Origin of the sequence: Nocardioides sp. NBC_00850 (assembly GCF_045207335.1) — a bacterium.
GTDB lineage: Bacteria > Actinomycetota > Actinomycetes > Propionibacteriales > Nocardioidaceae > Nocardioides.
The window spans coordinates 4,174,566-4,229,690 of record NZ_CP108845.1; the positions used below are offsets into that span (position 1 = coordinate 4,174,566).

Sequence of the window (55,125 nt, forward strand, 5' to 3'; positions counted from 1 at the left end):
CGCTGGTCGCCGGCGGCTCCACCGTCCTGCTGACCACGCAGTACCTCGACGAGGCCGACCAGCTCGCCGACCGGATCGCGGTCATCGACCGGGGCGTCAAGGTCGCCGAAGGCACCTCGGAGCAGCTCAAGACCTCCGTCGGCAACTCGACCCTGCACCTGCGCCTGAGCGACAAGACCCAGGTAGCCACCGCCGCGGCCGTGGTGGAGAAGGTCACCGGCGATCACCCGGTGCTCACCCCCGAGGCCGGCGGCGTCAACGTACCGCTGGCCGATGCCGACCGGGCCGCCGACGTGCTCATCGGCCTTCGCCACGCGGGCATCTCGATCACCACCGCCAACGTGCAGCAGCCGACCCTGGACGAGGTCTTCCTCGCCCTGACCGGTCACGGCACCGAGAGCTCACAAGACTCAGCGCACACCGACGTCCACACCGACATCAACACCGAGGAGGTGGCCTGACATGGCTGCACTGATCTCCACGTACGCCGTCGCCGACCGCCCGCTCAAGGCCCGCCCGGGCGTGGGCGAGACGATCGGCCAGACGCTGACCATGGCCCGCCGGGCGTACATCAAGATGATGCGCAACCCCGAGCAGTTCTTCGACGTGACGATCCAGCCGCTGCTGTTCACCGCGATGTTCGCCTACATCTTCGGCGGCGCGATCTCCGGTGATGTGAAGTCGTACCTGCCGACCATCATCACCGGCATCCTCGCCCAGACCGCGCTGACCGCCTCGATGGCTCGCGGCACCCAGCTGCGCGAGGACATGGACAAGGGCGTCTTCGACCGGTTCAAGGCGCTCCCGATCGCCCGGATCGCGCCGCTGGCCGGACCCGCCGTCGCGGACCTGCTCCGCTACGGGATCGCGGCGACGCTGACCATCGTGGTCGGCCTGCTGATGGGCTACCGGCCCGGTGGCGGCGTCGGCGGGGTGCTCGCCGGCTGGGCGCTGACCATCTTCGCCGGCTGGTCGCTGAGCTGGATCTTCACCTGGCTCGGCACGGTCCTGAAGACCGCGGGCGGGGTACAGGGCCTGGGCATGATGATCATGTTCCCGCTGACCTTCCTCTCCCCCGCCTTCGTGCCGAAGGAGACGATGCCGGACTGGCTGCAGCACTTCGTCGACGTCAACCCGGTCACGCTGGTCATCAACGCCACCCGCGACCTGATGAACGCGGGCGACGTCACCATGAGTGTCGTATGGGCGCTCGTCGGCTGCGCCGCGGTCGTCGCGATCTTCGCGCCGCTCTCGGTGTGGAGCTACAGCAAGAAGCTCTGACGGCTCTCAGGTCTCAAGCCAGGCGCGCGATGACGCCGCGGGCCTCGTCCAGCAGGGCGAGCCCGCGGCGTTCGCCGTACTCCTCGCAGACCCGTTCCAGTACGCCCGGCGCGAGCCGGTCCGCGTCGGCGACCGCACGCTCCCAGCGCATGTCCAGGAACGAGCGGGAGTAGCCGAACCGGTCGGCCAGCACGACCAACCGCACCGACTCCTCGCGCGGCAGCGCGTCCCGCAGCAGGCCCCACAGCCCGAGCGCGAGCAGCACCATCCCGGTGACGGGATAGTCCTGAGCTCGGCGCTCCTCCGAGACCAGGCGCGGCGCCTTGCCCATCAGGGCCTCGAAGAGGTCGGCGCCCTCGGCGCCCTCATCGTGCCGGGCGGAGGCGACCACGGTGACCGCCTCCGCCGCCACGCGCCACGGCACCAGGTCTGGGTCGTCGGTGAAACCCGGGAACGGCATCTCGCCCATCGTCGCCACCACCTCGCGGAACAGCGCGAGCCCCTCGCCGACCCGTCCCTGGGCGAGGAGGAGCTGCGCCCGGGCGCCGTGGACGGCGCCCCGGGAGCCGAAGCCACCGCGAGGCTGCTCGTCGGCGAGCTCGGCCAGCATCTCGGCAGCCTCCTCGAGGCGGCCCTGCTCCACGGCGTACGTCACCAGGATGGCGTTGGTCTGGACGAGGTCGTCGTCGGCACCGAGACGGCGCAGGACCGGGACGGCCTCGCGGGCGTGCTCGGCCGCCTCGCCGAGACGGCCGAGCTGGGCATAGAGGCCGCTGAGCTGGGCGTGCAGCATCGCCTGTGGCCAGAGGCCGCCGTCGGTGCCGGTCAGGCGCAGCGCCTCCCTCCCCGCGGCGACCGCACCCTCGGGGTCGCCGAGGTTCTCCCGCTCGTGGCTGAGGAAGGTGTAGGCACGAGCGCGTACGTCTTGGTCGGGGTCGGTGACCAGGTCGGCCAGCTCGTTCTCCAGCGGCGGGCCGGTTCCGCCGGCGACGCTGCCCGCCATCGCCTGCATGACCTTCAGCATCACCCTGAGCTGCGGGTCCGCGGCCTCGGCGCCGACCCGGTCCAGGATCGTCATCAGCCGCTCGAGACCGGAGCCACCGGTCACGGCGGCGCCGAAGAGCAGCAGGGCCAGCACGAGCCGGGTCTTCTCCAGCAGTTCGGGCGGCGGTTCCCACTCGGCGAGCAGATCGGCGACCGGTCCGGCCAGCATGATCACCCGCTGGTGCTCGCCCGCGATGGTCCAGAAGACACCCATCGCGCAGAAGAGACGGATCACCGACTCGGCCTCGTCGTCGGCCAGGACCTGGCGCAGGATGTCGGCGAGGTTGCTCTCCTCGGCGCGCAGCTCGTCCATGGCGTCGAACTGCTCCGGGGAGTAGATCCGGCCGGCGCTCGCGTCGGCGTAGTCTCGCGCCCACGCCCGCTGCGCGGCTCGGGCCGCGGCGTCCTCGCCGGCGTCGATCAGCTGCATCCGGCCGAACTCGCGGACGGTCTCGAGCATCCGGTAGCGGAAGCCGAGCGGTGCGTCGACGACGGTCAGCAGCGACTGGTCGACGAGCTCCTCGATCGCGGCGAACGTGTCGGCGCCGAGCATCGCCTCGGCCGCCGCGAGGGTGAACCCGTCGTGGAAGACCGAGAGCCAGCGCATCGCCCGCCGCTCGCGTTCGGAGAGGAGGTTCCAGGACCAGTCGATGACCGCGACCAGGGTCTGGTGGCGATCGGGAGCGCTGCGGTCGCCACCGCGCAGCAGCTCGAACCGGTTCTCCAGCCGCCGCGCGATGTCGTCGACGGACATCGCGCGCACCTTCACGGCGGCCAGCTCGATCGCCAGCGGCAGGCCGTCGAGCCGGGTGACGATCTCGTCGACCCGGCCCTCGTCGAGGTGAACCCCGGGCCGCGCGGCGACGGCGCGGCGCCGGAACAGCTCGCTGCCGTCGTACGTCCCCAGCCGGCCGAGCGGGTAGACCCGCTCCGCGCCGATGGCGAGCGGGCTCCGGGAGGTGGTGAGGACGGTCAGGTCGCGCACGGTCGCGACCAGGAAGGCGACCAGGTCGGCGACGGCGGCCACGATGTGCTCGCAGTTGTCGAGCACGAGCAGGGTCGGCACGCCGTCGAGCTGCTGCGCGATCCGCGACCGCACATCGGCCCGCTGATCGGGAGTGAGCCGGTCACGGTGGGCGACCGAGTCGCGCACGCCGAGAGCCGAGCCGACCTCGCTGACCAGATCCTCGGGAGCGGTCACGCCGACCAGCTCGACGAAGTGGACCACCGGCTGCTCGGCGCCGTGGGCGATCACCTGGGCCAGGCTGGTCTTCCCCAGCCCGCCGGGGCCGAGGATCGTGACGACCCGCGAGCCCTTCAGCAGGGCGGAGACCTCGGCGGCGTCCTGCTCGCGTCCGATCAGCACGTCGGCGTCGTGACGCAGCCCCGAGCGCACCGGACGGTCGCGCGCGAGCAGCTCGGTATGGACGGCCCGCAGCCGTGGGCTCGGGTCGACCCCGAGCCCGTCGGCCAGCCCGGTCCGGTACGTCTCGAAGCGCTCCAGCGCCGTCGGCACGCCGTGCACCGCGGCGAGCGCCCGCAGCACCGCCTCGGTGACCTCCTCATCGGGGTCGAGCCCGACGAGCCGTTCGAGGAGCGGGAGCGCCTCGGCGTACCTCTTCTCGGCGGCCAGCCTCAGCGCCTCCGGACGGAGCGACCAGGCGTCGACGTCGCTGGTCTGGAGGTTGAGGCGGTAGCCCCGCGGCGTACGTTCGATGGCGCTGGAGTCGGTCGCCGTCCGGGCCCGGGAGACCACCACCTGGAGTGCCTTCGAGGGGTTGGCCGGGACGTCGTCACGCCCCCAGACCTCCTCGACCAGAGCAGCCTCGGAGGCACCTCGCGGACCGGCCTCGACCAGTGCGCGCAGCAGCGCCCGGGTCCGCTCGCCGGCCACCGGCGCGCCCGCCCAGGTGACCTCGTCCAGCACACTCAGCGTCGTCACAGCCGCCATTCTGTCATAGCGATATATCGCGTACGTACGGGATAGATTCCAGCCCTCCTCGACGCGCCGCCCGCATGTAACACGTTGTTCGTAGGACTGCTCGCCCCATTAGATAGGGCGAGTAGTCCTACGAACAACGTGTTACCCCGCGTCCTAGCCGGCCGCGTCCAGCTCGATCAGGTTCTTGACGGCATCGACGCGGCGCGTCGACTCATCGGGGTCGACGGTGCGGCGGTCGATGAGGGCGAGCTCCTGGTTGGCCTCGACGAACGGACGCATCCGCTTCTCATAGCCGACGAAAGCCTCGCCATGATCTGCGGCGCGACCGAGCTCGAGGGCGAGCACGTAGGCGCCGACGAGGGCCAGGCTCGTGCCCTGGCCGGAGAGCGGCGCGGCACAGTGAGCCGCGTCGCCGAGCAGGACGATGCGTCCGCGCGACCAGGAGTCCATCCTGATCTGCGCCATCGAGTCGAAGTAGAAGTCCTCGGCGGTCCACATCCGCTCGATGAGGTTCGGGACCTCCCAGCCGAACCCGGTCACGTGCTCGGCAACGAGCCGCCGCTGCGCCTCGATGTCGTGGTGGTCGTAGTCGATCGGGTCGGCCGCGAAGCCGAGGAAGATCCGCAGCTCCCGGTTGTCGCGCACGGTCATCACGGCACCGCCGTCGCGGCCGTTGTTGATCCAGGTCTGCCAGTGGTCCATGCCGAGGAAGTTCTCCTGGCTGAACACCGACAGGTACGTGCCGAGGTGATGGATGTAGTCGCCCTCGGGCCCGAAGACGAGGCGGCGGGTGTTGGAGTGGAGGCCGTCGGCGCCGACGACGAGGTCGAAGCGGCGCGGGGCGGCGTGCTCGAACTCGACCAGGACTCCGTCGGCGTCCTCGCGGATCGCGGTGATCGAGTCGCCGTAGAGGTACTCGACGCCGTCGAGACGCTCGTGGACCAGGTCGACGAGATCCTCACGGAGGATCTCGATGTCATCGGAGTCGAGCTGCCCCGAGGAGAGCGCGAACTCCTCCGAGCGCATCAGCTCGTTGCCGTCGGCGTCGAGCATGTTCATGCCGTTCGACTCGTTCTTCAGCGCACGCGCCGGGGCTTCGAGCCCCATGCGGCGCAGGACGGTGAGGGCTGCGCCGCGTACGTCGACGGCCTGGCCACCGCGACGAAGTGCCGGCGCACGCTCGACGACGACGGGAGTCAGGCCCTGCTCGCGGAGCCAGAAGGCGAGGGCGGCGCCGGCGACACTGGAGCCGGAGATGAGGACAGTGGTCATGAGAGTTCCTTCGGATACGGCGTATATCTGGATCATCAAGGACCGTAGCGAATGTGCTTCTGACCTGGCAAGATATAATTTGTTCTGGACTAGAACAGTGGTTCTCTGGCTAGAATCTGTCCTAGCACAGAGAAGAGGAGGGCCACTATGGCCGGCTCGACCGAACCGACCTACGTCCGCATCGCCACCGAACTGACCCGACGCATCGAGGCCGGCGAGATCGCCCCCGGCGGCAAGGTGCCCTCGACCCGACAGGTCGTCCAGGAGTTCGGTGTGGCGCTCGCGACCGCGACCAAGGCGCTCGACGTCCTACGTGCCGGCGGGCTGGTGATCACCCGCCCCCGTTCGGGCACCGTGGTCGCGCCCCGCGACGACGCCTCACGGACCCCTGGGGCGAAGGCCCTCACCCGCCAGCGCATCCTGGCCGAGGCGGTCGGGATCGCCGACGCCGAGGGGCTGGACGCGGTCTCGATGCGCGCGGTCGCGGGGCGCTGCGGAGTCGCCCCGATGTCCCTCTACCGCTTCGTCGAGGGCAAGGACGAGCTGGTCGCGGCGATGGCAGACGCGGTCTACGCCGCCTCGCCCTTCACTCTCGATCCCGACGCCCCCTGGCGCGAGCGCGCCGAGTCCCTCGGCCGCGAGCTGTGGCGGCTCCACCGCAACCACCCGTGGCTGGGCCGCACCCAGCCGCTGACCCGGCCGATGATGCTCCCCAACCTGCTCCGCTTCGGCGACCGGCTGCTCGGCGCGCTCGAAGGTCTCGGGCTGCCACCGAAGACGCAGTTCGACATGCACGTGCTGCTCTACAACCACGTCGCGGCGCTGGCCGCGAACATCGAGCGCGAGGACGAGGCGATGTCCCAGACCGGGGTCTCCGCGGACGAGTGGACCGACCGCCAGTACGTCCCCCACTTCAGCGACGACGCCTTCCGCACCCGCTTCCCCCACGTCGCCCGCCTCTTCGGCCCGGCCGCCCTGCTCGCCGACGGCTACGACATGGACATCGACGAGCTCTTCGAGCTCGGCTACGGCCTTCTCCTCGACGGCATCGAGGCGTACGCCCGACGGCATCGCGAGCGACCCGCTGACCGAGCCGACTGATTGGGCCGACCAGGCGGCGGCCAGAATGGGTCCGTGACCGTCGAACTGCGCTCTGACAACGCCGCCTCCGTCTCCCCCGCGATCCTGGAGGCGATGGCCGCCGTCAACTCCGGCTCCGCGCTCGCCTACGGAGGTGACGAGGTCACCGCCGCGCTCGAGGCCCGCGTCCGGGAGGTCTTCGAGCACCCGACGGCGCGCGTGTTCCCGGTGCTGAGCGGCACCGCCGCCAACGCGCTCTCCCTCTCCGCACTGACCCCGCCCTGGGGCTCGGTACTGTGCCACGAGACCGCGCACATCCTGAGCAGCGAGGGCGGCGCCACGTCCTACCTGAGCGGCGGCGCGGTGATGACGGGTCTCGCCGGCGAGGGCTACAAGATGGCGCCTGAGGCCCTGCAGGCCCACCTGGACGGCGTACGTTGGGGCGACCCGCACCACTCCCAGCCGGCCGTCCTCTCGCTGACCTCACCGTCCGACTACGGCACGGTCTACTCCGTCGCCGAGATCTCCGAGCTCACCGGGATCGCCAAGACCCGCGACCTGCGGGTGCACCTGGACGGCGCCCGGTTCGCGAACGCCGTCGTGGCCACCGGCGCCGCTCCGGCGGACCTCACCTGGCGGGCCGGCGTCGACGTACTCTCCCTGGGCGCGACCAAGAACGGCGCCCTCTCGGCCGAGGCGATCGTCTGCTTCAGCGACGCTCCCGCCGACGAGCTCGTCTACCGCACCAAGCGCAGCGGCCACGTCACCTCCAAGATGCGCTACCAGTCGGCCCAGCTGCTGGCCTACCTCACCGACGACCTCTGGCTCGACAACGCCCGCAACGCCAACGAGCGGATGGCCGACCTTGCCGCCGGCCTGGAGAAGGCAGGCGTACGCATCACCAACTCCGTCGACGCCAACCTCGCCTGGGTGGATCTCCCCGAGGAGACGGCCGACCGCCTGGAGGCAGCCGGGGTGCTCTTCCACCGGCTCGGCGGCCAGGTCAGGTTCGTGACGTCGTGGCAGACCACGAGCGAGGACATCCGCACCGTCCTGGAGATGCTGGGCAGCGCCTGATACCCGCGGGGGCCATGCGCTGTCGACGGGGATTGCTAGCCTCATGTGCCTATGTCTTCCGACATCTCGGTCCCCTCCCCCGCCCCCGCCGCCCCAACGGCTCCCCCCAAGGCCCCCGCAAGGCAGCTGCGCGGCGACGTCCAGGGGCTACGCGCCGTCGCCATCCTCACTGTCCTGGCCGCCCACGCAGGAGTGTCCTGGTTCGCCGGCGGGTTCGTCGGCGTCGATGTCTTCTTCGTCATCTCGGGCTTCCTGATCACCCAGCAGCTCGTCGGTGAGCTCGGCCGCACCGGCCGGATATCGCTGAGACGCTTCTACGCGCGCCGGGCCCGGCGCATCCTCCCGGCCGCCACCCTCACCCTCGCGGGCACCGTGGTCGCCGCGGTGGTCCTGCTGGGTCCGGCGCAGGTCGCCCCGCTCGCCGTCGACGCGGTCTGGGCCTCGGCGTTCGCCGCCAACATCCGGATGGCCATCGCCGGGACCGACTACTTCCATGCCGAGCTGCCGCCCTCGCCGGTCCAGCACTTCTGGTCGCTGGCGGTCGAGGAGCAGTTCTACCTGGTCTGGCCGCTCGTCGCGCTGATCTGCATCCTCCTGGCGAGCAGGATCGGCGCCTCCCGGGGCGGCGGCGAGCGCGACGTCCAGCAGGGCTCGGCACGGGCTCGCCGCTACCTCCTCGCCGCGATCGCGCTGATCACCCTCGCGAGCTTCGTCTGGTCGATCGTCCACACGCCGGGCGAGGCGACCGCGGCCTACTTCTCCTCGCTCACCCGCGCCTGGGAGCTGGGGATCGGCGCGGCGCTGGCGATCCTGGTCACCAGCGGCCGGGTGATGCAACGGCTCGGGGGCACGCCCCTGGTCCGGGAGGTCCTCGTCCTGGGCGGGCTGGCCGCCATCGTCTGGGCCTGCCTGGCCTACGACGAGTCCACCCCGTTCCCCGGCTACCACGCCGCGCTCCCGGTGCTCGGCTCCGCGGCCGTCATCCTCGCCGGCGCTCTGCCCTCGGGCGAGACGACGATCGGCGCCCGGCTGCTGTCGGTGGCGCCGATGCGGGCGATCGGCGACTGGTCGTTCTCGCTCTACCTGTGGCACTGGCCGCTCCTGGTGCTGCCCGAGATCGTCCTCCAGCGCGAGCTCACCTGGCCCGAGCGCGGTCTGGCAGTCGCGGGCGCGTTCGTGCTGGCGTACGTCTCCTTCCGGCTCGTCGAGGCGCCGTTCCGTGAGGGCGCGCTGTGGCGGCCGACCCGGCGCGCGCTGACCTTCTACCCGGTCAGCATCGCGCTCGTGGCGACCATCGCGTTCGGCGGCACCGCCTACGCCGACTTCGAGGCCACCCGTGGCTCCTTCCAGCCGGCGATCACCCTGGCCAGCGCACCCGCCGCCCCTCCGTCGCTGGACAAGCAGGAGGCGCTGGTGCGGGCGTCGGTGCTCGCGGCGCGCGAGGACACGCCGGTCCCGACCGAGCTGCGTCCCGCGCTCACCGAGCTCGACTCCCTCAAGCCGAGCCGGACCAGGTGCGACTACACCGACGACTCCGAGCGTGACCTGTGCGTCGACGGCGACCCCGACGGAGAGAAGACGATGGTGGTCTTCGGGAACTCCCACGCCCTGCACTGGGTCCCGACCCTGAACCGGATCGCGAAGCAGCACGGCTTCCGGGCCTACTTCCTGGTCAAGAATCGCTGCGTCTCGGCCTCGATCACCACCGACCGCGGCGGCGAGAAGGATCCCTACACCGAGTGCGACGACTTCAACCGGTGGGCGTTCAAGCAGTTCCGGCGTCTCAATCCCGACCTGACCGTCGTCTCCACCGCCCCGCCGATTAAGGGCGTCTTCGACGAGGACGACCGCTGGGTCGGCGAGACCAGCAAGATCGACGAGCTCATGCGTCCGGCCTACACCGACTTCCTGCGCCGGGTGGACAAGCACACGAGGCGTACGGTGCTGATCCGCGACATCCAGGGCTTCGACGCCAACGCCGGCACCTGCCTGTCCCGCCCGGGCGCCACCCTGGGCGACTGCTTGATGGGCGCGGTGGAGTCGCGGGAGCGGTCGATCGACGTGCAGGTCCGGGCGGCCGAGGAGGTCGGTGTCGACGTCGCCGACATGAGCTCCTACTTCTGCTGGGACGGGTCCTGCCCAGCCGTCGTCGGCGACACCATCACCCACTACGACGGCACCCACATGTCGCGCCAGTACGCACCCCAGCTCGCCGAGCCGCTGGCCCGAGAGCTCGGCATCCGCGGCCGAGGATAGCGGCCGTACGCAGACGGGGAGGGCCGCTCGCATCGCGAGCGACCCTCCCCGTACTGGTCAGAACCTCAGCGCTGGACGGCGCCCGTCAGCTCGGCCGCCCTCGCGACCGCCGCATCGCGTGCGGCCGCGGTCTCCTCGGCCTTCAGCGTGCGGTCGGGAGCACGGAAGCGGAGCGCGAAGGCGAGCGACTTCTTGCCCTCGCCGACCTGGTCGCCCTCGTAGACGTCGAAGAGCCGAACGGTCTCCAGCAGCTCGCCGGCACCCTCGCGCAGCGCGGCCTCGACGGCGGCCACGGTGACGTCTACCGGCACGGTCAGCGCGACGTCCTCCTTCGCGATCGGCATGGTCGAGAAGACCGGGCCGGCGGCGGTGGCGGGCACCTTCGAGATCAGGAAGTCGAGGTCGATCTCGACCGCTGCCGAACGGGCCGGCAGCCCGAACGCCTTACACACGTTGGGGTGCAGCTCGCCGGCGTGGCCGAACTCGACACCGTCGACGGAGACGACCGCACAGCGCCCCGGGTGCCACGGCGCCCGCGAGGCCGAGGCGACCTCGACAGGGACTCCGAGCTCGGTGCCCAGGCGGCGTACGACGTCGATGGCGTCGGCCCATGAAGCGGTCTCGGCGGCGCCCCACCAACCACCGCGCGTACGCTCCCCGGCGAGCACGACGGCGAGATGCAGCGGCTGGCGCGGGATCGCGGCGAGCAGCTTCTCGAGCTCCTCCTCGGTCGGGCGCCGGTCGACGCCGTAGATCGGCGCGGCCTGGTCCACCGGGAACGCGACGGTCGCGGTCTCGAAGAGAGAGACCCCGTCCTGACCTCGGGAGACGTTCCGGGCGGCGACCTTGAGGAGGCCCGGGAGCAGCGTCGTGGTGTAGCCGGGCTCCTCGCTGCTGAGCGGGTTGGCCAGCTTGACGGTGTGCCGCAGCACGTCGTCGGCGGGCAGCCCGAGGCGATCGAAGTCGGCCTCGCCCACGAACGGGAAGTCGACGACCTCGACCAGCCCGGCACCGGCCAGGGCACGCCCGATCCGGCGGCGCAGCTGCTGCGCGCGGGTCAGACCACCACCGGTCGCCCGGCGCGGCAGCACCGAGGGAACCTTGTCGTAGCCGACGATGCGGGCGACCTCCTCGACGAGGTCGTAGGGGTCGGTGAGGTCGACCCGGTAGCTCGGGATGGTCGCGCGCAGCGAGTCACCCGACACGGCGACCCGCGCGCCGATCAGCTCGAGCGACTTCACCACCGTCGCCTCGTCGATGTCGAGCCCGATGATCCGGGCCGGCAGGTCGACCGGGATCGTGATGGTCCGGAACGGCTCGCGCGTCTCGAGCGAGGCCCCCGGCCCGACCTCGGAGACACCGACGGCCTGGCCGCCACCGTGCTCGACGAGCAGCTCGACGACGCGCTGGGCCGCGGCGGGCGGCAGCAGCGGGTCGACGCCGCGCTCGAAGCGCTTGGACGCCTCCGAGGGAAGCTTGTGGCGCTTCTGGGAGCGGAAGACGGTGGTCGGGTCGAAGTGCGCGGCCTCGACCACGATGTCCGTGGTCGACTCCGAGATCTCCGTCGACGCCCCGCCCATGACACCGGCGATGCCGATCGGGCCGGAGTCGTCGGTGATCAGCAGGTCCTCCTCGGAGAGCACCCGGACCACGTCGTCGAGCGTGGTGATCTTCTCGCCCTCGCTCGCGCGTCGCACCACGATGTCGCCGGACAGCTTGGCCCTGTCGTAGCAGTGCGTCGGCTGGCCGAGCTCCATCATCACGTAGTTGGAGACGTCGACAGCCAGCGAGATCGAGCGTACGCCGGTGGCCTCGAGCCGCTTCTTGATGAACTCGGGCGTCGGCGCGGCCGGGTCGAACCCGGTGATCACGCGGGTGACGAAGAAATCGCAGCCGTCGGCCTCGAGCCGGACCGGGTAGCCCGAGCCGTCGGCGACCGGGTAGTCGACCTGCGCCGGGTCGTGGAACGGTACGTCGAAGCCGAGCGCCGCGTCCCGAGCGATGCCGCGCATCGACAGGGCGTAGGCACGGTCCGGGTTGATCTCGAACTCGATGATCTCCTCGCCGAGCCCGAGCACCTCACGCGCGTCGGTCCCGGGTGCGGGAGCGTCGGCCGGCAGCACGATGATGCCGTCGGCCTCCTCCCCCAGCCCGAGCTCGCGCGCGGAACAGATCATTCCGGCCGACATGTGGCCGTAGGTCTTGCGGGCCGAGATCTGGACCCCGCTTGAATTATTTGGCCCCGGCAGCACGCCCCCGGGCAGGATCACGACGACCTTGTCGCCCGGCTTGAAGTTGTGCGCGCCGCAGACGATCCCCTGCGGCTCACCAGTGCCGTTGGCGTCACCGACGTCGACGGTGCACCAGTTGATCGTCTTGCCGTTCTTCTGCGGCTCGGGCTCCTGGGTGAGCACCTGGCCCACCACGAGCGGGCCCTCGATGCCTGCGCCGGAGGTCTCGATCGCCTCCAGCTTGAGGCCGAGCGCGGTCAGCCGGTCGGTGATCTCCTCGATGCCGAGATCGGCCGGCAGGTCGACGTACTCCTTGATCCAGGAGAGGGGGGCCTTCACAGTTCACTCCCGAATGCAGTAGTAAGCCGGACGTCGCCCTCGAAGAGGGTGCGCAGGTCGGACAGGCCGGTGCGGAACATCAGGGTGCGGTCGATGCCCATGCCGAAAGCGAAGCCGCTGTACTTCTCCGGGTCGACACCGCACGCGACCAGGACGCGCGGGTTCACGATCCCGCAGCCGCCCCACTCGATCCAGCCCTCGCCCTTGCAGGTGCGGCAGGTGACGAGCTGACCGTCTCCGGCGTCGACGACCTGCGCGCCACGGCAGACGAAACAGGTCAGGTCGACCTCCGCAGACGGCTCGGTGAAGGGGAAGTACGACGGCCGGAACCGGGTCACGATGCCCTCGCCGAACATCTGGGTGGCGAAGTGGTCCAGGGTGCCCTTCAGGTTCGCCATCGAGATGCCTTCGTCGATGGCGAGGCCCTCGACCTGGTGGAACATCGGCGAGTGGGTCGCGTCGTACTCGTCGGTGCGGAAGACGCGTCCGGGGCAGACCACGTAGATCGGTGCTTCGCGGGTCAGCATGGTGCGCGCCTGCACCGGGCTGGTGTGGGTCCGGAGAACCACGTGGTTCTCGGCGGGCTCGGTCCAGAAGGTGTCCTGCATGGTGCGGGCCGGGTGGTCCGGGCCCAGGTTGAGGGCGTCGAAGTTGAGCCACTCGGCCTCGATGAGCGGGCCCTCGGCGACCTCCCAGCCCATCGCCACGAAGATGTCGGCGATGTACTCGGCGCCGGTGGTGAGCGGGTGCCGCCCACCAGCCGGGAGCCGGTCGGTCGGGAGCGTCACGTCGACGGTCTCCTCGACCAGCATCCGCGCCTCGTGCTCGGCCTCGAGCACCTTCTGCCGCGCGGCGAGCGCCTGGTTGACCGCGCCGCGCGCCTTGCCGACGCGCTGGCCGGCGTCCTTGCGCGCCGCCGGCGGCAGCGCGCCGATCTCGCGGTTGGCCAGGGCCAGCGGCGAACGGTCGCCGGCGTGGTCGAGCCGTGTCTGCTTGAGCTCCTCGAGACTGGTCGCGGCGTCGATGGCCTTGAGCGCGGCGTCGCGCGCGGCCTCGACCTCCTCAGCCTTCAAGGGGGTGACCTCTACCGGGTCATAGTCGGTGTTGGGACCGGACATCACTGGCTTTCGTCGCATGAGTGTGTGAGCGACAGTCTAGGAATCCGGCGGCCCGCGACGCGAACCGGTAACCGGTGAAGGGTGTCGCCGGTTCCAGATTTAGCCGATCGCATAGTGGGCCCCTCTGGACAGCGCCCGATTTAGTTAGGCTAGCCTCACCTCATGCCCCCAGCCCTTTCCGGCCATGACCTCGTGCTCGGCTATGCCCGCGCCACCGTGGTCCATGGAGTCTCGATCGGTCTCGAGTCGGGGCGGGTGACCGCGCTGATCGGGCCGAACGGCTCGGGGAAGTCGACCGTGCTGCGCTCCCTGGCGCGGCTGCACCGGGTGACCTCCGGGTCGGTCCAGCTCGAGGGCGCCGACAGCGCGCCGCTGAACGCACGCGCGTTCGCGCGCAAGGTCACGCTGCTCTCCCAGTCCCGCCCACACCCCTCCGGCCTGACCGTCCGCGACGTCGTCGGATTCGGGCGCCACCCCCACCGTCGGCGGTTCGCCGCCCTGACGGAGGAGGACCTGGAGAGCATCGACCGGGCGATGGAGCTCACCGGGACCGCCGCGATGGCGGAGCGGGCCGTCGACCAGCTCTCCGGTGGCGAGCTGCAGCGCGTCTGGCTGGCCAGCTGCCTGGCCCAGGACACCGGCGTACTGCTCCTCGACGAGCCCACCAACCATCTCGACCTGCGCTACCAGGTCGAGATCCTTGACCTGGTCCGCGATCTCGCGGACCACCACGGGACGGCCATCGGCGTCGTCCTGCACGACCTGAATCAGACCGCCGCAGTGGCGGACCAGGTCGTACTGCTGCACCACGGCGATGTGCACGCCGCCGGCGAACCCGCTGACGTGCTCACCGCCGAACACCTCTCTGAGGTGTACGGGCTCCCGATCGAGGTGACCTCCGATCCGGAGACCGGGCGCGTCCGGGTCGAGCCACGCGGCAGGCATCACGCCCGGCTCTGACGCCGGCGGACACGAAGAGGAAAGACGATGTTTCGACGTACGACCACTGCTGCCCTGACAGCGGCCGGCGCCCTGATGCTGGCCGCCTGCGGACAGACGACGACCGCTGCCGAGTCCGGCGAGCCCGAGAAGAAGGCCTCCGCCGGCTGCGAGGGCGTCGCGACCTCCACCGGCCCGGTCAGCCTCACCGACTCCTTCGGCAACAAGGTCGAGCTCGACAAGCCCGCCGAGCGGGTCGCGGTTCTGGAGTGGCAGCAGACCGAGGACCTGCTCAGCCTGTGCGTGGACCCGGTGGCGGTCGCCGACGGCAAGGGCTTCCGCACCTGGGACACCGCGGAGGAGCTCCCCGAGAGCGCCACCGAGGTCGGCACCCGGGGCGAGCCGAACCTGGAGACCCTGTTCGGCACCAACCCCGACCTGATCATCGTCGAGGCCTATACCGCCGAGGACGAGATCCTCGAGCAGCTCGCCAAGTACGACGTCCCCGTCCTCGCCACCAAGGGCGCCGACGCCAAGGACCCCGTCGCCAACATGGTGACCACCTTCGAGATGATCGCCGAGGCGACCGGCCGCGAGGAGCAGGCCGAGACGGTCGTCGGCGAGTTCGAGGACAAGCTCGCCGACGCCAAGAAGGCGGTCGAGGAGGCCGACGCCGCGGGCACCGAGTTCGTCTACTTCGACGGCTGGATCGACGGCGCCAACGTCGCGATCCGCCCGTTCGGCCAGGGCTCGCTGATCGGTGAGCTCGGCGAGGAGATCGGACTGAAGAACGCCTGGACGGGCGAGGTCGACCCTGCGTACGGCCTCGGGCAGACCGACATCGAGGGCATGACCACCCTCGGTGACGCCACCTTCTTCCACACCGGCACCGTCGACCCCGCCGGCGACATCAACGCCGAGCTGGCCCAGAACAAGGTCTGGAAGTCGATCCCGGCCGTCAGCGAGGGCCGCACCCACGCCTTCCCCGAGGGCATCTGGACCTTCGGCGGACCCCGCTCGGCCGAGCAGGTGCTGGACGCGTACGTCGACCTGCTCAAGTGACCGATGCCCTCAAGGCCCCGCGAGCGGGTGCCGGAGGCGCCTCTGTCGTCCTCCTGTGCCTGCTCGCCGGGCTGCTGCTGACTGCTTCCTGGCATCTCACCCAGGGCACCTCGGGCGTAGGGCCCGCCGACTTCCTCGACGCGCTGCTCGGCCGTGAGCAGTCACACGGCGCGACCGCGTCGACGATGGAGATCATCACCGGGTCGCGGATCCCCCGCCTCGCGGCGGGGATCGCGGTCGGGTTCGCCCTCGGCGTCGCCGGGGCGCTCCTGCAGTCGCTCGCGCGCAACGCGATGGCTGCCCCCGACACCCTGGCGGTGACCGGAGGCGCCTACTTCGCGGTCACCCTGGTCGCCGCGTTCGGCCTGTCGGTCCCGCTGTGGGCCTCCGGCATCACGGCCTTCCTCGGCGGCCTCGTGGCCGCCGGGATCGTCCTCGCCCTCGCCGGTGGCGCAGGCACGTCGACGACCCGGCTCATCCTGGCCGGCTCGGCGGTGGCGCTCGCGCTCCAGGCCGCTACCTCGACGCTGCTCATCCTCTACTCCGAGGAGACCACGAGCCTGTTCGCCTGGGGCAGCGGATCGCTGAGCCAGCTCGGGCTGCAGGCGTTCTGGCAGGTGGCACCGGTGGTCGTGGTGGCGACAGTCTGCGGCCTGCTGCTCGCCCGCCGGCTCGACCTGCTCTCCGCAGGCGACGACGCCGCCTCGGTCCTCGGCGTACCGGTCCGCTCGACGCGGGCGATCGGGACCGTGCTCGCGGTGCTGCTCACCTCGGCAGCGGTGACGCTGGCGGGGCCGATCGGCTTCGTCGGGCTCTGCGCCCCGGTCCTGGTCCGCCTGCTCGGCCGGGTCGTCCCGGCGCTGAACCGGCACGCCGTCCTGATCCCGGCCGCCGGTCTCGTGGGCGCCCTCGCCGTGGTCGTGGCGGACGTCGTCGTCCGGGCGGTGCTCGGTGCGGACGAGGCCATGTCGGTGCCCACCGGAGTGACGACGACGATCGCCGGTGCGGTCGTGATGGTTCTCCTCGCCCGTGGCGGACGCGACTCCGGGCCCACCCGCCGGCCACCCGGCGCCACCGTCACCATCCGCAGCCGGCTCCGGTTCCTGGTGGTGCTCGTCCTGCTGCTCGCACTGACCGTCGGGGCCACCGTCGTCAGCCTGCTCGCCGGCCATCAGTGGCTCTACACCGGCGACATCGTCGCCTGGCTCCAGGGCGAGGGCATCCCGCTGGTCCAGTTCGCTCTCGACGAGCGTGCGCCCCGGGTCGCCGCGGCGGTCCTCGCCGGTGGCGCCCTCGCACTCGCCGGCACCTTCGTCCAGGCCACCTGCCGCAACCCGCTGGCCGAGCCCGGGATCCTGGGCATCACCGGCGGCGCCGGCGTGGGCGCGGTCATCGTGGTGACCGGCCTCTCCTCGGGCTGGAGCGGCGGCAGCTCGGCCGCGGCCTCGACGACCACCATGCTCATCGCCGCGACCGTCGGCGCGCTGGTCGCCTTCGGCGTCGTCTACGGCCTGGCCTGGCGGCACGGCATCGACACCGACCGCCTGGTGCTCATCGGCATCGGCGTCTGGTACGGGTCGGTCTCGCTCAGCACCTTCATGCTGGTGCGCTCCAACCCGTGGGACACACCGCGGATCTACACCTGGCTGTCCGGCTCGACCTACGGCCGCAGCTGGGAGCAGGTCGTCCCGGTCGCGGTGGCGCTGGCCGTCGCGATTCCGATCGCCTTCGTGGTGCGTCGCGAGCTCGACCTGCTCGCGCTGGACGACGACACGCCACGGCTGGTCGGCGTCCCCTCGGAGCGGGTGCGCCTGCTGATCCTGCTGACCGCCGCGGTGCTCACCGCGATGGCGGTCTCCGCCGTCGGTGTCGTCGGCTTCGTCGGTCTGGTCGCGCCGCACATCGCGCGCGCCCTCGTCGGCGGGCGCAGCGCGCGGGTGGTCCCGGTAGCCATCCTGGTCGGGGCGTTGCTCCTCGTGGCCGCGGACGCCATCGGCCGCACCGCGATCAGCCCCGCCCAGATCCCCGCGGGTCTCGTCGTCGCGCTCATCGGCGCGCCGTACTTCATCTTCCTGCTGGCCCGGTCCAGGCCGTAGGAACGGTGTGACCCTACGCCGACGGCGGATTCCGGGGCCAGGAGACCTCGATCCGAGCCCCGCCGCCGTCGGCGTCGGCGATCGTGACCGAGCCGCTGTGGGCGCGGGTGAGGCCGCCGACGATGTAGAGCCCCAGACCCGAGCCGCCGCGGGCGCCGTGCTTCCAGAACTTGGTGAACACGCGCTGGCGCAGCTCGGCGGGGATGCCCTCGCCACGGTCCTCGACGACCAGCAGGACCTGGTCGGCGTCGTCCGGCCGCACACCCAGGCTCACGGTGACGACGCCGTCTCCGTGGCGTACGGCGTTCTCGACGAGGTTGGTGACGACCTGGGTGAACTTGTCCGGATCGGCGTGGATCTCGAGCTCGTCCTCGCCGGCGGAGATTTCGAGCTCGATCGGCCTGGAGGTCGCCGAGCGCACCGACTCGACCACGCGGGTGACCAGCACCGTCGCGTCGCTGGCGCGCGGGTAGAGCTGCAGTCGTCCGGTGTCGATCCGGGCCACGTCGAGGAGCTCGGCGATCAGCCTCGAGAGCCGGTCGGAGTCGGAGGCGACGGTCTTGAGCATCAGCTTCTTCTGATCGTCGTTGAGCCGGTCCCACCGGTTCAGGAGCGCCTGGACGAACCCCTTGACCCCGGTCAGCGGCGAGCGCAGCTCGTGGGCGACGGTGGCGACCAGGTCGGAGCGCTCCCGGTCCAGGCGCTTGCGGCCCCGGCCCGAGCGCAGCGAGATCGAGACCTGGTCGACGTCGGCGTCCAGGGACGGGCGCCGGATCGTCGAGACGACCAGCACCTCGGTGCCGTCGGGCAGCAGCCAGGCCTGCTCCGGGGTGCCGGTGACGGTCCGCAGGGTGTCGTAGGGCCGGTTGGCATCGGCCCAGGTCTGCCCCTCGGTGTTGCTCAACGTGAGTACGTCACCCAGCGGCTTCCCCAGGCTCGAGACCGCGTCGACGCCGAGCATCCGCCCGGCCAGGGCGGAGACCAGGACGACCGCGCCATCCGCGTCGGCGACGACGACACCGTCGGGCAGGGCATCGGCGAGTTCTCTGGCGTCCACGCCGCCACCCTAGACCGACCGACGTTCTGGGGCCGCTACTCCGGCCGATTGCTCAGCGGCAGCGTGATCGGCGCCGGGTCGCCGGGCGAGAAGTAGATCTTGATGAAGGTGTGCACCGCCTCAGGGAGCAGGTTGGAGACGAGCGGGATGTTGGGGACCGTGCTCTGGTAGGAGGTCACCAGCAGCGGCACGGCAGCCGCCCAGACGGGGGCGAGCACCGGGTCTTTGTCGAAGGCGATCATGTCGGCGTACGCGTCCCCGATCACGTAGCGCCCCAGCGACTCCAGCTCGTGGCGCAGCAGCGGGTTGCCCTCGCCGATCACGGCGTCGAGCAGCGCCTGGGCGAGCTCGACGCCCTCCCGGGTGCCGCCGGTCGCCGGGCCCATCACCTGGTCGTACTGCGCGTACGCCGCGGCCCAGTCCTTCGGCAGATACTGCTCCTGCACGCCGAGGAGGTGGAGGTCGACGTTCCAGGCGTGCAGGAAGGCGTCGGCGAGCTCCTTGCTCGGCGCGATGTCCCACTCGGTGAACTTCTTCATCACCCAGGTGCCGAGGCTGTGGAAGGTGACCAGGATGTCGGCCTGGCTGATCGGGATCTCCTGGCCGGCGCCGACCTTCGTCCAGTGCGGGGACTGCGGCAGCAGGTGGCGTACCGCGGCGTGGACCATCCGGGTCTTGACCGAGTCGACCATCAACCGGCCGGACGCGGTCCAGCCCTGGGCGTCCATCACGTCGTAGCCGAGCACGGTCGTCTTGGCGATCCGGTCGCGCATGTTCGCGCCACCGTAGGAGTAGTAGACCGACCACGCCTCGCGCTTGATGGCGCAGCTGATCAGGCCGCTGCCGAGGGTGTAGAGGAGCGCGAGGAAGAAGCCGTACCTCTCCTCGTTGAATGTACCGGCCAGCTGCAGCTTCCCCTGGTCGGCCCAGGCGGGGAGGCGGCGCGCCTCTTCGATGAAGTCAGCCAGGTAGCCCGGCAGCCCGTCCGGAACCGGCTGGTCGTTGGTGGTCCAGCTCTTCAGGATCTCGTTGACCTCGGCGACCTTGTCGATGCCTTCGCCGTAGAGACGCTCGATGACCGGGTCGGCGCGGACGTCCCAGACGTACTCGGGATCCAGCCCCTCCCCTGTGCCCGCGATCGACGCGCTCGGCGACCACGTCCACAGCGGGAAGGTCGCGCCCGCGGCCGCCGCCGCGCCGCCCGAGGCCAACAGTCGTCGTCTGCTCACGTTCGTCATGCCGTGCTCCTTCGCATCGCCCTGAGAGAACCCCCGCATCCCGAGTGAAACAGATTTACCTTTCGTGTATCAGACCCTCTGGGGTATCTGGCGAGGCAGCCGGGCGACTCCGGCGGCGGCCGGCACGGTGGCCAGGAGCAGTGCGGCGATGGCGGCAAGAGCCAGTCGTACGTCGACCCCAGCCGCCACACCCAGCAGCGGCGTCGCGAGCAGTACCGGGCCGGTCTGGGCCAGTTGGGTCAGGCTCGAGAACCGGGCGAGCATCTCCGGCGGGGTGCGGGCGACATAGGCCGGGAGGAGGTAGCTGGTCAGCATGGTGGTGCCGACGCCGACGAGGCCGACCGCGAAGATCCCGGCCCAGATCTCCGTACGCAGCCCCAGCAGCACCACCCCGCCGGCCGCGAGCACCGGGCCGGCGACCGCGACCGGTGCGCGCGGCGCGCCCCACCGGGCGACGGCGAGGGTCATCACCAGTCCCCCGGCCACCCAGGCGCCGGAGACGAGACCCGTCTCGGCGGCCGTCCAGCCGCGTTCGCGGCCGGCGAGCGGCAGTGCGAGCATGACCAGCGGGAGCACCGTCGCGGCGAGACCGGTGATGGCGACCAGGACCGGTATGACGCCGGGCGTGCGCACCGCCGTCCTCGCACCGTCGGCCAGGCTGCGCCAGACCGAGCCCTGGGCGGGCTCGGGAGCCGGCTCGTGCGGTGGCCGGACCAGGAGGAGCGCGACGAGGACGATGGCGTACGTGGCCGCGTCCAGGCCGGCGGTGAGTGGCAGGCCGCCGTGGCCGATCAGGAAGCCGCCGGCCGCGGGTCCCGCGGTGCGGGCGATCTGGTGGGCCGAGCCGACCAGGGCCATCCGCCGATCCAGATCCTCGGCCCCGAAGAGCCGCGGGAAGACTCCCTCAGCGGGCCGCCGCAGGGCCTGGATGGTGCCCGAGAGGGCACCGACCGCGACCAGCATCCACAGTCCCGCGCCACCGATCGCGCCGACCGCGAACGCGGCCATGACCAGCACCATCGCGGCGTCGCAGGCGGCCATCGTCCGCCGGATCCCGACCCGGTCGGCCAGCACTCCCCCGGCGAGCACCAGTACGGCCAGCGGGATACCTTCGATCGTCAGCACCAGGCTGGCCGCGTCGGCGCCGAACCCCGCCGCCGCCCAGCCGATAGCGAAGAAGGTCACCGAGTCCCCGAAGACCGATGCGGTCGACGCTGCCAGCCAGGGGCGGAACCCCTGGCCCTGGGCCACTCCCACGGACTCAGCCTTCGGGGCTGTGTCGCACGGGCATGACCAGCGCGGTGAACCCGGGCTGGTAGGGCGAGATCACCACCACCGGCCGGTCCGGCGCGGTCACCGCCAGCTGCACCTCGTCGCCCAGGCACACTGCCAGCGCGCGACCGAACAGGGCTGTGCCGAGCCGGAGCCGGCTCGGCGGGCCGGTCACCACGCCGCGTACGTCGCTCTGCTCGGCAGCGTGCGGCGAGCGGAGCCGCGTCTGGTCGCCGAGGAAGAGGTCGACCTCGACGTAGGCGGCCGCGTCGAGACCCGCGAGCAGGTCGGCCTTGGCGAGGACCGCGCGGGTGACAGGCGGCTCCAGGCCGGCCAGTACGAGCCGGTGCGCCGGGTAGGTGGTGTCGCGGCCCAGCTCCTGCCCGGCGAGGGTGAGCGTGCCGTCGGCGATGCGCACCTCGGCGGTGGTGATCGCGTCCAGTCGGTCGGCCAGCGCGGCGGCGTCGGGCAGGGACAGGACCGCCCGGCCGCCGTCGCCCTCGGCGGCCGCCGGAAGCTCCCGCACTGCCATCCAGTAGCGGTTGGTCGCCACCACGTCCACGCCCGATCCACCGCTATCGCCCCCGACGTCGATCAGGACAGAAGCGAGCTCGGAGGCCGGATCGGACTCCGCTGCGTGCCGCACCTGCCGGATCGCCGCGGCCAGCACGGGACCGGGCATCTCGACGAGCGCCGGCCTGGCCGCGGGCCCGGCGTCGACGGCGGCCAGCACGCCGCGTACTGCCTCCTCGGCCCGCGCCGTGCGCGCGCTCTGGTCCTCGAGGAACTCCGCCAGCGCTGCCCTGGCCTCACCGGCCGGTGAGTCGAGCACCACCCGCATCGTCTCGATCGGTACCCCGGCCTCCCGCATGCCCACGATCAGCCGGGCCCGGTCGGCGAGCTCGGGCGTGTAGTAGCGATAGCCCGTCCCGGAGTCCACCTCCGCCGGCACCAGCAACCCGCACTCGTCGTAATGCCGCAGCGCGCTCGCGGTCAGGCCCACCGCCCGCGCGAACGCCCCGATCGTCAACAGTGGCTCGTCCATGCCGCAACCATCGTCCTTCACGCGAGTTGAAGGTCAAGCCCCCGCCGAAGCGTCGCGCCGGTCGGCCGAGGCGTCGCGTACGTCGGCCGAGACGTCACCGAGATGCCCACTCGGTCGACGCGAGTGACGTCTCGGCCGGCAACGTTCACCGAGTTACCTCGGTGAGCATTCACGCACGCTGCGCCCGCGCCGAGGCGTACACACACAGCGCGGCGGCGGTGGAGAGGTTGAGCGACTCGGCCTTGCCGAAGATCGGGATGCTCACGATCTCGTCGGCCTCGGCGGCGAGCTCGGGCGGGAGGCCCCACGCCTCGTTGCCCATCAGCCAGGCGGTGGGCCGGGCGAGGAGTGCGTCAGCGCTGAACAGGTCGGCGGTGCCGTGCATGTCGGCGGCCAGGACGGTAAGGCCGGCGGCCTTGGCTGCCTTCACCGCGACCAGCGGGTCCCGCTCGATCGCGATCGGGAGGTGGAAGGCGGAACCGACCGAGGCCCGGATGGTCTTGGGGTTGTAGAGGTCGACCGAGTCGCCGGCCAGGATCACCCCGGACGCGCCGGCCGCGTCGGCGCAGCGGATGACGGTGCCGGCGTTGCCGGGATCGCGTACGTCGGCACAGATCACCACGAGGGGACCCGCGATGTCGCCGAGCGGCACATCGAGGAACCGGCACAGTGCCACCACCCCGGCGGGAGTCACCGAGTCGGAGAGGCCGGCCATCGCTCGGTCCTCGACCAGCGTGACCGGTTGGTCGGCCAGCACCGAGGCGTACGTCTCGGCGCCGGCTTCGGTCGCGAAGATCTCCTGCACGCAACCAGGAACACCGAGCGCACCCTCGACCGCCTTCGGACCGTCGGCCAAGAAGACCTGCCGCTCCGAGCGAACCGCACGTCGCGCGAGCTTGCGGATCTCCTTGAGGCGCGAGTTCCCCGCGGACAGCTTCACGTTCTCCCCCGACTCATTCACTGACGAAGACTCCCACGTCGCAACAGAGAACGACGCCCCCAGCCCGGCACAGCGGCCGGTGGGGGCGTCGTTTCAAACGCAAGCTCAGGCGTTCGCCGGGGCGTTGACGTCCTCCGGCAGAGCAGCCTTGGCCTGGGCGACGATCGCGTTGAACGCGGCCACGTCGTTGACGGCGAGCTCGGCGAGGATCTTGCGGTCGACCTCGATGCCGGCCAGGTTGAGACCCTGGATGAAGCGGTTGTAGGTCATGCCCTCGGCACGCGCCGCGGCGTTGATCCGCTGGATCCACAGCTTGCGGAAGTTGCCCTTGTTCTTGCGGCGGTCGTTGTAGGAGTAGACCAGCGAGTGGGTGACCTGCTCCTTCGCCTTGCGGTAGAGGCGCGAGCGCTGGCCCCGGTAACCGGAGGCCCGCTCGAGGGTGGTGCGACGCTTCTTCGCAGCGTTCACTGCGCGCTTGACGCGTGCCATTTCAGTGCTCCTTGAATGCTCTGGGGAAAGTTCGGGTGATCAGCGGTCTCAGCGACCGAGCAGCTTCTTCGCGCGCTTCACGTCGGCGGGGGCGAGCTCCACCAGACCAGCGTTGCGACGGTGCTTCTTGCGCGAGCCGGTCGTCGGCGCGGAGGCGAACGCAGCGCCGGACTTACGGCCGGCCTGCAAGCGCTGGATCTTCCCGGAACCGGTCACCTTGAAGCGCTTCTTGGAACCGGAGTGGGTCTTGTTCTTCGGCATAGTTCTTCCTTCTCTCGTCGTCCGGCCGGTCACGGGGCGCCGCGGCGGCGGAAGTCTCTTGCTGGGCCCGGGAGGCTCAGACGTCGATGTCGGGGTCGAGGTTCTCCGAGCGGCGCTTGACCTTCGGGGTGGAGGCCGGACGGGCAGCGTTCGCAGCCGTACGCTCCGCCTTCTCGGCGGCCTCGTCGGCGGCGCGCTCGGCGGCCTTCTCCTCCTTGGCCTCCTTCGCCTCGACCTTGGCGTCGGCCTTCTTCTTGTGGGGGCCGAGCACCATGATCATGTTGCGGCCGTCCTGCTTCGGCGAGGACTCGACGAAGCCCAGCTCCTGGACGTCGTCGGCCAGCTGCTGCAGCAGGCGGAAGCCGAGCTCGGGACGGTGCTGCTCACGACCGCGGAACATGATCGTGATCTTCACCTTGTCCCCAGCGTTGAGGAACCGCACGACGTGACCCTTCTTGGTCTCGTAGTCGTGCTTGTCGATCTTCGGACGAAGCTTCATCTCCTTGATGATCACGTTCGTCTGGTTTCGACGGGCTTCACGGGCCTTCTGGGCGTTCTCGTACTTGAACTTCCCGTAGTCCATGAGCTTGCAGACCGGCGGCTTGCCCTGCGGGGCGATCTCGACGAGGTCGAGGTCGGCCTCCTGGGCCAGGCGCAGCGCGTCAGGGGTCGGCACGATGCCGACCGTCTCTCCGTTGGGACCAACGAGGCGGACCTCGGGAACCCGGATCCGGTCGTTGATACGAAGCTCAGTGCTGATGTGTCCTCCAGTTGTTGTGGCTGCGGAGGCTCTGGATCTCGGCTTCCGGGCCGCGTGCACGGGCGGTCCGGAAATCGAAAAAGGCTCCCGCTGGATTGTCACAAGCGGAAGCCAGTCAAGACGCTCACCCGCGAACGGGCTCGCACCACCGAATCCATTGACCCCTGGAACTCTGGGGCACTGTCTTCGGGACCGGACCCGACGACCTCTGTTGCTGGGCGGTCGATGCGGGTGGGAGAACGCTGTCGTGATCTCCGCTTGTTGGATCAAACCGACGGCGTACGTCGGCTGATCGGTCAACACGGAACACTACTGCAACATTCCCCGCTGTCCCAATCCTCAGGCCCAATCGTCAGGGCCGCACCCAGGCGGTACGCGGCCCGACGGTCGCCAGCTGCCAGCCCTCGGCCACCTTCTGCAGGTCGTCGCCCTCGATCGCGAACGGGACCGGGCCGGCGAGATCGAGCACGAGCGCGTCGGCGCCGTCGTGGACGGCGGCCTGAGCCGCGTCACGCAGGGAGACCGGAACCGGGCGGGCGTCGGTCTGCCACGCCTGCAGCGGCGCGGTGCCGGTGAACCCGAGCAATGCCTGCCGCCCGTCGGCGCCGGTGAGCAGCACGGTAGCCATGTCGGAGGTCTTGTCGTGGGCCAGACCGGCCTCGTCGACCTCGACCTCGCCCAGCACCGCGACGACCGGGACGAGCACACGGGCAGCGGCCAGGGTGGTGAGCACATCGGCGTGCGTGGCCTGGCCCGCGGCGTACGACCTCATCACGGTCGCGACCTCAGGGCTGGTCTCGCCGGTGTCGCCGGGAAATGCCGTGCCGAGGAGTCGTTTGTCGTTCATCGCCTCCCCATTCAACAACAGAGCAACATCAGGGCCGATATCGGGGACAGTCCGGGTGCCAGACGACCACGACGGTGGAAGACTGCAGGTATGGACCAAGGCGCCTACCTCGCACTAGCCGCCGCGCTCACCGTTCTGGGCGCGATCTGGACCTGGGTCGCGTTCCGACGGCGCGGCCTCGGAGCCGGCGTGAAGGCCGCGGGGTGGACGCTGCTCGCCCCGGCGGCCTACCTGACCGGCCTGCTGCGCGCCGGCGGCCGGATCGTCGACGCGATCGCCGACTGGGCCGCGCGCCTGGTCTTCAGCCCGACCGTCTGGATCGGGTTCGGCATCGCCGCGCTCGCGATCGTGCTGATCTTCGTCGCCCGCCTCCTGCCCACCAAGGAGAAGCCGAGCCGAGCGGCCCGGAAGGCCGCCGCCGGCGCCGCGCCCGGCGGTTCGGCAGGCCCGGCCTCCGTCGCGGCTCCGAAGACTGCCAAGGGCCCGGTGGTCGACGACGATGACGAGGACATGGCTGACGTCAACGACATCTTGAAGAAGTACGGCATCTCCTGAGTTGACCGACTCCCCGACGACAGACCTCCTCGCGATCGCGATGAGCCGTCCGGCCACCCTCGGCCCCGGACGCCTGATCTGCGTCGACGGCCCCGCCGGCTCCGGGAAGACGACGCTGGCCGCCGCCCTGGCCGAGATGACGCGGGCCCCGGTGGTCCACATGGACGACCTGTACGCCGGCTGGGACGGCCTCGCCGACGGCATCGCCCAGCTCGAGACGATCCTGCTTCCCCTCGTCGAGGGAGCCCCCGGCTCCTACCGCCGCTACGACTGGCACGCTGGCGAGTTCGCCGAGACCGTGCTGGTCCCACCGAGCCCGCTGCTCGTCATCGAGGGCGTCGGCAGCGGCTCCGCCGCGTACGACGGCTTCCGCACCGCCCTCGCCTGGGTCGACGCGCCCGAGGAGGAGCGCCGGCGACGCGGCATCGACCGCGACGGCGACACCTTCGCACCCCACTGGGACGCCTGGGCGGCAGCCGAGACCGAGCACTTCGCCCGCGACCTGACCGCCGCCCGCGCCGACATCATCGTGACGACCTAGCCCCCGTCGGTTTCAGGAGATCAGCTCGTCCAGGCGGCTGTAGGCCCGCGCGTCGCCCTGGAGGACCTCCGAGCGACGCCCGTCGACCGAGACCGGCACGTCACCCGCGACCGTGACCCGGCGCATCTCGCGCGGGTGGTGGTCGAAGTCGGCGACGGCGTAGTGCTGGGTGGCGCGGTTGTCCCACATCGCCACGTCGCCGGGCTGCCAGGCCCAGCGGATGGTGTTCTCCAGCTTGGTGACCCGATCCTGGAGCAGGTTGAACAGGTGGATCGACTCGGTGGAGGTGAGGCCGTCGAACCCCTTGACGAAGCTGCCCAGGACCAGCGACCGCTCCCCCGTCTCGGGGTGGACGCGGACGACCGGGTGCCGGGTCTCGAAGTGGACCGAGGCGAAGTCGTCGCGGGAGTAGTTGGCGTCGGGCTGGTCGTGCTCCTCGTCGCGCTGGGCGTAGTCGTAGGAGTTGGTGTGCACCGCCCACAGCGCGTCGGCCAGGGCCTTCAGCGGCTCCGGGAGCCGGTCGTAGGCGGCCGCGGTGTTCGCCCAGATCGTGGTGCCGCCGTAGGGCGGCAGGGTGACCGCGCGCAGCACCGAGATCGCCGGGACCCGGTCCACGAAGGTGACGTCGGTGTGCCAGGCGTTGGCCGCCATGCCGGCGTTGGCGGTGACCCGCAGCACGCGCCCGGAGCCGGTGTTGACCGTCGGGTGCGCGGTCGTCAGCCCACCGAACCGGGCCGCGAAGGCGCTCTGCGCCTCGTCGGTGAGCCCGTCCTGACCCCGGAAGAAGAGCACCTTGTGGCGCAGCAGGGCGTTGCGTACGTCCTGGATCTGGGTGTCGTCGGCCTCGGCCAGGTGCAGGCCCTCGATGACGGCTCCGATCCGGGCGCCGGCGCGGCGGACGCGCACGCCCGAGGGCGTCTCGATGACGTCCGCGGGGCGATGCAGCTCGGTGATGGTCACAGTCGTTCTCCTCCGATCAGGGATTTCGGGTCAGGCGGGGGTGGGCTCGGGCTCGGGAGTCTTGGCACGGGCTCCGCGGCCGAGCTTCGGCCACCAGGACGGCACCAGGCCACGCTGGCCGCCGAGCGCAGCCGAGACGCGGTCGAGGTAGATCGCGATGACGACGACGGCCAGACCGCCTTCGATCGAGGCGCCGATCTGCAGGCCCTGGACCGCGTTGACGACGACGCCGCCGAGGCCGGAGCCGCCGACCAGGCCAGCCACGACGACCATCGAGAGGGCCAGCATGATGACCTGATTGACGCCGGTCATGATCGACTCCTTCGCCAGCGGGAGCTGGACCTCACGCAGGATCTCCCAGCGGCCCGCGCCGAAGGCGGTGGCCGCCTCGACGGTCTCGGCGTCGACCTGGTTGATCCCGAGCTGGGTGAGCCGGACCGCGGGCGGCAGCGCGAAGACGATCGTCGCGACCAGGCCGGGCGCGTCGCCGACACCGAAGAAGAGGATCGTCGGCAGCAGATAGACGAAGACCGGCAGCGTCTGCATCAGGTCGAGGACCGGCCGCAGCGCCGCCCGCAGCGGTGGCGAGAAGGCCGACCAGATGCCCAGCGGGATGCCGATCACCAGCGCGACGAGCGTCGCCACGAGCACCGAGGTCGTGGTCTGCATCGTCTCGAACCACAGGTCCATCGACTCGATCAGGAGGAGCCCGGCGGTCAGCACCAGGGTCAGTACGACCTGGCGGGTCACGAGGAGCGCGATCACGGCGAGCACGATGATCATCGCGAGCGGCGGCAGGCCACCGAGCACGTTGTAGACCATCCGGAGCAGGAAGTTGAGCGCCTCCTTGATGCCGTCGAAGAACGGCCCGAGGTTCTCGGTGAGGAAGTTGATGACGTCCTCACCGATGTCGCCGATGTCAAGGTCAGGCATGGGCCACCTCCGCGGCCTCGTCGTCGACGGTGTCGTTCACGGTGGAGAGCGCCGAGAGGATCGCGCCCCGCGGCACCACGCCGCGCAGCCTGCCGTCCTCGTCGAGGACGGTGACGGGCACGACCTGGCGGCCCGCCAGATGCATGAAGTCGCCGATCACGTCGCCCTCCTTGACCTTGTGGTAGTCCTCCCCCAGCGCGCCATGGACGCTTTTGGCGCCGCGGCGGGTCAGGCTCACCAGCCGGTCGTCGGTCACGACACCCAGCAGCCTGTCGTCCGCGCCGGTCACGAACGCACCGGTCACCTCGTTCTCCCCCAGCCTGCGCAGCGCGTCGTGGGGCGTGATGTCCTCGGGGAGTACGAGGCGGGCCGGCCGGATCAGGTCGGCGGCGCTGAGCACCCGGGCCCGGTCGACGTCGGAGACGAACTCGCTGACGTAGTCGTCGGCAGGATGGGCCACGATCTCGGGCCCAGGAGCGAGCTGGATGACCCGGCCCTCGCGCATCACCATCACCCGGTCGCCGATGCGCATCGCCTCGTTGAGGTCGTGGGTGACGAACACCGTGGTGCGCTGGTCCTGGGCCTGGAGCTCGACCAGCAGATCCTGCATGTCGCGACGGATCAGCGGGTCCAGCGCCGAGAACGGCTCGTCCATCAGCAGGATCGGCGGGTCCACTGCCAGCGCGCGGGCGAGACCGACCCGCTGCCGCATGCCGCCGGAGAGCTCGTGCGGGAGCTTGTCGCCGCGCCCGCCCAGGCCGACCCGCTCCAGGGCGGCGGCGGCCCTCTCGAGCCGCTCCGGCTTCGCGATGCCGCGTACCTTCAGGCCGTACGCCGCGTTCTCCCGCACCGTCCGGTGCGGGAAGAGCGAGAAGTGCTGGAAGACCATCCCGATGCCGTTGTTGCGGAGCTCGCGCAGTCGCTGGTCGGAGACCTTGGTGATGTCCTCGCCGTCGATCAGCAGCTCGCCGGCGCTGGGCTCGTTGAGCCGGTTGATCATCCGCAGCACGGTCGACTTGCCCGAACCGGACAGGCCCATCACGACGAACATCTCGCCCTTGGCGATCTCGAAGTCGATCTCGTGGGCGCCGAGGTAGCCGCCCGCGGCGGCCGCCGCGGCACGCGGGTCCTGGGCGGCCAGTGCCTTCTCGGCCTGCCTCCTGCCGAGACCGTAGACCTTGCTCAGGCCACGCCCGACGATCGCGGGCTCGGTCGTCTCGTCAGCTTGGAACGTCGTCTCGCTCATCAGATCTCCGCCTTCTCTCCGTCTGCGTCCTCGACCCCGTCGAGGAACTCGGCGACCTTGTCGGGGTTGTCGTCGATCCACGCCTCGGCGATGTCGGCGAGCTCCTTCCCGGACTTGTCGTGGTCGTAGTAGAACTGCCCGGCCTCGTCGGTGGTGAAGGTCAGGTTGGAGAGGAACTCGGCGATCTCCGGGTTGTCGTCCTCGAACCCCTTGCGGGTGACCGTGCGGATCTCACCGGCGCCGCCCCACACCTTGTCGGGGTCCTCGAGGAAGGCGGCGTCGAACCGCACGGTCATCCAGTGCGGGCTCCAGCCGAGGAACACGATCGGCTGGCCGGCCTTCTGCGACTTCTCGACCTGGGCGAGCATCGCCGGGGTGCCGCTGGCGACCAGCTTCCAGTCCCCCAGGCCGTACGCGTCCTCGTCGATCGCCTTCTGGATCGTCTCGTTGCCCGGGGAGCCGGCCTCGATGCCGTAGATCTTCTTCCCGAACCTCGCGGCGTTGGCGTCGAGGTCGGCGAGCGAGATGATGCCGAGCTCGTCGGCGACGTCGCCGGGGATCGCCGGGGCGTACTCGGTGCCCTTCACGATCGTGGAGAGCACCTCGACGTCGCCCTCGTCGATGGGGTCGCCGAAGCTGGGCTCCTGAGAGGGCCACCAGTTGCCGAGGTAGGCGTCGATCTGGCCCGAGGAGACCGCGGTCGCCGCGTTCTCGACGGACAGGTTCTTCTTGATGCTCGCGTCGTAGCCCAGCTCCTGGAGGATCTGGACCGCGATCTCGTTCTCGACCTGTAGGTCGACCCACGGCTGCTCGGCGAGGACCACCGAGTCCTCGGCTCCTCCCGAGTCGCTCTGGGCGAAGCCGTCACGCTCGCTCGCGGTCGTGCAGGCGGTCAGGGTGCCGGCTGTCGCCGCGATGGCGAGTGCGGCCACAGCAAGGCGGTGGGGGCGGCGCATGCGTGCTCCATCCAATCGGTTCATATATGTCTAACACACTAGACATTCGCCTTCTGGGTGTTCCAGCACGTCCACGCAGCGAGCAAGACAAAGATCGAGATGCTGCGATAGAGACTCTCTATAGATGGGTCATTGGTCGGTGAGATCCTGGGCAAGCGCGACGAACTGCTCGACCAGCGCGTCGCCGCGTTCCTCCAGCCACACCAGAGACACGCTCACCCGCGTCACCGGGGTCAGCGGAACGACCTTCGCCCCGGCTCGCGACGCCGCACCTGCCATACCCTCGGTCAGCATCGCGACCCCGGCCCGTGCCAGCACCAGCGGGATGATCGAGGCGACATGGGCCGTCTCGATGGCGACCTCCGTGGGCAGACCGGCGGCCTCCAGGCGGGCATCCAGGAACGTACGCAGCGCCGTCCCGGCCGGCGTCGCGATCAGGCCGACCTCGGCGAGCTCCTCGATCCTGATCTCCTCCGGCGCCTCGGCCGAAGGCGGCAGGACCGCCACCAGCTCGTGCTCGGCGAGAGGGTGCGAGCCGAAGGGGCCGTGCGGCGTCGCGCCGTCGATCAGCCCCACGTCGGCCTCGCCCTTGCGCACCTGGTCCAGGACGTCGGAGCGGTGCTGCGGGTCGGTGACGACCACCTGCGCGCCGGGCTGGATCCGCCGGAACTCGGCCAGCACCGGCACCAGCGGCTCGACCGCCCAGACCGTGCTGGAGGTGATCCGCAGCCGCCCGAACCCCTCGTCGGAGACCGACCGGACCGCACCCGCGGCGAGCTCGAAGCCACGTACGACCCGGCGGGCCGGCCCCAGCAGCGCCGAGCCCGCCGGCGTGAGCCGCACTCCCCTGCCGTGACGCTCGAAGAGCGGACCGCCGAGCTCCCGCTCGAGCCCGCGCACGGCGTACGACAATGACGGCTGGGCGACGTGCAGCCGAGCCGCGGCGCTGGTGAAGCTGCCCGCCTCGGCGATCGCGAGGAAGAACTCCAGCTGTCGTCGCTCCATGGCCCGAGGCTAACCCGACCGGCCACCGGGGTGGACCGGCCACCTCGATAGCCTGTGACCGTGCTGAGACCGAGTGGAGAGCAGTTCACGATCGACGGCGGGGGCTACTCCGCGACGGTGACGGAGAGTGGCGGCGCGCTGCGGCTGCTGTCCTACGAGGGGCGGGAGCTGATCGCCGGGTTCGGCGACGACGAGCAGTCCAGCGGCGGCAAGGGTCAGCTGCTGGCGCCGTGGCCCAACCGGATCCGCGACGGCCGCTACGAGTTCGGCGGGAAGACCTACCAGCTCGGGCTCACCGAGGTCGCGCGCAACAACGCCTCCCACGGGCTGGTGCGGTGGTCGCAGTGGCTGCCCATCGACGAGGCCAAGGACTCGATCACCCTGGCCACCCGGTTGATGGCGCAGAGCGGCTATCCGTGGACGCTCGACCTCGAGGTGACGTACGCCATCGGGCCGGACGGGCTCACCGTGACCCAGTCGGCGACCAACCACGCCGCTTCCCCCGCGCCCTACGCCGCCGGCGCGCACCCCTATCTCACCGTCGGGGCCGGTCCGGTCGACGAGTGGACGCTCACTCTTCCGGCGCGGACGCGCCTGCTCTCCGACCCCGAGCGCAAGCTGCCCACCGCGAGCGAGGCGACGGCTGGGACGGCCTACGACTTCACCTCCGCCAAGCCCATCGGCGACGTCGTCCTCGACCACGCGTTCACGGACCTCGACCGTGGCGAGGACGGGCGAGCGACGGTCACGATCCAGGGCCCCGACGGCGGCGTCTCGCTCTGGGTCGACGAGCACCACCCGTGGCTGATGGTCTACAGCGCCGACGACCAGTCGCCGGCCCGCGGCGGTCTCGCCGTCGAGCCGATGACCGCTCCCCCGGACGCGTTCAACTCCGGCACCGACCTGGTCTCGCTCGCCCCCGACGAGCGCCTCGAGGTCACCTGGGGCATCACCGCGCTGACATGACGCTGCTGACCGTCTCCGGGCTCAGCAGGACCTACGGCGACCACGCCGTCCTCGACGGGCTCGACCTCACCCTCGCAGCCGGCCGGGCGATCGCCCTGACCGGTACGAACGGGTCGGGCAAGTCGACACTGTTGCGTTGCGTGGCCGGGGCCGACGAGCCGACCGCCGGCGAGGTGCTGCTGGACGGCAGGCCGTACGACGAGCGCTCTGCGCAGATGCGCCGCGACGTCGCCGCTCTGCTCGACGACCTGGACCTCTTCCCAGACCTCGCGGTGATCGAGCATCTCGACCTGGTCGCGCACGCCCATCGGGTCGAGGATCCCGAGGGCACCGTCGACGGCGTGCTGGACGAGGTCGGCCTCAACGACCAGGCCGACCAGCTGCCCGGGTCGCTCTCCTCGGGTCAGCGTCAGCGGCTCGCACTCGCGCTCCTCCTGGTCCGGCCCCGCCGGCTGCTGCTCCTCGACGAGCCCGAACAGCGGCTGGACGCCGAGGGCGCCATCTGGCTCGCCGACCTGCTCCAACGGGAGAAGGAGGCCGGGGTCGGCATCCTCTTCGCCAGCCACGACGCGGCCCTTGTGGAGGCCGTGGCCGACGACGTCGTACGCCTGGGCTCCTCCTCCGACGAAGCATGAGCACGGAGACACCGGCGCCGACGCCGGCTGAGATCCGCGGACTGGTCCGCGAGTGGCGTCGCGGTCACGTCACCGCACCCTGGGGCGAAGTGCTCTACCAGGCCTACCTCGCTCTCCTGACGGTCCTGATCTACGGCTCGGGGCTCGTCAGCGCGGTGGTCAATGCCGGGCAGGCGGTGGAGGGATGCACCACCGGGGCCTGCGTCGGCACCCGCGCCGCCGGACCGGTCCTTCTCGTGCTGATCTGGCTGGCCCTGGGCGCCGCGGCGCTCCGGCTCCTGGGACCGCTCATGGCCTCGCCCGCGACCTCGGCGCTGGTGCTCTCCACGCCGGTGGACCGTGGCCGCTGGCTGGGACGGCAGTACGCGACAGTCCTGACCCTAGGAGCCCTCGCCGCCGCGGTCCCGGCCCTCCTCGCCGCCGTGACCGCGGGCTGGCCGCTGCTCACCGGAGGCGCGCTGGCGCTCGCCGCGGCGCTGCTGGCACCGGCGACGTACGCCGCGGGGACCGTCGCGCAGGCGCGACCGGGGTCGGCATGGCGGATGGTCGGGCCGGTGACGGCGCTTGTCGCCCTGGCCGCGGTGGCGGCCGCGGCCGCCGGCGTCACGGCCCAGCTGACCCCGCCCGCGGACGCGCGGTGGTGGCTGGTGCCGGCTGTGCTCGCGCCGGTGACCGCCGGGGCCGCAGTGCTCGCGCGCCGGCGTCTCGGTGACCTGCACCGTCGTGACCTGACTCGCGGACATGGGCTGGCCAACGGCCTCTCCGGCGCCCTCGCCGGGATGGACACCGCCCTCGCCTACGACGTCGTACTCCAGCACACCAGCAGCCAGCGTGCCGTCGTCCGGGCGCGTCGCCTCCGGGGTCCTCGCGGGCCGCTCGCGCTCGTCACCGCCGATCTCGTCCGACTGCGGCGGGCGCCGCTGCGCGTCCTGGCACCCGCCGCCGCGGTGGTGCCTGCGTACGCCTTGGCGGAGGCGGGCGCGGGTGCGCTGGTAGTGCCGGTGATGGTGGTGCTCGGCTTCGGGGCAGCCATCCCGCTCGGCGCCGGGCTGCGGGTGCTGTCGCGATCGAGCAGTCTCGCACGGCTGCTGGGCACCTCCTCCTGGCAGCTGCGGCTCGGCGCGCTGGTGGTGCCGACCGTGCTGCTGATGGCCTACGGGCTGGGCTGTCTGTGGGCCCTTCCACACCCGCTGCTGGCTCCAGCGATCGGGCTCGGCGCACTGGCCACGCTCACCCGGTGGCTGGTCGCTCCCCCGCCCGACTATGCCTCGGCGATGGTCTCGACGCCGATGGGGGCGATGCCGGTCTCGCTGTTCGGCAACGCGGTGCGCGGCTTCGACATCGCCGGGCTGGTGAGCATCCCGGCGCTGTTCGCCCCCGACGCCCTCGGCGCCACCATCTCGATGGCGATCTCGGTCGTGACGCTCGGGGTGCTCGTCGGCCGCCGCTGAGCCGGCTCAGCGGTCACATTCCAGCAGCTCCAGATCGAACGCCTCGGCCATCGCCGCATAGCCGGCGTCGCCGGGGTGGAGGTGGTCCCCGGAGTCGTACGCCGGCAGGAACCGCGCCGGTCGCTCGGGGTCACGCGTGGCCGCGTCGAAGTCGACGATGCCGTCGAACTCGCCGGAGGTCCGGATCCACTCGTTCACCGCGACCCGCACCCGGTCGCGCGCGGGGGTGTAGCGGCTGCCGCCCTCGTACGGGGTCAGGGTGGCGCCGACGACGCACACGTCCTCGGCGCGCGCCTGCGCGATCAGGTCGCGGTAGGCAACGATCAGGTCGGAGGCCTCGTCGGCATCGTCCCAGCGGATGTCGTTGATCCCCTCCAGCAGCACGACCGTGGAGACACCGGGCTGGTCCAGGACATCTCGCCGGAAACGGTCCAGACCGCGCTGGCCACCGGTGCTGTCGACGAGCACGCGATTGGCGGAGATGCCCTCGTTCATCACCCCGAACCGGCCGGCGTACGAGCTCGCCGCCACCCGGTCGGCCAGCACGTCAGGGTAGCGCTGGTCGGCTCCGATCGTGGAGCCGTTGCCGTCGGTGATCGAGTCACCGAAGAGCACCACGGTCTTGACCCGGCGCGGCTTCTCGACGACGACGCTCTCGACCCAGTACCAGCTGGAGATCTGGGTCGTGAACGCAGCGCCCGACTCCTGGCCGGCCACGTCCGCGCCGGCTGTCCCGGAGAGGTAGGAGGTCTGGGTGGCCACGTCGTGCCCGGTGATCGGGCCGCTCTCGCCGACGACATGGAAGCTCACCGCCAGGGTCGTATCAGCCGGCACCGTCGCGTCGACCGGGTCACTGAGCACCTCGGTGCCGGGGGCGACGGTGACCTGGTCGGCGCCGCCGAAGGTCAGCGGTCGGTTCGTACCGCGCACCACCGCGGCTCCGTCCCCGGCCAGACCGATGTGTGCCGAGGCGAACGTCACCGGACGACCGCCGAACACGTTGGACAGGGTGATGCGTACGCCGGAGCCACCCAGCGAGGTGTGCACCAGGTTGCGCACCGACCGGTCCGCCAGGCCGGCGGCGCCGGTCGCACCGCCCACCTCGTCGGCCGAGGCACCCCAGGTGCCGACCGGGTGCACCGGCGCGGCCTGAGCCGGCACGGTCGAGATCAGAGTGAGGACGGCCGCCAGCGCCGCGAGAGCACGAGTCCATGAGATCACGCAGACACGTTAAGTCGCCGCGGGCGCCGAGATCCGCGGTTCGGCCGAGTCTTCCCCGAAGCGTAGTAAGTGGTTCGCCGGAGGGTCGCTGCTAGGACAGCTGTTCGGCCAGCGTGCGCAGCGTGCGTACGGCCTTCCTCGATGCGCCCCCGTCGGAGGCCTGGATGCCGAGGACGGAGATGTTGTGGCCCGAGGCCAGGTCGATGGTGGGCCACGGCGCACCACGCGGGAAGTTGATCGCGAGGACCTCTGCCCACTCCAGGTCGCGGCGCTTGTAGCCGTTGACCACGGTCAGACCGTCCTCACGGGCGACGACCCGCGACCGGGTCACCGCGTGCACGCAGGTCAGGATCAGCAGGCCGACGAAGCCGAAGGTGAGCCGTTCGAACATGGTCACCTGCGCCTTGATCTCGGGCGTGAAACCTACCCAGACCATCGTGCACATGATCGCCAGGGCGGTCACGAGGAACCAGCCCATGACGCGCGCCCCGAGCGGACGCCAGGTGTGCGGCAGCTTCACCGGCAGGTCGGATCCTGTGGGCTTCGGTCCGGTGGCGTCAGATCCGGCAGGCATTGATCTCCGTCAGCAGGATCGCGCGGGCACCCACGGCGTACAGGTCGTCCATCAGCTTCTGCGAACCGGCACGCGGCACCATCGCGCGGACGGCGACCCAGCCCTCGCGGTGCAGCGGGCTGACCGTCGGCCCCTCGAGGCCGGGCGTCATCGCGGAGGCCTCGGTGAGGTCCTCGGCGCGGATGTCGTAGTCCATCATCACGTAGCTGCGCGCGATCAGGACGCCGTCCAGGCGGCGCTTGAACGTCTCGTACGCCTCCGGCAATTGCGCCCCCGACCGGGTGATCACGACGGCCTCGGAGCGCATGATCGGCTCGCCGAAGATCTCCAGGCCGGCCTGTCGCATCGTGGAGCCGGTCTCGACCACGTCGGCGATCGCGTCGGCGACACCGAGCTGGATCGACGTCTCGACGGCGCCGTCGAGCCGGGTGACGCTCGCGTCGATCCCCTCGCGCTCCAGGTAGGCGGAGACGACCCCTACGTAGGAGGTCGCGATCCGCTTGCCGCGCAGTTCCTCGGCCGAGGTGAAGGCGCCGGCGCGGCCGGCGAAGTGGAACCGGCTTCGGCCGAAGCCGAGCCCGATGACCTCGTCGGCCTTCGCGCCGGAGTCGAGGAGCAGGTCGCGGCCGGTGATGCCGATGTCGAGGGTGCCCTCGCCGACGTAGAGCGCGATGTCGCGCGGGCGCAGGTAGAAGAACTCGACGCCGTTCTCCTCGTCGATGAGGGTCAGACGCTTGGAGTCGTCGCGCTGGCGGTAGCCCGCCTCGCGCAGCAGCTCGGAGGCCGCGACGGAGAGCGAGCCCTTGTTGGGCACGGCGATCCGGAGAAGCTTTTCATCGGTTGTCATGAGGTTCCCCTACAGGTGTGAGTAGACGTCGTCGATCGAGATCCCGCTGGCGAGCATGAGCACCTGGGCGTGGTAGAGCAGCTGGGAGATCTCCTCCGCGGTCGCTTCCTTGCCCTCGTACTCGGCCGCCATCCAGGACTCGGCGGCCTCCTCGACCAGCTTCTTCCCGATCGCATGGACCCCGGCGTCGAGCTGCGCCACGGTGCCGGATCCTTCAGGTCGGGTCCGGGCCTTCTCACTCAGCTCGGCCCAGAGCTCGTCGAACGTCTTCACGAGCGTCAAGCCTAGGCCGTACGCGACCCGGCCCCCGAATCGTCTCAGCGAATCGATAGCAGTCCTGCTATGGACAGTCATAGCAGGACTGCGATATCTTCGATTTCATGAGCACCGACGACGAGGACACCGCGTTCTATGTCGGGATCGCCGCGCAGGTCACCGAGCACCGGGTCGCGCGGGGCCTCTCCCAACGCGAGCTCGCCGAGCTCTGCGGCACGACCCAGTCGGCGATCGCACGGCTGGAGTCCGGGTCCCGCCCACCCAAGATCGACACCCTTCTCCGGGTGGCAGCCGCCCTCGACTGCCGCCTCGAGGTCGGCTTCCACGCCCGCACCCGAGCCCACAGGAGCACGCCATGAAGACCCCCATCTCCGCCGATGAGGTCGAGTCGACCCGCAGCGAGCGGTTCCTGGCGGTCGCACTGACCGCCTTCCTGCTCGTCGGCACCGTCTGGTTCTACGTCAAGGTCGCCGGCTGGTGGCCGCTCTACATGGACTGGGACCAGTGCAACAACGGCCAGACGGCGTGCGAGATCCCCGGCCACGAGGCGATCCAGATCGGCATCCGCCTCGGCTTCATCATCGTGCTCTGCCTGGTCGGATTCTGGGTCCTCTACCGGCTGCGCCGCAGCGGCTCCCGTTTCCTCCCGCTCGGCTTCGCGCTCGCCGCGACCGGGGTGATCATGGCCCTGGTCTTCGCCTTCCACTACACCTTCGAGTACGCCGACTTCGGCCCGCTCATCCTGTCGCTGTTCGGCGCCGCGGCCACCGTCGGGGTCTTCGTCGCCGTCCAGCGGCTCCTGGCCAAGCGGATCCCGGCCATGCGCGTACGCAAGGGCGACTGCCCCTACTGTGGCTACCCGGTCCGCGGCAAGCACTGCGAGGGCTGCGGCCGCGAGACCATCGCCCCGTGCGCGACCTGCGAGGCAGACCGCCGGGTCGGCTCGCTCCACTGCGTGGCCTGCGGCGCCGACTGACCCTCCACCTCAGGGTGAGGGTTATACCGGCCGCACGGTTGCGCGGTGCAGCTTCATACTGTGCTCTTTCATGAGGGCGACGTAGCCGGGCGCGTTGAGCTCGAGGATCGCCGCGGGGTTGGTGCCGGGCTCGATCGTGCCGCGGATCTTGGCCGGCACGCCCATCACCAGGCTGTGGTCGGGCACCTCGGTCCCCTCGACCACCATCGCGCCGGCCGCGATCAGGCAGCCGTCGCCGATGACCACGGCATCGGAGACAACTGCCCCGTTGCCGATCAGCGACCCGGTCCCGATCCGGTCGCCGTGCACCACGCAGCCGTGCGCGACCGTGCTGTGCGGGCCCATCTCGAGGGAGGAGCCGGGGCGTACGTGCAGCACTGAGTTGTCCTGCACGTTGGAGCCCTCGCCGATGATGATCGGCCCGACGTCGGCACGCAGCACCGCGCCGTACCAGACGCTGGCGTTCGGCCCGAGGCGTACGTCACCGATCAGCGTCGCTGTCGGCGCCACCCAGGCGTCGGGATGGATCTGCGGACTCTTGCCGTCGAATTCGAAGATGTTCATCGACGCAGATCCTAGGTGTGCGCGCCGTCGGGGCTGACGTGGAGGACCACGCTGGTCAGCCGCGGCAGTGCCTCCAGGAGATGCTCCTCGGCGTGATGGGCGATGTCGTGCCCGGCAGAGACGGGCAGCTCGGCTGACACGGTGATGTCGCCGTCGGCGTGGAGGGTGTGCCCGATCCACCGCAGCCTCAGGCTGCGGACCTCGAGCACGCCCTCCACCGTGCCGACCGCCTCCCTCGCCCTGCGTACGTCATCCGGGGTGACCGCGTCCATCAGCCGAGCGCCGACCTGCGTGAGCGCCGAGCGGAGCACACCGAGGATCGCGATGGCGATGAGCAGCCCGATCACCGGGTCGGCCCACGGCATCCCGACCGCGACCCCGGCAGCACCGAACACCACGGCCAGCGAGGTGAAGCCGTCCGTACGCGCGTGGAGCCCGTCCGCAACCAGGGCAGCTGAGCCGATCTGGCGGCCCACCCGGATCCGATAGCGCGCGACGATCTCGTTGCCCAGGAACCCGACCACCCCCGCCGCCGCAACCGCCCAGACGTGCTCGACCTCGCGCGGATGGAAGAGCCGGTCGATGGCCTCCCAGCCGGCGAGGATGCTGGAGAGCGCGATCATGGCGACGACGAAGAGACCGGCGAGGTCCTCCGCCCGGCCGTACCCATAGGTGAACCGGTCGTTGGCTGGACGCCGAGCGAGCCAGAACGCCACCAGCAACGGCACCGCCGTCAGCGCGTCGGCAACATTGTGGAGCGTGTCCCCCAGCAGAGCCACCGACCCGGTCAGGCTCACGACGACTGCCTGCAGTCCCGCCGTCAGCGCGAGCACACCGAGGCTGATCCACAGCGCCCGCCGGCCGCGTACGTCAGCCTCCAACGCCTCGTCGACCTGATCCGCCGCATCATGGGAGTGAGCCCCGAAGACGTCCGAGACCGCATGCTTGGCGCGCGCCCACCGCCCATCGTGCGTATGGCCGTGGTCATGATCGTGACCGTGTCCATGGCCGGCGTGGGCGTGGTCACGTGGGTGATCGTGCAACGTATGGGTCATGCCGGCTCCTCCCCCGACCGGTGGTGCGCAGGGACCTGATCCAGGAGATGCTCCACGTGTCCGATCGTGTCGAGGACCAACTGGCGCACATGCCCGTTCTCGACCCGGTAGAGCACCGAGGTCCCCTCCTTCCGCGTCGTCACGAGCCGAGCCATCCGCATCTTCGCCAGATGCTGCGAGACCCCGGGCACCGGCTTGTCCAACATCGAGGCAAGCTCGGAGACCGACCGCTCCTCATCCAGCAACAGCCCCGCCATCTGGAGGCGTGTCGGATCAGCCAGCATCCGCAGCACCTCGACGGCAAGAGTGACGACGTCGTCCTCCCACACCGGAGGTTGCGTATTTGCATGCATGCGCAAATTGTAGCGCCACGACGCGCTCCGAGGGCACGCCGTCCAACAACGCCGAGTCGCCGTGCCCCTCACACCCAAGTGGAGCGGAGGCAGGACTCGCAGCAGCCGAGCAGTAAGCCATTCACGCCGGAGGTATGAAGCCGCAAGTGCGCGGCGGTGCCCGCTTCCCGCGGGGCGCGGCAGGCACTCTGACCCGAATCCGTGGCATGGGGCAGACGCGCCTGTTCGACCTAGTCGGGCGGTTGTTGTGCGCTCGGCTGGCGCGGTGTGAATCGCTGTGATCGGTCGACCTATGTGCGTCTGGTGAAGCGGATGTCGCCGTTGGGGAGGCGTTCGTGGAGGTACGCGGCGTCGTGGGCGCGGTGGTGGTGATGGGAGCAGAGCAGGGCGGCGTTGTCGAGGTCGGTGGCACCGCCTTGGGCCCAGGCGATCCAGTGGTGGGCCTCGGCCCAGGTGCCGGGGATGTCGCAGCCCTCGGCCTCACAGGTCGCCGAACGCAGCAGGAGGGCGCGGCGTTGGGCGGCGGTGAAGAAGCGTTCCTTGCGCCCGAGATCGAGGATTTCCGAGGCGCCGCCGAGGACGGCGGGGATGATGCCTGCGGTGCAGGCCAGGCGTCGAGCCTCGGCGGCGGTGATCTGAGTTCCGCCAACGATGTCGCCGACGCCGGCCTCTTTGCGGAGCTGGTCGAGGTCGATGGTCACGATCACCGTGGTCGCATCCCCACCGTGGATCGGCAGCTGGGTCGGGTCGAGGGTTTCGAGCAGTTGGCACAACGCCCGCCCCAGGCGCCGGGCGTAGGGCAGGTAGTCGCCGGTGTCGGTGCGGGTGCCGTCGTCGCGGCGGGGTGAGGCGAAGGCTTCGAGGTTGGTGGCGAGCCGGTCCGCGGCCGCATCCGGAACCACAGCGGAGATCCGGGTGGTGCCGTCCCCGAGGCGCCGCATGGCCAGCCGGGTCTTCTTGCGGGCGTGGGCCTCCTCCGCGGCGAGGCGTCGGGCTTCCTCGGCCTCGGCGATCTCGGGGGCGATGACATCGAGGATCCGGCGCCCGAGACGACGGAGTTGGGTGGGGTCGAACTGGGTCGCATAGCCGACCAGCGTCTCCTCCGCCTTCGCTCGGATCTCGGGATCAAGGTCGGCAGGGAGCTCGTCGAGGGCATTCACGATCACCTGGGCCTGGACGGAGTTGCAGGCACCGGCCCGCATCGCGGCCCCGACCAGCCCGAAGGAACGGTCCAGAGCCTCGGCGAGTCGGAGGTCGGCGCGCAGGGTCTCGGGGCGCTGGTGGGTGTGGTGATGCAACCACGCCGCCACATCCCGCGCGGCACTCTCGGCCGCGACGTCGTCAGCGGCGGCGAGCACTCGCAGCTCGAGCTCAGCCAACTGCGCCTTCGCCCGAGCGATCTCGACCAAGGTGGCGGCCTTCTGATCGGTGGCCATGAACGCCGGATTCGCCTCAGCGACCAGACCAAGCGAGGCAGTAACCGCGACCACGGCCCCGAGCACAGGGTGTTGTGGCTGCTGCAGCGTGGTCATCGAACCGGTCACCTCCCGACGTACGAACTCAAGGGTTTCTGCCTGTGCAGAATCCCGGTTGGTTCGCTGGTCTCGGAGGCCCGGCAGTACGGGCTATTACTTACCCTCGCAGCTCAGCGTTCACGCCCCTGGTTCCCCTGGATTACCCCACACCCGTTGTGTCCCGGATGAATAGGGCACGCCTCTTTCGAGGTGGTCGGCCTTCACGTTCATGCCTGCGCCGAGCCTACCACACAACGCAAAACCAATGAACCCAATCAGGGACAGGTATCCCCCGAAAACCCAGACCGCTGCTGGAAGCCCGCAAGACAGCCAAATGGCACCCAACCCAGGCACCCTGCTTCTAAATCTCCCAACCCAAACAACGTATTGGCCCCACCCACGCTGGAAGTCCGCACAGACACTGCGCCGCAGCAGAACCCGCTACCCTCTGTCACCAATGACCATGACCGAGATCGGCGCAGCCTACGACGGCCGCGCAGCCGAGTACATCGACCTGTTCGGAACGATCGACCAGCTCGCCGAGCGCGACCGCGAGACGATCACCACCTGGCGAGACACCACGACCGGCCGCCTATTAGATGCCGGCTGCGGCCCGGGCCTCTGGAGCCAGGAGCTCACCAAGGCCGGCGTACGCGAGGTGTTCGGCCTGGATGCCTCGGCCGAGTTCGTCACCGCCGCACGAGCGCGGTACCCAGACGTCAGCTTCGAGCGAGCGGATCTCGCCGCGCTCCCGCTCAAGGCCAGGTCGATCGGCGGCATCCTGGCGTGGTACTCGATCATCCACACCCCGCCCGCTGACCTTCCCGCGATCCTCGACGAGTTCGCCCGCGTGCTCACGCCCGGCGGGTCGGTGCTGATCGGGTTCTTCGACGGCGAGCCCGGCGAGGCGTTCGACCACGCGGTGCACACGGCCTACTACTGGTCCGCCGAGGCGCTCGGGAACCTGCTGGCACCGCATGGGTTCATCGTCGAGCAGGCGTCAGCCCGGCAGGACCCGGGTGCGCGCCGCCGGCAAGGCGATCTGGTCGCGAGACTCGTCGTCTGATCCCCGGTCGGCTTGACCCTCACGCAACGTGAGGCTGAACGATTCCGGGCATGAGCGACTACTACGATGCGTTCGAGGTCAGCCCCGTGCCGCTGCCGGGACCAGACGCGGTGGCCCCGGAGCCGTTCCGCGGGATCTACGGCTTGCCTCAGTTCCTGACCGTTCCATGCGCCGACCTGGCCGCCTCGATGGACTTCTGGGTTCGCTGAGTCGACAGCACCGCCGGCCACGAGCGTCAGCTTCTCCTGCGTACTGAGCCAGATCGACCAGATCGCCGAGAACTGCCGGGCGATCGCCCCCGACAGCGTCGAAGGACCGCGCGACACCTACTGGAACACCCGCGACATCGAGGTGATCACGCCCGAGCGCACCCGAGTGGTCTTCACAGCCGCGAAGCAGTACGACGGCACGAGCCAGGGAAGCCCGCAACCTCGACTCGATGGGCATCCCGGCACCGAACGAGACCCGAGGGCACAATGACGTACGTGGCTGAGCGACCGCACGACACCGGCCTGACGGTCGGCGACACCGCCGCACTGATCGGCGTGACCGTGCGGACGCTGCCCACTGGGACGAGATCGGCCTCGCGAGACCATCGGCTCGTACGCCGGCGGGATACCGCCTCTACACCGACGCCGACCTGCAACGGCTGAGCCGGATCATCGCCTACCGGGAGACCGGCCTCGGGCTGGACGCGATCCGCGGCGTACTCGATGACGCGGCCTCGGAGATCGGAGCCACCCTCGAGGCGCAGCGCGAACGGCTAGCCGCGCGGATCGCCGACCTGCAACGGCTCGAGGAACGACTGGCCACGATGGCCGAGGCGCACGAGCACGGGATCCCGTTGAGCCCCGACGAGCAGGAGACCTGCTTCGGGCCCCGGCTGGGATCCGCATCGGAACGTCGCCGAGCTTCACCGTGAGATCTTCGGCAACTTCTTCCCGATCACACGCCAGATGCAGGTCTGCCTCGGACGGATGTTCGAGGCAGACCCGGGATTCGCGGCCCACTACGACGGCATCCGCGACGGTCTGGCGAGCTGGTTCCGCCAGACCGTCGACGAAGCGGCGAGAACACACGGCATCGACCCCGACCTGGCCACCTGGCGGTGACGGCGTCTCAGTAGTGGCGCACGCAGTCGCGCAGGGCGAGCGCGGTCTCCATGGCCGCCGCGGCGGCCTCGTAGCCCTTGTCCTCGCTGGACCCCTCGAGCCCGGCCCGGTCGAGCGCCTGCTCCTCGTTGTCGCAGGTCAGCAGGCCGAAACCGACGGGGATGAGGTGGTCGATCGCGATCCGGTTCAGTCCGTCGGTGGCGGCCGAGCAGACGTAGTCGAAGTGCGGGGTGCCACCGCGGATGACCACGCCCAGCGCGACGATGGCGTCGTAGCCCGACTTGGCGAGCGCGGCCGCGGCGACCGGAAGCTCGAAGGCGCCCGGGACCCGGACGACCGTCAGGCCGCCGACTGCGGCGTCCTTCAGTGCTCGCTCGGCGCCGTTCAGCAGGCCGGCCATCACCTCGTCGTGCCAGCGCGCGGCCACGACGGCGACCCGCAGGTCGCTCGCGTCGACGACCTCAGGGGTCGGGGCTCCCTTGCCACTCATCGGTTCTCCTCAGACAGATCGGGCAGCGCGTGACCCATCCGGTCACGCTTGGTCAACAGGTAGGCGAGGTTGTGCTCGTTGGGCCGCGGGGTGAGCGGGACCCGCTCGGCGACCTCGACACCGTACGCCTCCAGGTGACTCACCTTCTCGGGGTTGTTGGTCATCAGACGTACCGAGTCGACCTTGAGGTCGCGCAGGATCTGGGAGGCGGCGCCGTAGTGTCGCGCGTCAGCCGGCAGACCGAGATCGAGGTTGGCATCGACGGTGTCGCGACCGCCGTCCTGGAGCTGGTAGGCCTGCAGCTTGGCGAGCAGCCCGATCCCGCGGCCCTCGTGGCCGCGCAGGTAGACCACCACACCGCAGCCCTCCGCCGCGATCCGCGAGAGAGCCTCCCGCAGCTGCGGGCCGCAGTCGCAGCGCCGTGACCCGAAGACATCCCCGGTCAGGCACTCCGAGTGCACTCGCGCGAGCACCGGATCGCATCCGGCGATGTCGCCGTAGACCAGCGCGACGTGCTCGACGTCGTCGTCGATGGTGCGATAGCCGTACGCAGTGAAGTCACCGAACTCTGTTGGCAGCCGCGTCACCGCGCGCCGCTCGACCAGCACCTCGGTACGCCGCCGGTAGGTGACCAGGTCGGCGATCGAGATCATCGCGAGACCGTGCTCGTCGGCGAACTCCCGCAGCTGCGGCGCGCGCTGCATGGTGCCGTCGTCGTTGACCAGCTCGACCAGCGCACCGGCGGGCTCCAAACCGGCCAGCCGGGTCAGGTCGACCGCGGCCTCGGTGTGACCGACCCGCACCAGCACTCCCCCGTCGCGTGCCCGCAGCGGGAAGACGTGGCCGGGCCGGGTCAGGTCACCCGCCACCGACGACGGACCGGCGAGCAGCCGGGTCGTGAGCGCCCGGTCGGCCGCCGAGATGCCGGTCGAGACGCCCTCGCGGGCGTCGACCGAGACCGCGTAGGCGGTCTGCTTGCGGTCCTCGTTGACACGAGTCATCGGCGGCAGGTCGAGAGCGTCGAGCCGCTCCCCCGGAAGCGCCACGCAGATCACGCCCGAGGACCAACGGATCGCGAACGCCATCACCTCCGGGGTCGCCAGCTCGGCGGAGAAGATCAGGTCGCCCTCGTTCTCCCGGTCCTCGTCGTCGACGACCACGACCGGCTTGCCGGCCGCCAGGTCGGCGATAGCGTTCTCGACCGGATCCAGCCGGACCCCCACGTACTGCTCGGTGCCGTTCTCGATGCTGCTGTGCTCGATACTCACGGCTGAACCCCTCCCAGAAGCTTCTCGACGTGCTTGGCGATGATGTCGGTCTCGAGGTTGACCTCGTCGCCGACGGCCCGGAACCCGAGCGACGTACGCGCCAGGGTCTCGGGGATGAGGCTGACCGTGAACGCATCGTCGGTCACGGAGACGACAGTGAGGCTGATCCCGTCGACCGCGATCGAGCCCTTCTCGACGACGTAGCGCGCCAGCTCGGGCTCCAGGGAGATCGTGACGACCTCCCAGTGCTCGCTGGGCTCACGGGAGACGACGCGCCCGACGCCGTCGACGTGGCCCTGGACGATGTGGCCACCGAGCCGGGTGCTCGGGGTGACGGCGCGCTCCAGGTTGACCTGGTCGCCTACCGAGAGCGCGTGCAGGCTGGTGCGCTTGAGCGTCTCCAGCATCACGTCGGCGGTCCACTCGTTCTCGCCCAGAGTGGCGACGGTCAGGCAGCAGCCGTTGACCGCGATGGAGGCTCCCAGCTCGGCGTCCGACAGCACGGTGGCGGCGGAGATGGTCAGGCGTACGGCGTCGCCCTGGTCCTCGATCCCGGCGACGGTGCCGAGCTCCTCAACAATCCCGGTGAACATCACTGCTCCCCTTTCTGTGGTTCCAGAATGCTGTGTGGTTCTAAAATCAGGCGAACGTTCGGCTCCTCGCCCGGTGCGGCCGGAGAGAGCACGTCGACAGAACGCACCCGCGGCCGGAAGGCGTCGGAGATGGTGGTGATCCCGAGGTCGGCGACGGCCGAGCGACCGGCGCCGAGCAGGAACGGGGCGACGTAGACGACGATCTCGTCGACGAGGCCGGCGTCCAGGAAGGCCGCGGCCAGCGTCGGCCCGCCCTCGAGAAAGACATGGCGGCGCTCGCGCTCCCACAGCGCGGCGAGCGCCTCGTGCGGATCGCGCGTACGGAGGTGCAGGGACGGCGCCTGCGCGTCGAAGATCCGGCGGTCCTCGGGAAGGTCGCGTTCCCCCATGACGACCCGGAGAGGCTGTACGCCGACCGGCCGGTCCTCGAGGTCACGGACCGTCAGCGCGGGGTCGTCGACCTCGACCGTGTTGGTCCCGACCAGCATCGTGTCGCTCAGCGCCCGCAGCTTGTGGGTGTCGAGCCGCGCGGCGCGCGAGGAGACCCATCGCGAGGTGCCGTCGGCGGCGGCGCTGCGCCCGTCGAGGGTGGTGGCGAACTTCCAGGTGACGTAGGGGCGCTGCAGCTCGGCCGCCCGGGTCCAGACCCGGTTGAGCTCACGGGACTCCGCTGCGTACAGGCCCTGCTCGACCTCGATGCCCGCCTGCTTCAGCGTGGCGGCACCGCCGGCGGCGACCGGGTTGGGGTCGGCCTGCGCGTAGACGACGCGGGTGACGCCGGCCTCGATCAGCGCCTGCGAGCAGGGGCCGGTGCGGCCGGTGTGGTTGCACGGCTCGAGCGTCACGACTGCGGTCGCTCCCCGAGCAGCCTCACCGGCCTTCGCCAGCGCATCGACCTCGGCGTGCGGCGTGCCGGGCCCGCGGTGGTAGCCCTCGGCGATCATCGATCCGTCAGGCGCCAGGAGTACGCAGCCCACCCGTGGGTTCGGGTAGATGGCAGGTCCCGGGGCGCCGATCGCAGCGGCCAACTCCAGGGCACGACGCATCGCTCCCGGCTCCGGGTCACGCTGGTCCAAGCACTTCATCTGATCCCCTCTGGTCCGTCTCACGGACTCCGGGGTCAGGCCGAGACATCGCGCCGCGCCCTGTTGCTCCAGGGCGGTCACGACGAATCGGGCTGCGTGCGTCTTCCCATCCGGACTTTAACCGTCGGTCCAGGAGTTTCACCTGGTCAACCGATGACTGGCTGCCATCGGGTCGCGGACTTCTGAACCCCACAATTTGTAGAGGGATCCAGTCACCGCCGGCTCGGAATTTCACCGACCCCAGAGCACGCGAGCACAAGCTCGTCTACGACCAGTGTGCCACACACGTGGCACGAGACCGGATCAGGCGTCGACTGCTGAGACGGCCTTGTCGCGCAGCGCGTTGACCATCGCATCCGGGTCGGCGGCCGAATAGACGGCAGAGCCGGCGACGAAGACGTCGGCCCCGGCCTCGGCGCAGCGCTCGATGGTCTCCAGCGAGACGCCGCCGTCGACCTGCAGCCAGGTCTCGACGCCGGCCTTGTCCATCATCGCCCTCGCACGGCGGATCTTGGGCAGCACCAGGTCGAGGAACTTCTGCCCGCCGAAGCCGGGCTCGACGGTCATCAGCAGCACCATGTCGAGCTCGGCCAGCATGTCCTCGTAGGGCTCGATCGGGGTCGCCGGCTTGAGCGCCATCGAGGCGCGCGCGCCCTTGGCACGGATCTCGCGGGCCAACCGGACCGGGGCCTTGGTGGCCTCGACGTGGAAGGTCACCGAGCCGCAGCCGGCCTCGACGTACGCCGGGGCCTCGCGGTCGGCGTTCTCGATCATCAGGTGGGCATCGAGCGGCGTGTCCGTGGACCGTGCGAGCGCCTCGACCATCGCCGGACCGAAGGTCAGGTTGGGCACGAAGTGGTTGTCCATCACGTCGACATGGACCCAGTCGGCGCTGGGGATCCGGGCAACTTCCGCCCCGAGGGCTGCGAAGTCGGCGTTCAGGATGGACGGAGTGATCTGGATGTGGCCCACGGAAGGTCACATTAGTAGGTGCCTCCGGCAGACCCGTCACCACGAGGGGGTCGACCACCCCGTCCGATCGCCGGGCACCCTCATACAAGCCACTCCGCCCCTCGGGCCGCAGCGAAGGCGGCGCTGAAGGTGGACAGGAGATGAGGTGAGCATGGACAGAAATTGGCCTGGAAATGGCCGCCGGATGGCCATGTACGGGATGAGGTGACGTACGGGATTGGTACGGGTTTTGGCCGACGCGGTCGACCCCCAGGCTCCGTCTCAAGGAGCCTGGAGAAGACCAGGACCCGACCCGATCGGAGAACGATGAAGATACTTCGGATCGCAGTGGCCTTGGTCGGTGCGCTGCTGATAACCGGCCTGCTCGGCAGCCCCGCCAACGCTCAGGCGGGGGATGTCGTGCTCTACCACGACGGCCAAACACTCACCGAGCTACGCACCAACGACTGCACAAGCTCCCGCGCTCAGACGCTGCTCTACAAGGGGCCCTTTCCCCGTGCCACAGACATCGACGTCTACTGGGGACCCGACACCAGCGGCTGCAAGATGCGCGTCCGGGTGAAGTACGTGAGAACGATCAACGGCCCCGTCATCACCTCTCCCTACTACTACACGACCGGCGGGGATCGGATCTCGTTCACCAACATCTACCGCTGCTCGACCACGGTCGGCCTGCGCCGCAAGGACGGCACCTACTTCACCAGGACCCAGACCGGTGGCAGCGCGGACGCTGCCGGGTGCCCGTGATGACGCGCGGACGAAGCCGCCTCGCGGTCGCGGCCTGCCTGCTTCCGCTGGTTGCCGTAGGCGCGGCCACCGTGGGCGCCGCTCCCGCCTCGGCAGCCGACAAGTCCTGGACGTACGGCGATGGCTGGGTCAAGTACACCGACAGCACGAACAAGCTCTGCTTCTTCGCCTACAACACCGAGGGACGCCGCAGCGTTCGGAGCGTCCGCTTCCTCGAGGACCGCAACACCTACTGGCCCACCGGCGGCACCTCCGGCGCCACCTGCAAGACGCTCAGGGAGCCCGAGGGGGCGAGCATCAGCTTCCCGGTCGACACCTATTGGGGTGAGCGGGGCACCTGGGTGTCACGAGGCCAACATGTCGTCATCATCTAGGCCCCAGGAGATGATCGGTCACTGATCGATCAGCGAACAGGGACCGGCAGGTCGCTCATCACCACTGGCGCAGCCAGGAGCGGCCTGCCGGTCCATGTCGGAGGTCGCGGTCAGCCGAGGTCGGCGTCGAGACCGGCCAGGTCCGCGTACGTCAATCCCTCGAGCGTGTCGCGGAAGACCCGGCGCTCGCCGGGGGCGACGGGGACATGGTTCTCGACCACCAGGACGGTGCAGCCGGCGGCCTCGGCAGAGCGGGCGCCGGTGTTGGAGTCCTCGACCGCGATGGTGTCCTCGGCCGCGACACCGAGGGCGGCGGCCGCGGTGAGGTAGGGCTCGGGATGGGGCTTGCCGTTGCGGACCATGTCACCGGTGACGATCACCTTGAAGGTGCCCTCCGGGAGCTCCTGGAGGATGGGGCCGACGAACCGGGCGTACGACATCGTCACCAGCGCGCACGGCACACCCTGCTCGAACAGGTCGGTGAGCAGCTCGCGTGCCCCCGGCCGCCACGGGACCTCGCGCTCGACCTGCTCGACGACGCCGTCGAGGAGCATCTCGACGATCTCCTCCGGCTCGTGAGGAAGGCCCATGCCCTCCTTGACCAGCCGCGCCGACTCGATCAGCGCGTTGCCGACCAGCTCCATCGCCTGCTCCTCGGACCAGGTCGCCCCGAAGCGCTCGGCGATGGCGTACTCCGCAGCGATCCAGTAGGGCTCGGTGTCCACCAGAGTGCCGTCCATGTCCATGAGAACAGCCGCAGGTTTCATGGCGGGAATCTTGCCACAGCGCCTTTGCTTGGAGACCGTCGCGCCGCGTCAGCGGACGTACTCGTCGAAGGTCCGCTGGCCGAGGAACGGGGCGACGTGCTGAGCGACGATCCCCACAGGGACGGTCTCGCGCTTGAGGACGCCGTACTCCTCGGGCCAGCTGCCGTCGCGCGGGAGCTTGAAGGAGCCCATCAGCATGTCGATCACCGGCAGGTGGATGGCGTAGTTGCGGTCCCAGTAGTCGAGGTGACGGGCGTGGTGCCAGTGGTGGTAGCGCGGCAGCACGATGAGGTACTCCAACCAGCCGAAGCGGATGCCGAGGTTGGCGTGCGCGACGACCGCCTGGATGCCGACCAGCACGGCGTACGCGTTGACGACCGAGGTCGAGAAGCCGAGGAACAGCAGCGGCAGCAGCACGATGCTGCGGGTCAGCACGGTCTCGACGAAGTGCACCCGGGAGCCGGCCAGCCAGTCGAGCTCGGGGCTGGAGTGGTGCACCGCGTGGAAGCGCCACAGCACCATGATCCGGTGGTAGCAGCGGTGCAGCACCGCCTGGGCGAGGTCGGCGAGGAAGACTGCGAGCAGGAAGGCCACGAGGAACGGCAGGCCGTCGATCCAGGCCTGTACGCCCGGCACCTTCACCGACGAGACCACCAGCGACGTCGAGGTGGTGACCAGGATCAGGATGAGCTGGACCAGGACGTGGCTCATGAAGAAGTAGCAGGCGTCGGTGCGCCACCCCGGTCGGAAGACCGGCACCGGGCGGCGGGCGAAGGCGTGCTCGAGCGGGATGAAGACCAGCGCGGAGAAGAACAGGGCGAGCACGAACCAGTCGAGGCCGAGCGAGAACGGCGAGTCCTCGACCGGGCCGTCGAACGGGACCTCTGTGCCGCCGAGCAGCACCGCGGCGGTCGCTGTCCCGACGCCGATGAAGGCCATCCGCTTGTGCTGGTCGCGCAGCACCGCGATCGTGCCGGCGAAGAATGCGGCCGCCAGGCCGACGAGCAGCAGCGTACGCGCGAAGTCCTCGGTGTAGACGGCGCGGAACTCACGGGTGGTCAGCAGCTCCGGGAAGTGGAAGCAGAGCACCGTCGCCAGGCTCAGGACGCCCAGGAAGCACGAGGCGGCCGGCGCGAGCAGGTGGTGGCGCAGCAGGGCGAAGCGCGGGCGCCGGGTGGCGCGTTCGGTCTCGGGCATGGCAGCAGTCTGGCCGCCGACGCACCCTCACCGCCTGAGTCCACGTACTCAACTCGTTCGAGTCATTCGCGCAGGCGGCGCTTGACCATCTTCCCGGTGGGCGTCCGCGGGAGCGAGTCACGGAAGTGGATCTCGCGCGGGACCTTGTAGTGGGCGATCCGGTCACGCGCGTACACGGTGAGCTCCTCCGCGAGCTCGGGACCGGCAGCGGCGTCCGGGGCGGGCTGGACGAAGGCGGCGACCCGCTCCCCCATCTCATCGTCCGCGACACCGATGACGGCGATGTCGGCGACGGCCGGATGGAGGCTGAAGAGATCCTCGATCTCCTGCGGGTAGATGTTCACGCCGCCGCTGATGATGGTGAACGCAACTCGGTCGGTGAGGTAGAGGAACCCGTCCTCGTCGAGATAGCCGACGTCGCCTACCGTCGTCCACGACGGATGCTCCGGGTGCTTGGCGGCGTCGGTCTTGGTGGCGTCACCGAGGTAGGCGAAGCTGCGGTCGTCGCGCTCGAAGTAGATCGCCCCGACCTCGCCAGGACCGACCTCACGCCCGTCCTCGCCGACGATGTGCGGGACGCCGATGATCGGCTGGCCGACGGAGCCGGGATGCTCCAGCCAGGTCGCGGAGTCGATCGCGGTCGCGCCCATGCCCTCGGTGGAGGCGTAGTACTCCTCGATGATCGGGCCGAACCACTCGATCATCCGGCGCTTGACCTCGACCGGACAGGGCGCGGCGGCGTGCACCACGCACCGCAGCGAGGCGACGTCGTAGGAGCGGCGTACGTCCTCGGGCAGCTTGAGCATCCGCACGAACATCGTCGGCACCATCTGGGTGTGTGTGACGCCGTAGCGCTCGATCGTGGCGAGAGCCTGCTCGGCGTCGAAGCGCTCCATCATCACCAGGGTCCCGCCGTAGGCGTGCACCACGCCGCCGAACCGCAGCGGCGCCGCGTGGTAGACCGGTGCCGGCGAGAGATAGACCGAGGAGTCGTCGAAGGCGTACGTGGTGCCGAAGACGAGCGGGTACACATACCCCGGCTCGCCGACCGTGATCTCCGGCAACGGTGACCTGATCCCCTTCGGGCGCCCGGTCGTGCCCGAGGAGTAGAGCAGGTCGTCGCCGTGGGACTCGGTGAACGGACCCTCGCCCGCGGTCGCCAGCGCCAACTCGTAGGAGGCATAGCCGGCCACCTCGCCGCCGAAGGCCAGCCGGTGGGCCACCTCGACATCCAACGTCGCGACGGCAGGGACGTCGGCCGAGGCGACAAGGGCCTTCGCGCCGCAGTCGGTGACGATGTAGGCGACCTCGTCGGCGGAGAGGTGGCTGTTGACGGCGGTGACGTAGAGCCCGGAGCGCAGCGCCGCCCAGTAGACCTCGTAGGCCTCGGGCCGGTTGTCGGTCAGCAGCGCGACCACGTCGCCGCGCCGCAGCCCGCGGGCGTGCAGGTGACGCGCCAGTCGGAGGCTGCGCTCCTCCAGCTCCTGGTAGGTGAGCACCCGACCCGAGCCCGCCATCACGATGGCGGGCTTCTCGGGGGTGCGAGCGGCCCAGACTCCGGGGAACACGGCCCGCCTCAGCCCTGGGTCCGCAACTCGGTCTTGCGGACCTTGCCACCGGCGTTGCGCGGCAGCACCTCGAGCAGGACGAGGTCCTTGGGAAGCTTGAACCGGGCCAGCCGGGTGGTCAGGAACTCGTTGAGGCTCTCGAGGTCGATCGACCCATCCGGCTTCGGCACGACGTACGCCACCGGCACCTCGCCCCAGCGCTCGTCGCTGCGGCCGACGACGGCCGCCTCCAGCACCGCCGGGTGGGCGTGGATCGCGTTCTCGACCTCGGCGCTGTAGATGTTCTCGCCGCCGCTGATGATCATGTCCTTGGCGCGGTCGACGACCCAGACGAAGCCCTCCTCGTCCTGGCGGACGAGGTCGCCGGAGTGGAACCAGCCACCGACGTACGCCTTCTCGGTGGCCTCGAGGTTGTTCCAGTAGCCCCGGGTGACCGAGGGGCCGCGGTAGACGATCTCGCCGACCTCTCCGACGGCCACATCGTTCATCTCGCCGTCGACGATCCGGTACTGGATCGTCGGGATCGGCCGGCCGACGGAGCCGAGCTTGCGCAGCGACTCCTCCCCACGCAGCACGCAGGTGATCGGCGAGGTCTCGGTCTGCCCGAAGACGGCCACGTTGAGCGCGTTCGGGAAGGTGTCGGCCATCGCCTCGAGCAGGGTCTCCGAGGCCGGGGCGGCGCCCCAGGAGATGACCCGCAGCTTCAGGTCACGCTCCTTGATGCCCGGCAGCGCACAGATCGCCTGCCACTGCTGGGGCACGTTGAAGACGACGGTGGCGCCCTCGCGCTCCCAGGCGTCGACGACCTCGCCCGCGTCGAAGGCGCCGAGGGGATGGATCACGCTCGGGATGCCGAGCACGAAGTTGGCCGCCAGCGAGCCCAGCCCGGCGATGTGGAAGAACGGCGCGGTCATGAACGCGATGTCGGACTCGTCGCCGACGTCGTTGGCGCGGATGCAGGTCAGCGCCTGCATCTGCATGTTGTGATGCGTCAACATCGCGCCCTTGGGCTTCCCGGTGGTGCCCGAGGTGTACATGATCAGCGCCACCGAGTCCTCGGAGATGTCGCCGAGCTCGATCGGCTCGTTGGCCTCCACCAGGCTCTCGTACGCCTCCATCCCCTCGGCTTCTCCGATGACGATCCGGGTCTCGAGGGCGGGCTCGAGGCCGGCGACGGCCGCGGCCAGCGGGGCGAGGAGCTGCTCGGTCACGATGACGGTCGCGCCGCTGTCCTCGACCAGGCCGACGATCTCGGGCGGAGCCAGGCGAGCATTGACCGGCACCGCGATCGCACCGAGGCTGTTGATCCCGAAGACCGCTTCGACGAACTCGGGCCGGTTGAGGGTCAGCAGGATCACCCGGTCGCCCTGCTGGACGCCGCGCTCCCGCAGCGCGCCGGCGAAACGCAGCGATCGCTCGTGCAGCTGCTGCCAGGTGGTGTCCACGCCGAGAAAGCGCAAGGCCGTCGCATTCGGCCGCATCACCGCATGACCGGCGGTCTGGCTCATCCAGTGACTGCGGAACGTCCAGGCCGGGGCCTGCGCAACTCTGTCGGTCATCGGTCTCCCTCTCCCTGTCGGAACCATGCTGTGTGGTTTCCGTCACAGCATTT

57 protein-coding genes, 1 pseudogene and 1 riboswitch (1 of these 59 cut by a window edge) are annotated in these 55,125 nt (G+C 70.3%); of the genes and pseudogenes, 22 read left to right on the forward strand and 36 right to left on the reverse strand.

Going from position 1 to position 55,125, the window contains the following annotated elements; all coding sequences use genetic code 11:
- Together OH802_RS20285 and OH802_RS20290 are read left to right on the forward strand one after the other, a co-directional pair.
- Positions 1–461 carry the final stretch of an ATP-binding cassette domain-containing protein gene (locus OH802_RS20285; RefSeq protein WP_406021460.1) on the forward strand. The gene continues 550 nt to the left of window position 1, outside the view, so the window shows 461 of its 1,011 coding nt (coding positions 551–1,011); its start codon lies beyond the left edge, outside the window; it ends in the stop codon at positions 459–461.
- 1 nt (position 462) lies between these two features.
- Positions 463–1,281, forward strand: a complete 819-nt coding sequence (locus OH802_RS20290; protein WP_406021462.1) for an ABC transporter permease — start codon at positions 463–465, stop codon at positions 1,279–1,281.
- A gap of 13 nt (positions 1,282–1,294) precedes the next feature.
- On the opposite strand, the gene OH802_RS20295 is transcribed toward OH802_RS20290, so the two are convergent.
- Together OH802_RS20295 and OH802_RS20300 are read right to left on the reverse strand one after the other, a co-directional pair.
- Entirely contained in the window at positions 1,295–4,267 is a 2,973-nt protein-coding gene (locus OH802_RS20295; protein ID WP_406021464.1) for an ATP-binding protein, read from the reverse strand.
- A gap of 153 nt (positions 4,268–4,420) precedes the next feature.
- Positions 4,421–5,539 (reverse strand): FAD-dependent monooxygenase, encoded by a 1,119-nt coding sequence (locus OH802_RS20300; protein ID WP_406021466.1) that lies wholly within the window; start codon positions 5,537–5,539, stop codon positions 4,421–4,423.
- A 147-nt stretch (positions 5,540–5,686) separates the two neighbouring features.
- On the opposite strand from OH802_RS20300, the gene OH802_RS20305 reads away from it, so the two are divergent.
- The 3 genes from OH802_RS20305 to OH802_RS20315 are packed head-to-tail and all read left to right on the forward strand — an operon-like array spanning position 5,687 to position 9,952.
- On the forward strand, positions 5,687–6,640 hold the full coding sequence (locus OH802_RS20305; RefSeq protein WP_406021468.1) for a GntR family transcriptional regulator: 954 nt from the start codon (positions 5,687–5,689) through the stop codon (positions 6,638–6,640).
- A 33-nt stretch (positions 6,641–6,673) separates the two neighbouring features.
- Positions 6,674–7,696: a threonine aldolase family protein gene (locus OH802_RS20310; protein WP_406021470.1), complete on the forward strand. Its 1,023-nt coding sequence runs from the start codon at positions 6,674–6,676 to the stop codon at positions 7,694–7,696.
- Positions 7,697–7,747: 51 nt separating this feature from the next.
- Entirely contained in the window at positions 7,748–9,952 is a 2,205-nt protein-coding gene (locus OH802_RS20315; protein ID WP_406021472.1) for an acyltransferase family protein, read from the forward strand.
- A 65-nt stretch (positions 9,953–10,017) separates the two neighbouring features.
- Here OH802_RS20315 and pheT read toward each other — a convergent pair whose 3' ends face one another.
- Together pheT and pheS are read right to left on the reverse strand one after the other, a co-directional pair.
- Positions 10,018–12,522, reverse strand: a complete 2,505-nt coding sequence (pheT, locus tag OH802_RS20320; protein ID WP_406021474.1) for a phenylalanine--tRNA ligase subunit beta — start codon at positions 12,520–12,522, stop codon at positions 10,018–10,020.
- Positions 12,519–13,640 carry a phenylalanine--tRNA ligase subunit alpha gene (pheS, locus tag OH802_RS20325; RefSeq protein ID WP_355225471.1) on the reverse strand — a complete coding sequence of 374 codons (1,122 nt, stop codon included), beginning with the start codon at positions 13,638–13,640 and terminating at the stop codon, positions 12,519–12,521. The genes pheT and pheS overlap by 4 nt, the downstream gene beginning before the upstream one ends.
- A gap of 162 nt (positions 13,641–13,802) precedes the next feature.
- Between pheS and OH802_RS20330 the strand changes: the two genes are divergently transcribed.
- From OH802_RS20330 to OH802_RS20340, 3 genes are read left to right on the forward strand one after another with little or no spacing between them, the layout of a single operon-like run.
- Entirely contained in the window at positions 13,803–14,600 is a 798-nt protein-coding gene (locus tag OH802_RS20330; RefSeq protein ID WP_406021477.1) for an ABC transporter ATP-binding protein, read from the forward strand.
- A gap of 27 nt (positions 14,601–14,627) precedes the next feature.
- On the forward strand, positions 14,628–15,641 hold the full coding sequence (locus OH802_RS20335; protein ID WP_406021479.1) for an iron-siderophore ABC transporter substrate-binding protein: 1,014 nt from the start codon (positions 14,628–14,630) through the stop codon (positions 15,639–15,641).
- The gene (locus OH802_RS20340) at positions 15,638–17,737 is read left to right on the forward strand and encodes an iron ABC transporter permease (RefSeq protein WP_406021481.1); all 2,100 of its coding nucleotides are present in this window, start codon (positions 15,638–15,640) and stop codon (positions 17,735–17,737) included. Before OH802_RS20335 ends, OH802_RS20340 begins: the two co-directional genes overlap by 4 nt.
- 13 nt (positions 17,738–17,750) lie before the next feature.
- Here OH802_RS20340 and OH802_RS20345 read toward each other — a convergent pair whose 3' ends face one another.
- From OH802_RS20345 to OH802_RS20390, 10 genes and pseudogenes are all read right to left on the reverse strand, one after another.
- Complete coding sequence (locus OH802_RS20345) at positions 17,751–18,530, reverse strand: sensor histidine kinase (RefSeq protein ID WP_406029364.1); 780 nt, start codon at positions 18,528–18,530, stop codon at positions 17,751–17,753.
- Positions 18,531–18,665: 135 nt separating this feature from the next.
- A pseudogene (locus tag OH802_RS20350) lies at positions 18,666–18,770 on the reverse strand (PAS domain-containing protein); the annotation flags it as partial.
- Between the two features lie 59 nt (positions 18,771–18,829).
- The gene (locus OH802_RS20355) at positions 18,830–20,032 is read right to left on the reverse strand and encodes an oxygenase MpaB family protein (RefSeq protein ID WP_406021483.1); all 1,203 of its coding nucleotides are present in this window, start codon (positions 20,030–20,032) and stop codon (positions 18,830–18,832) included.
- Positions 20,033–20,101: 69 nt separating this feature from the next.
- Complete coding sequence (locus OH802_RS20360) at positions 20,102–21,289, reverse strand: MFS transporter (protein WP_406021485.1); 1,188 nt, start codon at positions 21,287–21,289, stop codon at positions 20,102–20,104.
- Positions 21,290–21,293: 4 nt separating this feature from the next.
- On the reverse strand, positions 21,294–22,349 hold the full coding sequence (locus tag OH802_RS20365) for a MerR family transcriptional regulator (protein ID WP_406021487.1): 1,056 nt from the start codon (positions 22,347–22,349) through the stop codon (positions 21,294–21,296).
- Positions 22,350–22,518: 169 nt separating this feature from the next.
- Complete coding sequence (locus OH802_RS20370) at positions 22,519–23,310, reverse strand: TrmH family RNA methyltransferase (protein WP_406021489.1); 792 nt, start codon at positions 23,308–23,310, stop codon at positions 22,519–22,521.
- 84 nt (positions 23,311–23,394) lie between these two features.
- On the reverse strand, positions 23,395–23,778 hold the full coding sequence (rplT, locus tag OH802_RS20375; RefSeq protein ID WP_160023841.1) for a 50S ribosomal protein L20: 384 nt from the start codon (positions 23,776–23,778) through the stop codon (positions 23,395–23,397).
- Between the two features lie 48 nt (positions 23,779–23,826).
- On the reverse strand, positions 23,827–24,039 hold the full coding sequence (locus tag OH802_RS20380) for a 50S ribosomal protein L35 (RefSeq protein ID WP_008359371.1): 213 nt from the start codon (positions 24,037–24,039) through the stop codon (positions 23,827–23,829).
- 76 nt (positions 24,040–24,115) lie between these two features.
- Positions 24,116–24,859 carry a translation initiation factor IF-3 gene (gene infC / locus OH802_RS20385; RefSeq protein WP_355225442.1) on the reverse strand — a complete coding sequence of 248 codons (744 nt, stop codon included), beginning with the start codon at positions 24,857–24,859 and terminating at the stop codon, positions 24,116–24,118.
- 292 nt (positions 24,860–25,151) lie between these two features.
- Positions 25,152–25,646: an SseB family protein gene (locus OH802_RS20390; RefSeq protein WP_406021493.1), complete on the reverse strand. Its 495-nt coding sequence runs from the start codon at positions 25,644–25,646 to the stop codon at positions 25,152–25,154.
- 90 nt (positions 25,647–25,736) lie between these two features.
- Here OH802_RS20390 and OH802_RS20395 point away from each other — a divergent pair, with 90 nt between their 5' ends.
- Both OH802_RS20395 and OH802_RS20400 read left to right on the forward strand, forming a co-directional pair.
- The gene (locus OH802_RS20395; protein WP_406021495.1) at positions 25,737–26,201 is read left to right on the forward strand and encodes a hypothetical protein; all 465 of its coding nucleotides are present in this window, start codon (positions 25,737–25,739) and stop codon (positions 26,199–26,201) included.
- 1 nt (position 26,202) lies between these two features.
- On the forward strand, positions 26,203–26,742 hold the full coding sequence (locus OH802_RS20400; RefSeq protein WP_406021497.1) for a 4-amino-4-deoxy-L-arabinose transferase: 540 nt from the start codon (positions 26,203–26,205) through the stop codon (positions 26,740–26,742).
- Positions 26,743–26,754: 12 nt separating this feature from the next.
- On the opposite strand, the gene OH802_RS20405 is transcribed toward OH802_RS20400, so the two are convergent.
- From OH802_RS20405 to OH802_RS20425, 5 genes are all read right to left on the reverse strand, one after another.
- Positions 26,755–27,702 (reverse strand): TauD/TfdA dioxygenase family protein, encoded by a 948-nt coding sequence (locus tag OH802_RS20405; protein WP_406021499.1) that lies wholly within the window; start codon positions 27,700–27,702, stop codon positions 26,755–26,757.
- A 30-nt stretch (positions 27,703–27,732) separates the two neighbouring features.
- A complete protein-coding gene (locus tag OH802_RS20410; RefSeq protein WP_406021501.1) occupies positions 27,733–28,635 on the reverse strand; it encodes an ABC transporter permease in 903 nt (300 codons plus the stop codon).
- Positions 28,628–29,881, reverse strand: a complete 1,254-nt coding sequence (locus OH802_RS20415) for a glycine betaine/L-proline ABC transporter ATP-binding protein (protein ID WP_406021503.1) — start codon at positions 29,879–29,881, stop codon at positions 28,628–28,630. Before OH802_RS20415 ends, OH802_RS20410 begins: the two co-directional genes overlap by 8 nt.
- On the reverse strand, positions 29,881–30,837 hold the full coding sequence (locus OH802_RS20420) for an ABC transporter substrate-binding protein (RefSeq protein WP_406021505.1): 957 nt from the start codon (positions 30,835–30,837) through the stop codon (positions 29,881–29,883). The genes OH802_RS20415 and OH802_RS20420 overlap by 1 nt, the downstream gene beginning before the upstream one ends.
- A gap of 129 nt (positions 30,838–30,966) precedes the next feature.
- Positions 30,967–31,842, reverse strand: a complete 876-nt coding sequence (locus OH802_RS20425; RefSeq protein WP_406021507.1) for a LysR family transcriptional regulator — start codon at positions 31,840–31,842, stop codon at positions 30,967–30,969.
- 60 nt (positions 31,843–31,902) lie between these two features.
- Between OH802_RS20425 and OH802_RS20430 the strand changes: the two genes are divergently transcribed.
- Genes OH802_RS20430 through OH802_RS20440 form a run of 3 tightly spaced genes read left to right on the forward strand, consistent with a single transcriptional unit; the run spans position 31,903 to position 34,894 of the window.
- Positions 31,903–32,808, forward strand: a complete 906-nt coding sequence (locus OH802_RS20430; RefSeq protein WP_406021509.1) for an aldose 1-epimerase family protein — start codon at positions 31,903–31,905, stop codon at positions 32,806–32,808.
- Complete coding sequence (gene ccmA, locus OH802_RS20435) at positions 32,805–33,443, forward strand: heme ABC exporter ATP-binding protein CcmA (protein ID WP_406021511.1); 639 nt, start codon at positions 32,805–32,807, stop codon at positions 33,441–33,443. The genes OH802_RS20430 and ccmA overlap by 4 nt, the downstream gene beginning before the upstream one ends.
- Complete coding sequence (locus OH802_RS20440) at positions 33,440–34,894, forward strand: DUF6297 family protein (RefSeq protein WP_406021513.1); 1,455 nt, start codon at positions 33,440–33,442, stop codon at positions 34,892–34,894. Before ccmA ends, OH802_RS20440 begins: the two co-directional genes overlap by 4 nt.
- 6 nt (positions 34,895–34,900) lie before the next feature.
- Here OH802_RS20440 and OH802_RS20445 read toward each other — a convergent pair whose 3' ends face one another.
- The 4 genes from OH802_RS20445 to OH802_RS20460 form a co-directional block, all read right to left on the reverse strand.
- Positions 34,901–36,115, reverse strand: coding sequence for an SGNH/GDSL hydrolase family protein (locus tag OH802_RS20445; protein ID WP_406021515.1), 1,215 nt, complete (start codon positions 36,113–36,115; stop codon positions 34,901–34,903).
- Between the two features lie 91 nt (positions 36,116–36,206).
- A complete protein-coding gene (locus OH802_RS20450; RefSeq protein ID WP_406021517.1) occupies positions 36,207–36,689 on the reverse strand; it encodes a PH domain-containing protein in 483 nt (160 codons plus the stop codon).
- Entirely contained in the window at positions 36,673–37,536 is an 864-nt protein-coding gene (hisG, locus tag OH802_RS20455) for an ATP phosphoribosyltransferase (protein ID WP_406021519.1), read from the reverse strand. Before hisG ends, OH802_RS20450 begins: the two co-directional genes overlap by 17 nt.
- 9 nt (positions 37,537–37,545) lie before the next feature.
- Positions 37,546–37,809: a phosphoribosyl-ATP diphosphatase gene (locus OH802_RS20460; protein ID WP_008359350.1), complete on the reverse strand. Its 264-nt coding sequence runs from the start codon at positions 37,807–37,809 to the stop codon at positions 37,546–37,548.
- A 107-nt stretch (positions 37,810–37,916) separates the two neighbouring features.
- Here OH802_RS20460 and OH802_RS20465 point away from each other — a divergent pair, with 107 nt between their 5' ends.
- Together OH802_RS20465 and OH802_RS20470 are read left to right on the forward strand one after the other, a co-directional pair.
- A complete protein-coding gene (locus OH802_RS20465) occupies positions 37,917–38,171 on the forward strand; it encodes a helix-turn-helix transcriptional regulator (RefSeq protein ID WP_355017193.1) in 255 nt (84 codons plus the stop codon).
- Positions 38,168–38,788, forward strand: coding sequence for a hypothetical protein (locus tag OH802_RS20470; protein WP_406021522.1), 621 nt, complete (start codon positions 38,168–38,170; stop codon positions 38,786–38,788). The genes OH802_RS20465 and OH802_RS20470 overlap by 4 nt, the downstream gene beginning before the upstream one ends.
- Positions 38,789–38,809: 21 nt before the next feature.
- Here OH802_RS20470 and OH802_RS20475 read toward each other — a convergent pair whose 3' ends face one another.
- From OH802_RS20475 to OH802_RS20490, 4 genes are all read right to left on the reverse strand, one after another.
- On the reverse strand, positions 38,810–39,352 hold the full coding sequence (locus OH802_RS20475; protein ID WP_406021524.1) for a gamma carbonic anhydrase family protein: 543 nt from the start codon (positions 39,350–39,352) through the stop codon (positions 38,810–38,812).
- A gap of 11 nt (positions 39,353–39,363) precedes the next feature.
- Positions 39,364–40,407: a cation diffusion facilitator family transporter gene (locus tag OH802_RS20480; protein ID WP_406021526.1), complete on the reverse strand. Its 1,044-nt coding sequence runs from the start codon at positions 40,405–40,407 to the stop codon at positions 39,364–39,366.
- Positions 40,404–40,760: an ArsR/SmtB family transcription factor gene (locus tag OH802_RS20485; RefSeq protein ID WP_406021528.1), complete on the reverse strand. Its 357-nt coding sequence runs from the start codon at positions 40,758–40,760 to the stop codon at positions 40,404–40,406. The genes OH802_RS20480 and OH802_RS20485 overlap by 4 nt, the downstream gene beginning before the upstream one ends.
- Before the next feature lie 290 nt (positions 40,761–41,050).
- Complete coding sequence (locus OH802_RS20490) at positions 41,051–42,292, reverse strand: DUF222 domain-containing protein (protein ID WP_406021530.1); 1,242 nt, start codon at positions 42,290–42,292, stop codon at positions 41,051–41,053.
- Between the two features lie 439 nt (positions 42,293–42,731).
- Between OH802_RS20490 and OH802_RS20495 the strand changes: the two genes are divergently transcribed.
- From OH802_RS20495 to OH802_RS20515, 5 genes are all read left to right on the forward strand, one after another.
- The gene (locus OH802_RS20495) at positions 42,732–43,340 is read left to right on the forward strand and encodes a class I SAM-dependent methyltransferase (protein ID WP_406021532.1); all 609 of its coding nucleotides are present in this window, start codon (positions 42,732–42,734) and stop codon (positions 43,338–43,340) included.
- 50 nt (positions 43,341–43,390) lie between these two features.
- Positions 43,391–43,549 (forward strand): hypothetical protein, encoded by a 159-nt coding sequence (locus OH802_RS20500; protein ID WP_406021534.1) that lies wholly within the window; start codon positions 43,391–43,393, stop codon positions 43,547–43,549.
- Positions 43,550–43,825: 276 nt separating this feature from the next.
- Positions 43,826–43,993: a hypothetical protein gene (locus OH802_RS20505; protein WP_406021536.1), complete on the forward strand. Its 168-nt coding sequence runs from the start codon at positions 43,826–43,828 to the stop codon at positions 43,991–43,993.
- Positions 43,918–44,262, forward strand: a complete 345-nt coding sequence (locus tag OH802_RS20510) for a MerR family transcriptional regulator (RefSeq protein ID WP_406029366.1) — start codon at positions 43,918–43,920, stop codon at positions 44,260–44,262. The genes OH802_RS20505 and OH802_RS20510 overlap by 76 nt, the downstream gene beginning before the upstream one ends.
- A 34-nt stretch (positions 44,263–44,296) precedes the next feature.
- Positions 44,297–44,452, forward strand: a complete 156-nt coding sequence (locus OH802_RS20515; RefSeq protein ID WP_406021538.1) for a TipAS antibiotic-recognition domain-containing protein — start codon at positions 44,297–44,299, stop codon at positions 44,450–44,452.
- 7 nt (positions 44,453–44,459) lie between these two features.
- Here OH802_RS20515 and ribH read toward each other — a convergent pair whose 3' ends face one another.
- The 5 genes from ribH to rpe form a co-directional block, all read right to left on the reverse strand.
- Positions 44,460–44,942, reverse strand: a complete 483-nt coding sequence (ribH, locus tag OH802_RS20520) for a 6,7-dimethyl-8-ribityllumazine synthase (protein ID WP_350657968.1) — start codon at positions 44,940–44,942, stop codon at positions 44,460–44,462.
- Positions 44,939–46,210 carry a bifunctional 3,4-dihydroxy-2-butanone-4-phosphate synthase/GTP cyclohydrolase II gene (locus OH802_RS20525; protein WP_406021540.1) on the reverse strand — a complete coding sequence of 424 codons (1,272 nt, stop codon included), beginning with the start codon at positions 46,208–46,210 and terminating at the stop codon, positions 44,939–44,941. Before OH802_RS20525 ends, ribH begins: the two co-directional genes overlap by 4 nt.
- The gene (locus OH802_RS20530; RefSeq protein ID WP_406021542.1) at positions 46,207–46,803 is read right to left on the reverse strand and encodes a riboflavin synthase; all 597 of its coding nucleotides are present in this window, start codon (positions 46,801–46,803) and stop codon (positions 46,207–46,209) included. The genes OH802_RS20525 and OH802_RS20530 overlap by 4 nt, the downstream gene beginning before the upstream one ends.
- Positions 46,803–47,888 carry a bifunctional diaminohydroxyphosphoribosylaminopyrimidine deaminase/5-amino-6-(5-phosphoribosylamino)uracil reductase RibD gene (ribD, locus tag OH802_RS20535; protein WP_406021544.1) on the reverse strand — a complete coding sequence of 362 codons (1,086 nt, stop codon included), beginning with the start codon at positions 47,886–47,888 and terminating at the stop codon, positions 46,803–46,805. The genes OH802_RS20530 and ribD overlap by 1 nt, the downstream gene beginning before the upstream one ends.
- A gap of 92 nt (positions 47,889–47,980) precedes the next feature.
- A riboswitch (FMN riboswitch) is annotated at positions 47,981–48,141 on the reverse strand.
- 50 nt (positions 48,142–48,191) lie between these two features.
- Positions 48,192–48,860, reverse strand: coding sequence for a ribulose-phosphate 3-epimerase (gene rpe / locus OH802_RS20540; protein ID WP_378819068.1), 669 nt, complete (start codon positions 48,858–48,860; stop codon positions 48,192–48,194).
- Between the two features lie 306 nt (positions 48,861–49,166).
- Between rpe and OH802_RS20545 the strand changes: the two genes are divergently transcribed.
- Together OH802_RS20545 and OH802_RS20550 are read left to right on the forward strand one after the other, a co-directional pair.
- Complete coding sequence (locus tag OH802_RS20545; protein WP_406021547.1) at positions 49,167–49,607, forward strand: hypothetical protein; 441 nt, start codon at positions 49,167–49,169, stop codon at positions 49,605–49,607.
- Positions 49,607–49,981 (forward strand): hypothetical protein, encoded by a 375-nt coding sequence (locus OH802_RS20550; protein WP_406021549.1) that lies wholly within the window; start codon positions 49,607–49,609, stop codon positions 49,979–49,981. Before OH802_RS20545 ends, OH802_RS20550 begins: the two co-directional genes overlap by 1 nt.
- A 110-nt stretch (positions 49,982–50,091) precedes the next feature.
- Here the strand turns inward: OH802_RS20550 and OH802_RS20555 are convergent, their stop codons facing one another.
- From OH802_RS20555 to OH802_RS20570, 4 genes are all read right to left on the reverse strand, one after another.
- The gene (locus OH802_RS20555) at positions 50,092–50,748 is read right to left on the reverse strand and encodes an HAD family hydrolase (RefSeq protein WP_406021551.1); all 657 of its coding nucleotides are present in this window, start codon (positions 50,746–50,748) and stop codon (positions 50,092–50,094) included.
- Positions 50,749–50,796: 48 nt separating this feature from the next.
- Positions 50,797–51,945, reverse strand: a complete 1,149-nt coding sequence (locus tag OH802_RS20560; protein ID WP_406021553.1) for a sterol desaturase family protein — start codon at positions 51,943–51,945, stop codon at positions 50,797–50,799.
- Between the two features lie 62 nt (positions 51,946–52,007).
- Complete coding sequence (locus tag OH802_RS20565; protein ID WP_406021555.1) at positions 52,008–53,513, reverse strand: acyl-CoA synthetase; 1,506 nt, start codon at positions 53,511–53,513, stop codon at positions 52,008–52,010.
- A gap of 8 nt (positions 53,514–53,521) precedes the next feature.
- Positions 53,522–55,072, reverse strand: coding sequence for an AMP-binding protein (locus OH802_RS20570; RefSeq protein WP_406021557.1), 1,551 nt, complete (start codon positions 55,070–55,072; stop codon positions 53,522–53,524).
- Positions 55,073–55,125 lie beyond the last annotated feature (53 nt).

Coding starts and splice junctions, on each gene's coding strand:
- OH802_RS20365 (WP_406021487.1), bottom strand. CDS start 22,349: ATGGACGAGCCACTGTTGACGATCGGGGCGTTCGCGCGGGCGGTGGGC.
- OH802_RS20415 (WP_406021503.1), bottom strand. CDS start 29,881: ATGAGCGAGACGACGTTCCAAGCTGACGAGACGACCGAGCCCGCGATC.
- OH802_RS20555 (WP_406021551.1), bottom strand. CDS start 50,748: ATGAAACCTGCGGCTGTTCTCATGGACATGGACGGCACTCTGGTGGAC.
- OH802_RS20470 (WP_406021522.1), top strand. CDS start 38,168: ATGAAGACCCCCATCTCCGCCGATGAGGTCGAGTCGACCCGCAGCGAG.
- OH802_RS20390 (WP_406021493.1), bottom strand. CDS start 25,646: ATGAACGACAAACGACTCCTCGGCACGGCATTTCCCGGCGACACCGGC.
- OH802_RS20485 (WP_406021528.1), bottom strand. CDS start 40,760: ATGCATGCAAATACGCAACCTCCGGTGTGGGAGGACGACGTCGTCACT.
- OH802_RS20465 (WP_355017193.1), top strand. CDS start 37,917: ATGAGCACCGACGACGAGGACACCGCGTTCTATGTCGGGATCGCCGCG.
- ccmA (WP_406021511.1), top strand. CDS start 32,805: ATGACGCTGCTGACCGTCTCCGGGCTCAGCAGGACCTACGGCGACCAC.
- OH802_RS20515 (WP_406021538.1), top strand. CDS start 44,297: ATGCAGGTCTGCCTCGGACGGATGTTCGAGGCAGACCCGGGATTCGCG.
- OH802_RS20480 (WP_406021526.1), bottom strand. CDS start 40,407: ATGACCCATACGTTGCACGATCACCCACGTGACCACGCCCACGCCGGC.
- OH802_RS20305 (WP_406021468.1), top strand. CDS start 5,687: ATGGCCGGCTCGACCGAACCGACCTACGTCCGCATCGCCACCGAACTG.
- OH802_RS20420 (WP_406021505.1), bottom strand. CDS start 30,837: ATGCGCCGCCCCCACCGCCTTGCTGTGGCCGCACTCGCCATCGCGGCG.
- OH802_RS20315 (WP_406021472.1), top strand. CDS start 7,748: ATGTCTTCCGACATCTCGGTCCCCTCCCCCGCCCCCGCCGCCCCAACG.
- OH802_RS20530 (WP_406021542.1), bottom strand. CDS start 46,803: ATGTTCACCGGGATTGTTGAGGAGCTCGGCACCGTCGCCGGGATCGAG.
- OH802_RS20425 (WP_406021507.1), bottom strand. CDS start 31,842: ATGGAGCGACGACAGCTGGAGTTCTTCCTCGCGATCGCCGAGGCGGGC.
- OH802_RS20330 (WP_406021477.1), top strand. CDS start 13,803: ATGCCCCCAGCCCTTTCCGGCCATGACCTCGTGCTCGGCTATGCCCGC.
- OH802_RS20570 (WP_406021557.1), bottom strand. CDS start 55,072: ATGACCGACAGAGTTGCGCAGGCCCCGGCCTGGACGTTCCGCAGTCAC.
- OH802_RS20560 (WP_406021553.1), bottom strand. CDS start 51,945: ATGCCCGAGACCGAACGCGCCACCCGGCGCCCGCGCTTCGCCCTGCTG.
- OH802_RS20490 (WP_406021530.1), bottom strand. CDS start 42,292: ATGACCACGCTGCAGCAGCCACAACACCCTGTGCTCGGGGCCGTGGTC.
- hisG (WP_406021519.1), bottom strand. CDS start 37,536: ATGACAACCGATGAAAAGCTTCTCCGGATCGCCGTGCCCAACAAGGGC.
- OH802_RS20380 (WP_008359371.1), bottom strand. CDS start 24,039: ATGCCGAAGAACAAGACCCACTCCGGTTCCAAGAAGCGCTTCAAGGTG.
- OH802_RS20300 (WP_406021466.1), bottom strand. CDS start 5,539: ATGACCACTGTCCTCATCTCCGGCTCCAGTGTCGCCGGCGCCGCCCTC.
- OH802_RS20500 (WP_406021534.1), top strand. CDS start 43,391: ATGAGCGACTACTACGATGCGTTCGAGGTCAGCCCCGTGCCGCTGCCG.
- OH802_RS20395 (WP_406021495.1), top strand. CDS start 25,737: ATGGACCAAGGCGCCTACCTCGCACTAGCCGCCGCGCTCACCGTTCTG.
- OH802_RS20545 (WP_406021547.1), top strand. CDS start 49,167: ATGAAGATACTTCGGATCGCAGTGGCCTTGGTCGGTGCGCTGCTGATA.
- OH802_RS20355 (WP_406021483.1), bottom strand. CDS start 20,032: ATGACGAACGTGAGCAGACGACGACTGTTGGCCTCGGGCGGCGCGGCG.
- OH802_RS20290 (WP_406021462.1), top strand. CDS start 463: ATGGCTGCACTGATCTCCACGTACGCCGTCGCCGACCGCCCGCTCAAG.
- OH802_RS20410 (WP_406021501.1), bottom strand. CDS start 28,635: ATGCCTGACCTTGACATCGGCGACATCGGTGAGGACGTCATCAACTTC.
- OH802_RS20550 (WP_406021549.1), top strand. CDS start 49,607: ATGACGCGCGGACGAAGCCGCCTCGCGGTCGCGGCCTGCCTGCTTCCG.
- OH802_RS20440 (WP_406021513.1), top strand. CDS start 33,440: ATGAGCACGGAGACACCGGCGCCGACGCCGGCTGAGATCCGCGGACTG.
- rplT (WP_160023841.1), bottom strand. CDS start 23,778: ATGGCACGCGTCAAGCGCGCAGTGAACGCTGCGAAGAAGCGTCGCACC.
- OH802_RS20475 (WP_406021524.1), bottom strand. CDS start 39,352: ATGAACATCTTCGAATTCGACGGCAAGAGTCCGCAGATCCATCCCGAC.
- OH802_RS20450 (WP_406021517.1), bottom strand. CDS start 36,689: ATGCCTGCCGGATCTGACGCCACCGGACCGAAGCCCACAGGATCCGAC.
- OH802_RS20335 (WP_406021479.1), top strand. CDS start 14,628: ATGTTTCGACGTACGACCACTGCTGCCCTGACAGCGGCCGGCGCCCTG.
- ribH (WP_350657968.1), bottom strand. CDS start 44,942: ATGAGTGGCAAGGGAGCCCCGACCCCTGAGGTCGTCGACGCGAGCGAC.
- ribD (WP_406021544.1), bottom strand. CDS start 47,888: ATGAAGTGCTTGGACCAGCGTGACCCGGAGCCGGGAGCGATGCGTCGT.
- OH802_RS20495 (WP_406021532.1), top strand. CDS start 42,732: ATGACCATGACCGAGATCGGCGCAGCCTACGACGGCCGCGCAGCCGAG.
- pheS (WP_355225471.1), bottom strand. CDS start 13,640: ATGTCCGGTCCCAACACCGACTATGACCCGGTAGAGGTCACCCCCTTG.